We start from the raw sequence: 56702 nt of genomic DNA, 5'->3' as shown, positions 1-56702 counted from the left end.
AGGCCAAGATGCTCGCCGAGGTCGGCTACGGCAGTCTCGATGCCCTGGTACAGGCCGCGGTGCCGTCCGCGATCCGCGTCACCCGCGACCTCGACCTTCCCCCCGCCGCGTCCGAAGAGGACGCCATCGCCGAGCTTCGCGCGCTCGCCGCGCTCAACAAGCCGATGACGCAGATGATCGGTCTCGGCTTCCACGACACGGTCACCCCGGCGGTCATCCGCCGCAACGTGCTGGAGAACCCGGCCTGGTACACGGCGTACACGCCGTACCAGCCGGAGATCTCGCAGGGCCGTCTCGAAGCCCTCCTCAACTTCCAGACCATGGTCTCCGAGCTGGCCGGGCTCGCCACCGCGAACGCCTCGCTGCTCGACGAGTCCACCGCCGTCGCCGAGGCCGTCATGCTGATGCGCCGCGCGTCGAAGGCGAAGTCGAACAAGGTCGTCCTCGACGCCGAGTGCCTGCCGCAGACCATCGCCGTCGTCCGCACCCGCGCCGAGGCGATGGGCGTCGAGGTCGAGGTCCGTGACCTGCTCACCGGCCTGCCGGAGGAGTTCTTCGGCGTCGTCGTCCAGTACCCGGGCGCTTCCGGTGTGCTGCGCGGCGCGGGTTTCTACTCCGCCATCTCCGAGACCGCGAAGGCCGCCGGCGCGCTGTACACCGTCGCCGCCGACCTGCTCGCCCTCACGCTGATCACCGCGCCGGGTGAGTTCGGCGCCGACATCGCCGCCGGTTCGACCCAGCGGTTCGGTGTCCCGCTCGGGTACGGCGGCCCGCACGCCGGATTCATGGCCGTCCGCGCCGGGCTCGAGCGCTCGCTGCCGGGCCGCCTGGTCGGGGTGTCGGTCGACGCCGACGGCAACCCCGCGTACCGCCTCGCCCTGCAGACCCGCGAGCAGCACATCCGCCGCGAGAAGGCCACCTCCAACATCTGTACCGCGCAGGTCCTGCCCGCCGTGCTCGCCGCGATGTACGCGGTCTACCACGGTCCGGACGGCCTCAAGCGCATCGCGACCCGCGTCCACGAACTCGCCGCCGGGCTGGCTGGGGCGCTGCGCGCGGCGGGCGTCGAGGTTGTCCACGAGGGCTTCTTCGACACCGTCCTCGCCCGCATGCCCGGCCAGGCCGAAGCGGTCGTCGCGGTCGCCCGTGAGAACGGGATCAACCTCGGCCCGGTCGACGCCGACCACGTCCGCGTCGCCGTCGACGAGGTCACCACGCCCGCGATCATCGCCAAGGTGCTCAACGCTTTCGGCGTCGAGAACCAGGCGGAAAGCTCCGGGGCGTTGCCCACCGGTCTCGGCCGCGAGAGCGAGTACCTCACCCACGAGGTCTTCCACTCCCACCGCTCCGAGACCGCGATGCTGCGCTACCTGCGCGGACTGTCCGATCTGGACTACGCGCTCGACCGCGGCATGATCCCGCTCGGCTCCTGCACGATGAAGCTCAACGCCACCACCGAGATGGAGCCGATCAGCTGGCGCGAGTTCGCGGGCATCCACCCGTTCGCCCCGGCCGAGGACGCCGAGGGCTACCACGTGCTGGTCGAGCAGCTGTCGACCTGGCTGGCCGAGGTCACCGGCTACGACAAGGTGTCGCTGCAGCCGAACGCCGGCAGCCAGGGCGAGCTCGCCGGTCTGCTCGCGATCCGCGCGTACCACCACGCGAATGGCCAGCAGGAGCGTGAGGTCTGCCTGATCCCGTCGTCCGCGCACGGCACGAACGCCGCCTCCGCGGTCATGGCAGGCATGCGCGTCGTCGTGGTCAAGTGCACCGACGAGGGCAACGTCGACCTCGAAGACCTGCGGGCCAAGGTCGAGGCCAACCGCGACACGCTGTCCGCGATCATGGTCACGTACCCGTCCACGCACGGCGTGTACGAGCACGGCATCGACGAGCTGGCCAAGATCGTCCACGACGCGGGCGGCCAGGTCTACGTCGACGGCGCGAACCTCAACGCCCTGCTGGGTCTCGCCAAGCCGGGCGAGTTCGGCGGCGACGTCTCGCACCTGAACCTGCACAAGACCTTCTGCATCCCGCACGGCGGTGGCGGCCCCGGTGTCGGCCCGGTCGCGGTCCGCGCGCACCTCGCGCCGTACCTGCCGAACCACCCGCTGCTGGAGAAGGCCGGCCCCGAAACCGGTGTCGGCCCGATCAGCGCCGCCCCGTACGGCTCGGCGTCGATCCTGCCGATCTCGTGGGCGTACGTCCGCATGATGGGCGCGGGCGGGCTCACCGCCGCGACGCAGGTCGCCGTCCTCGCGGCGAACTACGTGGCCAAGCGCCTCAACCAGCACTACCCGGTGCTCTACACCGGCCAGGACGGCCTGGTCGCGCACGAGTGCATCCTCGACCTGCGCGGTCTCACCAAGGAGACCGGCGTCAGCGTCGACGACGTCGCGAAGCGCCTGATCGACTACGGCTTCCACGCCCCGACCATGTCGTTCCCGGTCGCGGGCACGCTGATGGTCGAGCCGACCGAATCCGAGGACCTTGGCGAGATCGACCGCTTCATCGAGGCCATGATCGCCATCCGCGCGGAGATCGACGCCGTCGCACAGGGCAAGTGGGCCGCGGACAACAGCCCGCTGCGCAACGCCCCCCACACCGCCGAGACCCTCGTCGGCGACTGGGACCTGCCCTACGACCGCGAACTGGCGGTGTACCCCGCCGGAGTGAATCGCAAGGCCAAGTACTGGCCCCCGGTGCGCCGCATCGACGGTGCGCGCGGGGACCGTAACCTCGTCTGCTCCTGCCCGCCGCTCAACGCCTACGAGAACTGAGGCACTTGATGTCGAAAGAGACGTCCCTGCACGGAGTCCACAAAGGACTGGGTGCGCTGTTCACCGATTTCGCGGGCTGGTCGATGCCGATCCGCTATTCCAGCGAACTGGCGGAGCACAAGGCGGTCCGCGAGGCCGCGGGCCTGTTCGACCTGTCCCACATGGCCGAAATCGAGGTGACCGGCCCGCAGGCCGCCGACACCCTCGACTTCGCGCTGGTCGGCAACCTGTCCGGCGTGAAGCCGGGCCGGGCGCGCTACACGATGATCTGCGACGAGAACGGCGGCGTGCTGGACGACCTGGTCGTCTACCGCCTCGCCGACGAGAAGTTCCTGGTCGTGGCCAACGCGGGCAACGCCGCCGTGGTCGCGGAAGCGCTGGCCGAGCGGGTCTCGGGTTTCGACGCGGTCGTCGAGAACAAGTCCGAGGACGTCGCGCTGATCGCCGTCCAGGGCCCGAAGGCCGTCGAGATCCTGGGTGCGGTCACCGACGCCGACCTGGGCGCGCTCAAGTACTACGCGAGCGTCCCGGCCGTCGTGAAGGGTCACGACGTCCTGCTCGCCCGCACCGGCTACACCGGCGAGGACGGCTTCGAGCTGTACGTCCCGGCCGGTGAGGCCCCCGCCGTCTGGCGCATCCTGACCGACGCGGGCGAGCCGCACGGCCTGCTCCCGGCCGGTCTCGCCTGCCGCGACACCCTGCGTCTCGAAGCCGGAATGCCGTTGTACGGCAACGAACTCAGCCTTCAGCTGAGCCCGTTCGAGGCCGGCCTCGGCCGCGTGGTCAAGTTCGAGAAGCCGAACGACTTCGTCGGCAAGGCCGCGCTCGAGGAACTGTCCAAGAAGGACGTTCCCCGGGTGCGCGTCGGGCTCAAGGGCTCCGGCCGCCGCGCGCCGCGCCACGGTTACACCGTCCTGGCGGGCGAGACCGAGATCGGCGAGGTCACCAGCGGTGCCCTTTCGCCGACGCTGGGTTACCCGATCGCCATGGCCTACGTGGACCGGGAGCACTCCGAGCCCGGCACCGAGCTTTCCGTCGACATCCGGGGCCGTATCGAGCCCGTCGAGGTCGTCGCCCTGCCCTTCTACTCCCGCGCCTGAAAGGCCCCCGAATCACCATGAGCATCCCCCAGGACCTGAAGTACACGAAGGAACACGAGTGGCTGAACGTCGCCGACGGCGTCGCCACCGTGGGCATCACCGCCTTCGCCGCCGAGTCGCTCGGTGACATCGTGTTCGTCCAGCTTCCCTCGGTCGGCGACACCGTCACCGCGGGCGAGGTGTTCGGCGAGGTCGAGTCGACCAAATCGGTCAGCGAGCTGTACGCACCCGTGGACGGCGAGGTCGTCGAGGTGAACGAGGCCACAACGGACACCCCCGAGCTCATCAACTCGGACCCGTACGCCGAAGGATGGCTCTTGAAGGTGCGTCTGTCCGGCGACGTGCCCGCCCTGCTCGACGCCCAGGCGTACGCCGTCCTGACCCAGGAGAACTGACATGTTCAACGCTGCCCTGTCCGATGTGGACCCCGAGGTCGCCACCGCCGTCGCGGCCGAACTCGACCGGCAGCAGTCGACCCTGGAGATGATCGCCTCGGAGAACTTCGCCCCGGTGGGCGTGCTCGAGGCCCAGGGTTCGGTGCTGACCAACAAGTACGCCGAGGGTTACCCCGGCCGCCGCTACTACGGCGGTTGCGAGCACGTCGACGTCATCGAGCAGCTGGCGATCGACCGCGCGAAGGCCCTGTTCGGCGCCGAGCACGCCAACGTCCAGCCGCACTCCGGCGCGCAGGCCAACGCCGCCGCCATGGTCGCGGTGCTCAACCCCGGCGACACCATCCTCGGTCTCGACCTCGCCCACGGCGGGCACCTGACCCACGGGATGAAGATCAACTTCTCCGGCAAGCTCTACAACGTCGTCGCGTACCACGTCGACAAAGAGACCGGGATCGTCGACATCGAGGAGATCGAGCGCCTCGCCAAGGAGCACAAGCCGAAGCTGATCATCGCCGGCTGGTCGGCGTACCCGCGTCAGCTCGACTTCGCCGAGTTCCGCCGCATCGCCGACGAGGTCGGCGCGAAGGTCATGGTCGACATGGCGCACTTCGCCGGCCTGGTCGCGGCCGGGCTGCACCCGAGCCCGGTGCCCTACGCCGACATCGTCACCACGACCACGCACAAGACCCTCGGCGGCCCGCGTGGCGGCATCATCCTGTCCCGCCAGGAACTCGCCAAGAAGATCAACTCGGCGGTCTTCCCCGGCCAGCAGGGCGGTCCTCTGGAGCACGTCATCGCCGCCAAGGCCGTCGCGCTCAAGATCGCCGCGAGCGAGGAGTTCCGCGAGCGCCAGCAGCGCGTGCTCGAAGGCGCGAAGATCCTGGCCGACCGCCTTTCGCGCACGGACTGCAGCGAAGCCGGCGTCCGCGTGCTGACCGGCGGTACCGACGTGCACCTGGTGCTCGTCGATCTGGTCAACTCCACTTTGGACGGTCAGCAGGCCGAGGACCGGCTGCACTCCGTCGGTATCACGGTCAACCGCAACGCCGTCCCGTTCGACCCGCGTCCGCCGATGGTCACCTCCGGCCTCCGGATCGGCACCCCGGCGCTCGCGACCCGCGGCTTCGGCGCCGAGGACTTCGCCGAGGTGGCCGACATCATCGCCGAGGCGCTGCGCCCGGACTTCGACGAGGACCTGCGCCAGTCGCTGTCCGCCCGTGTCGAACTGCTGGCCAAGAAGCACCCGCTGTACGCGGACCTCAACCGATGAGCGCGGTCCCCGAGGGGCGCAAACTTCTCCGGCTCGAGGTCCGCAACGCGCAGACCCCGATCGAGAAGAAGCCGTCGTGGATCAAGACGCGCGCGCGGATGGGTCCGGAGTTCACCGAGCTCAAGGGGCTGGTCAAGCGTGAAGGCCTCCACACCGTGTGTGAGGAGGCCGGTTGTCCCAACATTTACGAGTGCTGGGAAGACCGTGAGGCGACGTTCCTGATCGGTGGGGACCAGTGCACGCGGCGGTGCGATTTCTGCCAGATCGACACGGGTAAGCCGGCGGCGTTGGACCGTACCGAGCCGCGCAAGGTGGCCGAGAGCGTGCAGGCGATGGGCTTGCGCTACTCGACGGTCACGGGTGTGGCGCGTGACGATCTGGAGGACGGTGGCGCGTGGCTGTACGCGGAAACTGTGCGGCAGATCCACGCGTTGAACCCGGGTACCGGTGTCGAGCTGTTGATCCCGGATTTCAACGCGGATCCGGATCAGTTGGCCGAGGTGTTCGGTTCGCGGCCGGAGGTTTTGGCGCACAATGTGGAGACGGTGCCGCGGATCTTCAAGCGGATCCGTCCGGGTTTCCGTTACGCGCGGTCGCTGGAGGTCATCACGAAGGCTCGTGAGGCCGGTTTGGTGACGAAGTCGAACCTGATCCTGGGTATGGGCGAGACACCCGAAGAGGTGGCTCCGGCGATGCAGGATCTGGTCGACGCCGGGTGCGAGATCCTCACGATCACCCAGTACCTGCGGCCGTCGCCCCGGCATCATCCGGTGGACCGCTGGGTCAAGCCGGAAGAGTTCGTCGAGCATTCGAAGGCAGCCGAAGCGATGGGCTTCGCTGGTGTGATGGCCGGGCCGCTCGTACGCTCGTCGTATCGGGCCGGTCGCCTTTTCGCCCAGACGAAGGCCCACCGCGGCGAAGAGCTGTCGGAGAACTTGGCCCATCTCGCCGCCGAAGGGCCCGCGGCCCAAGAAGCCAGCTCACTGCTGGCCAGATAGGAAGGAGGGCAGATCAATGGCGATCAGCGTCTTCGACCTGTTTTCGATCGGCATAGGCCCCTCCAGCTCCCACACGGTGGGCCCGATGCGCGCGGCACTGACCTTTGTGGACGGTCTGGCCGCCGATGGTGACCTCGCTGCCACGGCACGCGTCCAGAGCGAGCTTTTCGGCTCGCTCGGCGCGACCGGGTTCGGGCACGGCAGCGACAAGGCCGTGCTGCTCGGGCTGTCCGGGGAGCGTCCGGAGGAGATCGACACCGACACCGTGCCCGGCAAGATCGCGGAGATCCGCGAATCCTGCCGGTTGAAGGTGCGTGGTGAGCACGAGATCGTGTTCACCGAGGACACCGACCTGACCATGCACCGGCGGAAGTCGTTGCCGGCGCATCCCAACGGGATGATCTTCCGCGCGTTCGACGCCGACGGGAAGGTGCTGCGCGAGCGCACCTATTACTCGGTCGGCGGCGGGTTCGTCCGCGACGAGTCCTACGAGACCGACACTGTCGTCGTCGAGGACTCGACGAAGCTGGAGTTCCCGTTCCGCACCGGCGCGGACCTGCTGAAGCACTGCGAGGACACCGGGCTGCCGATCAGCGAGATCATGCTGCGCAACGAGCTTTCGTGGCGCACGCGTGAGGAAATCCGCGAAGGGCTGCTGGAGATCTGGCAGGTCATGGTGGAATGCGTGCGCAACGGCTGCGAGCACGAGGGCGTCCTGCCGGGCGGCCTGAAGGTGCCTCGGCGCGCGAAGGCGTTGCACGAGAAGCTGCTCGCCGAAGACGGCGTCGGCGACCCGCTGTACGCGATGGACTGGGTGAGCCTGTACGCGCTGGCGGTCAACGAGGAGAACGCCGCGGGCGGCCGCGTCGTCACCGCGCCGACCAACGGCGCGGCGGGGATCATCCCGGCCGTTCTGCACTACTACCAGCGGTTCATCCGGGGTTCGTCGGACGACGGCATCGTGACGTTCATGCTCACCGCGGGCGCGATCGGCTCGATCCTGAAGCAGACGGGCTCGATCTCGGGCGCCGAAGTCGGCTGCCAGGGCGAGGTCGGTTCGGCCAGCGCGATGGCCGCCGCCGGGCTCACCGAGGTCCTCGGCGGTTCACCCGCGCAGGTGGAGAACGCAGCCGAGATCGGCGTCGAACATCACCTGGGGCTGACGTGTGACCCGGTCGGCGGGCTGGTGCAGATCCCGTGCATCGAACGCAACGCCGTCGGCGCGTCGAAGGCGATCCACGCGGCGCGGATGGCGATGCGCGGTGACGGTTCGCATGTCGTGACGCTGGACAAGGCGATCAAGACGATGCGCGAGACCGGCGCCGACATGAGCGTGAAGTACAAGGAGACCGCGCGCGGCGGCCTCGCCGTGAACGTCATCGAGTGCTGACCCCCCGCGTTTAGTCCTCTGGATGCGGTAGTTGCACACGCAAGTACCGCATCCAGAGGACGAATCGCGGGCCGCCTAAACTCGAAGCGTGGAGTCGAGCACGGTCGCGAACGCGGGTGACGCGCTGTTCCGCCCGGTGCGCGCGGGCAACGCCTTCGAGGAGACCGTCGAAAGGCTGCTTCAGGCGATCCGGCTGGGCGTGGTGGGCGCAGGGGAGCGGCTGCCCTCGGAGCGTGAACTCGCCGAGCGGCTCGGGGTCAGCCGGGTGACGTTGCGCGAGGCCATCCGCGCGCTGTCCGACGCGGGTTACGTCGAGTCGCGGCGCGGGCGGTACGGCGGCACGTTCGTCAACGACGTCCTGCCCGACCCGCCCGCCGCCGACGGCCGGAAGGTCGACAACGCCACGCTGGAGGACGCGCTCGGCCTCCGGCACGTCCTGGAGACCGGCGCCGCCGAGATGGCGGCGTCGCGTTCGCTCAGCCCGGCCGATCGGCAGCATCTGACCAGCACACTCGCCGAAGCCGCGGCGGCCGACGTCGGCGACTACCGGCGCAAGGATTCGCGGCTGCACCTGGCGATCGCCGAGGTCACCGCGTCCGGCTCGCTGACCACGGCGATGGCCGACGCGCGGATGCGGGTCAACCAGCTGCTCGACATGATCCCGCTGCTCGAACCGAACCTGGAGCATTCCAATGCCCAGCACGAGGCCATCGTCGACGCGATCCTCGCCGGGGACTCCGAGGCGGCCCGCCGGGCGATGACGGAACACGTCGAAGGGACGGCTTCACTGCTTCGCGCGTTCCTCGCTTGAGGGCGACGTCAGCAGGGCGTGCGCGAAATCGATGGCGTGCGGCGTATCCGGGAACACCCGGCCCTCCGCGCGGAGCCGATCCGCGACGCCGAGTTCGTCGAGCACCTTTTCGTGGCCGGGTTTGATCCCCGACACGAGGACCGTGATCCCGCGATGTTCGAGACGTTCGATGGCGTCCCGCAGGACGAGGGCGCCGGTGGCGTCGATGGCCGACACGCGGGACATCCGGAGGATGACCACCCGGACGTCGGCCACCTCGGACAGCTCCAGCAGGAACTGGTGGGCAGCGGCGAAGACCAGCGGCCCGTCGAGCCGGAACGCGACGATGTGCTCGTCCAGCAGCGCCCGTTCCTCGGCGGCGTGATCGGCGTGGTCGAGCGCGACTTCTTCGATGCGAGCCGCCTTCGCGATCGCCCGCAGGGCCAGCGCGCCCGCCACGACAAGGCCGAGGATGACCGCCGTGACCAGGTCCAGGATCAGGGTCGCGGCCGCGGTGAGCACGAGGACCAGCGCGTCACGCCGGGTGGAGCGCAGGAGCGCGCGGACCGAGCCCGCCTCGACCATGCGGACGGCGGTGGCCAGCAGCACCCCGGCGAGCGCCGCGATCGGGATCGTGGCCACGAGCGGCGCCGCCGCGAAGACGATCACCGCCAGCACCATCGCGTGGGTGAACGAGGCCAGCCGCGATTTCGCCCCGGCGCGGACGTTGACCGCGGTACGCGCGATCGCCGCGGTGGCGGGCACGCCGCCGAACAGCGGGGTGACGAGGTTCGCGAGGCCCTGCCCGAAGAGTTCACGGTCCGGGTCGTGGCGTTCGTTGACGCTCATCGCGTCGGCGACGGTGGCCGAAAGGAGGCTTTCCAGCGCGGCCAGGGCCGCGACCGCGACGGCGGAGGGCGCCAGCGCGCCCAAGGCCGACAGGTCCAGGAATGCCAGCGAGGGCGCGGGAAGACCGTTGGGCAGGGCGCCGATACGAGCGACCGGCAGCTGCGCGAAGTGGCTCACGAGCGTCGCGACGGCCACCGCGACCAGCGAGAACGGGATCGACGGCCGCCACCTCGCGCCTAGCAGCATCAGGGCGGCGACCCCGGCCGCGATCGCGATCGACGGCCAGGCCGGATGCCCGGCGAAATCGGCCACCGCCTTCGCCGCGACGACGGCCACCTTCTCGCCGTCCGGCGTGGCGACGCCGAGCGCGGCGGGCACCTGCTGCAACGCGATGACCCCGGCGATGCCCAGGGTGAAGCCTTCGACCACCGGCGTCGGCACATAACGCATGTACCGGCCGGCGCGGGCGACCGCGAGCAGGAGCAGCAGCACCCCGGCGAGCAGGCCCACCGTCAGCACCCCGCCGGGTCCGTGCGCGGCCATGATCGGCACCAGCACCACGGTCATCGCCCCGGTCGGCCCGGACACCTGGAGATTGGAGCCGCCGAAGATCGCGGCCAGCGCGCCGGCGACGATCGCGGTGACCAGCCCGGCTTCGGCCCCGAGGCCGGAGGAGATGCCGAAACCCAGTGCCAGCGGGAGCGCGACGATCGCCACGGTGAGGCCCGCCGTGAGATCGCCGCGGGGAGAGCGTTTGAGCGTGCGCAGGTCTTCGCGTCCGGGCAGGAGCGAGCGCAATTCCGAAAACCTCGATCCCGCCACGGCGTCAGTCCGCGTCGCGCAACTGGGCGAGCAAGGCGTTCTGATCGGCCAGCAGCTCGGTGAGGATGCGCCGGGCCGCGCGCAGGAGCTCGACGACGTCGCCACCGGCGAGCGCGTACACCACCGTCGAGCCCTCCCGGGTCGAGGTGACGATCCCCGACCGGCGCAGGACGGCCAGCTGCTGCGAGAGGTTGGAGGCCTCGACCTCGATCTCGGCGAGCAGCTCGCGGACGGCCTTCGGGCCTTCGGCGAGCAGCTCCAGCACACGGATCCGGACCGGGTGGCCCAGCATGCGGAAGAACTCCGCCTTGGCCTGGTACAGGGGGACGGGCATCTGACCACATTATCAAATGAAGAATTCTTCAAGTCGTGAACCGGGTACGATCCGGTGACTTTCCCACAACCTTTTCACTCGTTCGGGCGTCTAACCTGGCGTGGAAAACCCGGATGACGCAGACGCACCCGAGTCGGAGACCACGGCCACTCCCGAGCCGAAACGGAAGAAACGCAGGTGGCGACGGATCGCCGCCTGGACGCTCGGCCTGCTGATCGGCATCCCGGTCGTCGCGTTCGGGCTCGCGTACGTCCTGCTCGACGTCCGCAGTCCGCAAGAGGTCCTCGCCGACCTCGACAAGACCGTCGTCCTGCAGAACGCCGACGGTTCGGAACTGCTCAAGGTGGTCCCGCCCGGCGGCGACCGGCTGTTCGTGCCCTACGACGCCATCCCCGCGAAACTGCGCGACGCGATCGTCGCGACCGAAGACCCGACCTTCTGGGACAACGAGGGTTTCGATCTCACCGGGCTCGGCCGCGCGCTGGTGACCGGGGTCGGCGGCGGCTCGGGGATCACCCAGCAGTACATCAAGAAGTCCACCGGCAACGAGGACGCCACCCTCACCCGCAAATTCTCCGAGCTCGTGCTCGCCACGAAGATCACCCAGCAGCAGACGAAGAAGGAGATCTTCGAGAGCTACATCAACATCATCTCGTTCGGCCGTGGCACCTACGGTCCGGCGTCGGCGATGAACGCCTACTTCGGCCGGAAGCTCGACGACTCGATGACCTGGAGCGAGGCGGCGTTCCTCGCGGGCATGATCCAGTCGCCTTCGGTGCACGACCCGTACGCCTCCAGCCACGAGCACGCGATGAAGCGGTGGTCCTACGTGGTGAACAAACTGGTCGCGCGGGGCTACCTCGGCCAGGCCGAAGCGGTCGCCATGACCTATCCGGAGGACGCGATCCAGGCGCCGTCGGAGACCCGCGCCGGTCGCGTCACCTTCGAGCAGTACCACATCAAGCAGCAGGTCCTCGCCGAACTCGAGCAGGTCGGCTACCCGCTCGATCGGCTCCGCGGCGGCGCGATGAAGGTCGAGACGACCATCGATCCGCGCGCCCAGGCCGAAGCCGAGAAGGCGGTCAAGGAACGGCTGAAGGGACAGCCGGAGCACTTTCGCGCGTCGCTGGTCGCCGTCGAACCCGGGACCGGCGCGATCCGCGCCTACAACGGCGGTGGCTGGAGCGTGCACGACTACGCGGGCACCCCGTACGGCACCGGCTCGGCGTTCCAGCCGTTCATCCTCGCCGCCGGGCTGGAACGGGGAGTGAACGTGGACGAACCGCTGAAGGCGCCCGCGAAGGTCGACTTCCTCGGCGAGACCTTTCAGTTCCAGGATCAGTGCGGCGAAGCCGGCAAGTGCACGCTGCGCGAGGCGATGGGGCGGGGCGCACAGGGTCCGTTCGTCGACCTGGCGAAGAAGCTCGGCGCCGAAGCCGTCCGTGACGGCGCCCGCGCGGCCGGGATCCCCGAGTCCGTCGACGGCGCGGTGACCCTGCGCGAGAAGGACGGGTTCCTGATCGGCCCCGGGATCGCGGTCGGCCGGTATCCCTTGCGCGCCAGTGACATGGCCGGTGCCTACGCGACCTTCGCCGCCGACGGCATGCGCGCCACCCCGCATCTGGTGTCGAAGATCCGGGACGAGAACGGCGAAGTCGTATGGGAACGGCAGCCGGACAAGACGCCCGCGTTCCAGGGCGACGAGGCACTGAGCCGCCGGATCGCGGGCACGATGAGCCAGGTGCTGGCCACCGGCCTCAAGGATCGCCCGGCGGCGCTGAAGACCGGCGACTTCCGGTTCAACGAGACGGACGACAACGCCGGCGGCTGGGCGGTCGGGTACACGCCGCAGCTCGCGACCGCGGTCTGGGTCGGCTCCGACGAGCCGCGCCGGATGCGGGACGCCACCGGGGAGAAACTGACCGGCGGGACACTCCCGGCGGATATGTGGCAACGCTTCATGAACAGTGTCCACCGAGGACAGCCGGCACGATGGCCGGACGGCTCCGGGCCGCGGCCGGCCACCACGGCGCCGCGGTGATCCATCGGTGCAGCGGGGGGGGGGGGGGGGGGGGGGGGGGGGGGGGGGGGGGGTGGCGTCCCCCCCCCCCCCCCCCCCCCCCCCCCCCCCCCCCCCCCCACTGGACCGAGGCGGTTCCGTCAGGGCTTCACGAGCACGACGGTGAGACCGTCGTAGCCCTTGCTGCCGACCGTCTGGATCGCCGTCGCGTCGACACGGGGTTCGGCGGCGATCATCTCGTGCAGCCGCCTGATCCCTTGGATGTTCGGGTCTTCGCTGGCGGCGTCGGTCACCGCGCCACCGCGGACGACGTTGTCGACCACGATCACGCCGCCGGGCCGGACGAGCTTCAGTGACGCTTCGAAGTAGGCCGGGTTGTTGACCTTGTCGGCGTCGATGAACGCCAGATCGATCGGGCCCTCGACCGACGGCAGCAGGTCCAGCGCCTTGCCGACGCGGACGTCGACCAGCCCGCCGAGCCCGGCCGCTTCGATGTTGCCGCGCGCGACTTCGGCGTGTTTCGGGTCGAATTCGAGGGTGACGAGCCTGCCCTGTGGCGGCAGGGCGCGGGCGAGCCAGATCGTGCTGTACCCGCCGAGCGTGCCGATCTCCAGGATGGACCGCGCGCCGATCATCCTCGCCATCAGGTTGAGCAGTTTGCCCTGGTTCGGCGCGACGGCGATCGACGGCAATCCGGCCTCGTCCGACGCCTGCCGCGCGCCGTCGAGGACGGGATCGGACGGGACGAGCACCCCGGACAGGTAGTCGTCCACTTCGGACCACAGTTGCTGTGACATGGCACCTCCGCCGCCAACGTACTCCGAGCCGGTCAGGCGGCGCGGCGTCCGGCTTTCGGGATCACCAGCGGGGTCCCGGTCTCCGGGCACGGCATGACGCGGCAGGGCAGCTCGAAGATCTTCTCGACGTTGGCGGCGGTCACGACCTCTTCGGGCGCGCCGGTCGCGAGGACCTCTCCGTCGCGCATCGCGATCATGTGCGTCGCGTAGCGGGCGGCGTGGTTGAGGTCGTGCAGCACCGCGACCAGCGTCCGGCCCTGCTCCTGGTGCAGCTCCGCGCACAGGTCGAGGATGTCCATCTGGTGCGCGATGTCCAGATAGGTCGTCGGCTCGTCGAGCAGCAGGAGATCGGTCTCCTGCGCGAGCGCCATCGCCATCCACACGCGTTGCCGCTGACCACCCGAGAGTTCGTCGACCAGCCGCTCGGCGAGGTCGTCGACGCCGGTGGCGCGCATGGACTCCGCGACCACGGTGGCGTCCTCGCGGGACCATTGGCGCAGAAGGCGTTGATGCGGATACCGGCCGCGCGCGACGAGGTCCGCGACGGTGATGCCGTCGGGCGCGATCGAGCTTTGCGGCAGCAGGCCGAGCCGCCGGGCGACCTCCTTGGCGGGGAAGGAGCTGATCGCCTGGCCGTCGAGGAACACCGAACCCCGGCGCGGTTTGAGCATCCGGGCGAGCGCGCGCAGCAGGGTGGTCTTGCCGCAGGCGTTCGGTCCGACGATGACGGTGAACGACCGGTCGGGGATGACCACCCCGAGGTCTTCGGCCACGGTCCGGCCGTCGTAGGCGAGCGTCAGCGCGTCCGCGTGCAGACGGGACGTCGTGCTCTGCTCGGTGAGGGTTTCCACGGTCTCCACGCAGGTTAGGCTAACCTAGGAGTCCGCCGTTGTGGTGTTCCGGCTCTTCGATGGCATCATCCCCAGTGCAATCCCCTGAATGCACTCGGTGCGATCGAAGGACGGCATGGAGGACTACCGGATAGTCGCGGACGAGATCTCCGCCGACGTCGAGGCGGGCAGGCTTCGTCCTGGCGATCGGCTGCCCCCGCAACGGCGTTTCGCGCGGGAACGCGGGATCGCGAACTCGACGGCCGCGAGGGTCTACGGCGAGCTCGTCCGCAGAGGTGTCGTGGTCGGCGAGGTCGGCCGGGGCACCTTCGTGCGCGCCGGGAGGCCGCCGCTGGAGACCGCGCTCGCCGAACCGGGTGGTGCGACGGTCGACCTCGAGCTCAACTTCGCCGTCCTGCCTGAGCAAACGGCGCTGGTCGGGAAGGCGTTGGAACCGCTGCTGCGTGACGACGTCCTGACAGCGGCGCTGCGGCCGGGAAGTGTCTCCGGCTCGAAGCAGGCGCGTGACGCCGTCGCCGGACTGTTCACGAAGGACGGCTGGAAGCCGGAAATCCTCTTCGCCGGAAGCGGGCGTCAGGCCATCGCGGCCGCGATCGCCGCTTTCGTGCCGATGGGGGAACGGCTCGCCGTCGAGGCCATCACCTATCCCGTGGTCAAGGCGCTCGCCGGGCGGCTCGGCGTCCAGCTGGTGCCCATCGAGACCGACGACCTGGGGCTGATTCCCGAGGCGCTCGAAGCCGCGTCGGTCCGCGCGCTGTACGTCCAGCCGACGCTGCACAACCCGCTCGGGTCCACAATGGACGAAGCGCGCCGGGCCGAGCTGGCGGAAACCGTGCGCCGGATGGACATCCCGGTGATCGAGGACGGGATCTACACCTTCCTGCGGCCCGAGGTCCGTCCGTTCGCGACGTACGCGCCGGAACGCACGGTGTTCACCGACAGCATGTCCAAACGGCTCGCCCCGGGGCTGACCACCGGATTCCTCGCCGTTCCCGCGGAATGGACGGAACGGCTCGCCGCGGCCGTGCGCTCGGGCGGCTGGGTCGCGCCCCGGTTCGCCGTCGAAGCCGCCACCCGGTGGATCACCGGCGGCACCCTCGAAACCGTCGAACGGGCGAAACGGCTCGACGCGGCGGAACGCCAGCGGGTGACGGCGGAACGCCTGGCCGGATTCACCCTGCGCGCCGATCCGCAGGCGTATCACTGCTGGTGGGAGCTCCCCGAACACTGGCGCGCCGAGACCTTCGTCGCCGCGGCTGCGCGACGCGGGATCGCGGTCACCCCGGCGGCCGCGTTCGCCGTCGTCCCCGGGCACGCCCCGAACGCGGTGCGGCTCGCCGTCTCGTCGCCGCCGCTCGAGACACTCGGGGCCGCTTTGGACGTCCTCGCCGGTCTCGCTTCCGGTCGCCCCGAGGACGCCGGCGTCGACTGACCCACCGCATTCAGAGGACGAAACGCGTCAGGGGCGGGGCGCCCACTTGCCGATGAAGCTCCCGCAGGTGACGGTCTGCCCGGTGAGCCGCGACCGCAGCGCGTTCTCCAGCCCGAGGTAGTCGAAGATCGGCGCGTCCCCCGCGACCTCGGCGGGGACTGGACCGCCCTTGGCCAGCTCGGGCATGCTCACGGTCTGGAACAGCACCAGGTAGTCGCCGTCGCGGTTGAGGGCGTCGGCCGTCGAGAGCATGCGTTCCGGGGCGTCGGCGACGATCTCCAGCGGCAGCGGCCATTCCAGCGGGAACGGGTTGCGCAGGCCGAAGGCGGGATAGGCGAACGGGTTGTCGGGCAGGACGGCCGTGCGCCCGGCGGGGAATCGCGTGACGCAGTCCTGGATCTGGGAGATGTAGGTGAACGTGCCGGGGTTCGTGCGGATCCCGCGCATCGACGGCGTCACCGTGCCGAGGTCGCCGGTCAGCTTCTCGTGCGCCATGTCGAGGTACGCGGCTTCGTCGTGATGCGCGATCACGGCCCAGCCCGACGCCAGCACCGCGACCAGGCCCATCGCCGTCGCACCCGCCAGCCCGATCCGGCGAGGCGGCTCCGGCATCGGCGGCAGCGCGTCCGACAGCAGCAGGATCGCCGTCAGCGCCAGTGTTCCGGTGAACAACGTCGGGGTGTCGTTCCCCCACGACAGGCTGGTCATGAAGCCGGTCGCGAAGACCAGCGCGCCCATTTTCGGGAGTCTCCGTGTCGCCGCCCAGTTCACCAGGAGCGCGACACCGAGGATCCACCAGAGGACGTCCGCCCAGCGCGACGCGCCGGTGAAGTGCCCGTCGACGACGGTGCCGACCACCACCGCCACGCCGGCCAGGAGCAACAGCCGGGCGAGGACCGCCCCGGCGAGACCGGCGCGGTCGCGGAAGATCCCGAGCAGCGCCAGAAGCAGCCCGGCGATCATGAAGAAGGTCAAGCCCCGCACCGGTGGCCGTAGCAGGGACGCGGGATCTTCCAGCCACAGCCCGAGAAGCCGCTCGCCGTACGCGGGCACGCCGCCGGTGAGCTGCTCGGCCATCGCGCCGAGCCCGCCGTCGAGCGTGACGATTCCGAAGTAGAAGACCAGAAAAGCGCCCAGTGCCGGCAGATCCCAGGCCAGCCGACCCCACCAGCGGCCGGTGCGGAACGCTCCCTCGCGCAGCGACGGGTGCAGCAGCAGCCAGCACAGCGCGATCAACGGCACCGGCGCGAAACTCTGTTTGACGAACACCGCGGTGCCCAGCAGCACCAGGCCGAGCCGTCGCGGCCACGCCTTGCCGTTGCGCAGCCCCGAATCCAGCGCCCAGGCGCCGCACGCGGTCAGGAAGATCCCGTCGATCGTGTGCCAGGCCATCAGCGGGAACGCGTTGAGGTTCAGCAGCGACGCGGCCGCCGTCAGCCCGGTGAGCCCCGGCCCCCAGTCGCGGACGCGGCGGCGGGTGACCAGTACGGCGAACGCGATGGTCGCCAGGATGATCTCCAGCATGCTGAGCACGCTGGAGACGAAGAACAGCGGCCCCGGCAGCACGAAGTCGGCGATGTGCAGGTACGCCGAACCCAGCGGCCGCGCGGAGATGATGTCGGAATGCGGGACCTCTCCGTGCAGCACCCGCCATGCCTGGGCCAGGATGAAACCCTGATCCGACGGGTGGAAACCGAAGCGCCCCACCCGGAGTTCGGTGGCGAAGGCGAGCGCGAGCACCCACGCCGTGTGCAGGGAAAGCCGCAGCACTGTCCTGGACGGACGTACCACCTCCGCGTCCGGTCCGGTGGACAGCGGGGGACTGGCGACGTCCACACTGCCCCTTCCCGGTCGTCCCTACCTCGGCCCGTGCCCGCCGACCCCCCCGGCGTATCGGAAACCGATGGTAGCGGCCGGGGGCGTCCCCCGATCGAGCCCGGCGGCGGGGACGTCAGGGACGACGGCGCCAGACCAGCCGCGTGACCGCGCCCGCCACCGAGGCGAGCGGAGCCTTCCGGGGCAGGCCACGGGATTCCGGCGCGGACTCGGGCATCGCGCGGTAGACGAGGTGGGCGAAGAACCGTGCCGTCCTGGGTGCGACGAGCGTCACCAGTTCGGCGGCCGTGCCCTCGGGCAGGTTCAGGATCTCCGGCCGTTTCTCCAGTGCCTTCACCACGAGAGCGGCGGCACGTTCGGGGGAGCTCGACGGCATGCCGCGATAGGAACCGGTCGGGGTGATCATGTCGGTGCGCACCAGCGGCATCCGGACCGAGGTGAAGGTGACGCCGTCGGAAAGCGTTTCCCGGCCGGCGGTCAGCCCGAACTCCTCCAGCGCGGCCTTCGAGGCCAGGTAAGCGGAAAAGCGCGGGGTGTCGGTCTGCAGTCCTTGGGTGGTCACGTTGACGACGTGGCCGAAACCGCGCGCGGTCATCGACGGCAGCAGGCCCAGCGTCAGCCGCACGGGCCCGAAATAGTTGATCGCCATCGTGCGCTCGAAGTCGTGGAACCGTTCGGTGGACAGCGAAAGCGACCGCCGGATCGAGCGGCCCGCGTTGTTGACCAGCATGTCGACGGCGCCGTGCGCGGCGAGCACGTCCTTGACCAGTGCGTCGACGGCGCCGCCGTCGGTGAGGTCGCACGGATACGCCGACGCCTTGCCGCCCGCCGCGACGATCTGCTCGCGGACCTCTTCGAGTTCGTCGGCGCGCCTGGCCACGAGGATCACTTCACCACCCTTCGCGGCGATGGCCAGCGCGGACGCGCGTCCGATCCCCGAGGACGCCCCGGTGATGAGGACCTTGCGACCGTCGAGTGGTTCCGGTCCGGGACGGCGGCGGCCGCGATCGGGATCCAGATGCGCGAGCCAGTACCGGTAGAGCGGGCCGGCGTACTCCTTCAAGGGGGGCAGGGTGATCCCGCTGCCTTCGAGCGCGGCCGTGGTCGCGCTCGTGTCGAAGTCGACCTCCATGCTCAGATGCGGCAGGACTTCGAGCGGGATGCCGAGTTCCGCGAGCACCGCCGCGCGGGCCGAGCGCCCGCCGGGGACCCGGTCGAAGCCGGCGGCCGCGGATTTCGCCAGCCGGGTCCCGGCGCGTTTCAGCGCTCCGGACGGCCGGGCGGGAAGGACGGCGGAGATCTTCGGCCCGCCCGCGGCCCGCGCGAAGGCGTTGTAGACCTCGTGCAGCGGCTGCGGCCGGGGTGACGCGAGGTGGTACGTGCTGCCGCTGGGCGCGTCGACGTGCATGAGGTGTTCCATCGCTTCGACGACGTAGTCGACCGGAACGAGGTTCGTGGCGCCGAGATCCGGGGCGGCGAGAGGGAGACGGCGGGGCAGCGCGGCGAGCCGCGAGATCGCGGGGAGGAAGTAGTACGGGCCGTCGATCTTGTCCATCTCACCGGTGCGCGAATCGCCGGCCACGGCGGACGGCCGGTACACGCGGAACGGCGTTTTCCCGTGCCGTCGCACGAGTTTCTCCGCCTCGAACTTCGTCGCGTGGTACGGCGACGCGAAACTCTGGCCGAGGTCGAAGTCGGCCTCGGTGAACCGCCCGGCGTACTGCCCGGCGACCGCGATCGACGAGACGTGGTGGAAGAGCCCGGCCTTCGCGGCGGCGGCGAACTCCAGGACGTTGCGGGTGCCGTCGACGTTGGACGCGCGGTTCGCCGCTTCGTCCGCGGTGAGGTCGTAGATCGCGCCGAGGTGCACGACGTGATCGAGGGGTCCCAGGCGGGCGGGATCTATGCCCAGCGAGGGTTCGGTCAGATCGCCGGTGACGGGAACGAGCTTCTCGTGGCTCGGGAGCTTCCCGCGTGAGGTCTCCCTCACGAGAACGTGGACGGCTACGGTCTCGGGTCGCCGTAGTAGGCGCGCGACCAGGCGTTTTCCCAGAAAACCCGTCGCGCCCGTCACGAAGTAGGTGGTCATGGCCGGCTCCTTCCGAACGGCGCCGACTCTACCTACTCAGAAGTAGGAACGGTAGTTGTCATTCACTGTGATCCGGATGCTCGGCCACCGCGACCACGGCGTCGCGGAGCGCGGCGCGCAGGCGCCCCACGTCCAGCGGCCCGAGTACGGCGGCCTCTCCGGGCGGGGCCACGAGCACGATCTTGTCGCTGCTCACGAACACCGTCACGTCCCTGCGCCTGCCCGCGAGATCCCGGCAGCCGACCGACCATTCGTCCCGGGGTGCCAACGTCCTCATCCTCCCGTATCCCATGATCTCCCTTTCTCGTCCGAGGCTGGGACGAGGCGGTTTCGGGGCCGTGACGCGGGTTACCCGACATTCCTACTGATGGGTTAACCGAACTCGCGAACCGTGATCGACTTCCGCGCTCGCTAGGCCGGAAGGGGAGGAACGGGAGTAGCGTCCGAGGGAGGGACTGCTTGGGAGGTCATGGATGTCCGAACCCAGGAAGATCGTCATCGTCGGAGCCGGTCTCGCGGGAGCGACGGCCGCCGGGACGCTGCGAGAACGCGGCTACCCGGGCGAGATCCTGCTGCTCGGTACCGACACGCATCGCCCGTACGAATTACCGCCCTTGTCCAAGGGCCTTCTGATGGGCAAGACCGATGAACCCGACTGGGTGCACGACGAGGGTTTCTACGCGGAGAAGGACATCGCGTTCAAGAGCGGCGCGACCGCGACCAAGGTCGAGCTCGGCGCGCGGCTCGTGCACGACGACGCGGGTGGTGAACACCGTTTCGACCGGCTCGTGCTCGCGACCGGCTCCCGGCCGCGCTCGTTGCCCGTGCCCGGCGGGGATCTGCCGGGACTTCGGACCCTGCGCACCCTCGACGACGCGCTGGCGCTGCGTTCGGCGTTCAAGGACGCCCGGCGGGTGGTGATCGTCGGCGCGGGCTGGATCGGGACCGAGGCCGCGGCGGCCGCCAGGGAACACGGCGCCGAGGTGACCGTGGTCGACCAGGTCGGCTCACCGCTGCTCGCGGTACTGGGCGATCAGGTGTCCGGCGTCTTCAAGGACCTGCACACGCAGCACGGCGTGAACTGGCGTCTGGGTGAAGGCGTCGCCGGCTTCACCGGCGGCCCCGATGGGGTGACCGGTGTCCGCCTCCAGAGTGGTGACGAGCTTCCCGCGGATGTCGTGCTGGTGGCCGTCGGTGCCGCGCCGCGGGTCGACCTCGCGCACGCCGCCGGGCTGGAACTGTCCGACGACGGCGGGGTCTGCGCCGACGCCGGCCTGCGGACGGCCGCGCCCGACGTCTACGCGATCGGCGACATCGCCGCGCATTTCCACCCCCGCTACGGAAAACGCGTCCGCGTCGAGCACTGGTCGAACGCGAAATGGCAGGGCGAGCACGTCGCCGGGAACCTGCTCGGGGAGAACGAACCGTACCTGCGGAGCCCGTATTTCTTCTCGGACCAGTACGACCTCGGGTGCGAGTACCGCGGCCTCGCCGATCCCGAAAGCGACGAACTCGTGGTGCGGGGCGACCTCGCGGCGCGGGACTTCACCGCGTTCTGGCTGCGCGACGGGCAGGTGACCGCCGCGATGAACGTCAACCAGTGGGATGACGGAGACGCCTTGAAGGCCCTTGTCGAGGGACGCGCGGCGGTGACAGCGGAGCAGTTGAGGACGGCTGACCTCACATCCCTCGTGTGAGTGCGCGGGATGCTAGGAAGGACCGTTCCTTGCAAAATTTGCAAGGAACGGTCCTTTCCTAGCGTTTGAAAGCGGCTTAAACCGCCTGGGCGACCAAGGTCCGCGAAGGCCGCGTCATGGTCCCGAAGGCCAGCAGCGCGAGCACGCCGAAGGCCGCCATCGCGATCCCCATCGGGACCGCGGTGCCCGGGCCGCCCAGCCCGACCAGCGGCGTCGCCAGCCCGCCGACGACGAACTGCAGCACGCCCAGCAGCGCCGACGCCGAACCGGCGGATCGCGCCTGTTCGGCGAGCGCCAGCGAACTCGCGTTCGGCGCGACCATGCCGATGCTCGACACCAGGATGAACAGCGGGATCAGCAGCCCGATCAGGCCGAGGTCCAGCACCGTCGCGGCCAGCACGCCGAACCCGGCCACCGCCGCGATGACGAGGCCTACGGTCAGCAGCGTCCGCTCCGGGAAACGTCCGACGATGCGCCCGTTCAGCTGGCCGACGGCCACGATGCCGATGCCGTTGAGCCCGAACACCAGGCTGTACGCCTGCGGGCTGAGCCCGTAGACGCCCTGCAGCGCGAAGGACGAGCCGGAGATGTAGGCGAACAGGCTGCCGAACATCAGCCCGGAGGCCAGCGCGTAGCCGAGGAAGCCGCGGTCGCCCAGCAGGCTCGCGTACTTCCGCAGCACCGAGCCGAACCGCGCGGGCGTGCGGCGTTCCTCGGGCAGGGGCTCGGGGAGGAGGAAGAAGACGACGGCGAGCAGGATCGCACCGAACACGGTGAGGCAGACGAACACGCCGCGCCACGACGTCCAGTTGAGGATCTGGCCGCCGATGATCGGCGCCAGGATCGGGGCGAGCCCGTTGACCAGCATGAGCAGCGAGAAGAACTTCGTCATCGCGGTGCCGGAGTAGAAATCGCGCACGGTCGCCCTGGCGATCACGATGCCCGCCGCGGCGCCGAAGGCCTGGACCGCGCGGGCGGCGATGAGCAGTTCGGCGGTCGGGGCGACGGCGCACAGGATCGAGCCGACCATGTAGAGGGCGAGCCCGGCCACGAGCGGTTTGCGGCGGCCGATCGCGTCGGACAGCGGTCCGAGGATCAGCTGGCCGAGGGCGAGCCCGATGATGAACGCGCTCAGCGTGAGCTGGACGGTCGCGTCCGCCGCGCGCAGTTCGCCCGCCATCTGCGGCAGCGCGGGCAGGTACATGTCGATGGACAGGGGCCCGAAGGCGGACAGGCCGCCGAGGATCAGGACGAACCGGGCGCGTCCGGTCGTAAGGGGCCGCGCGACGGTTTCTTCCACTCGCTCGGGCGCGATGGTCATGCTCTTCCCTTCCCCAGTGATCGTTCCGCGAGGAACAACTTGCTTAGAGTAGGTAACTATTCCCGCTGTGAGTCTCGCCACCGGGACTTCGCAAGACTGATCCGACGAATTTTCGACACAAATCCAGACGGACCCTAGATCTTGGCGAAGGTCGTCGGGTATACATCGGATGTCTGTTCGTTGCTGTGGGAGCCGTTGAGTGTTGACGGTTCGGCTTGAAGGGGAGATCCGTGCAGCTGTTGCGACTCGGGGAGCCGGGAAGTGAGCGTCCGTTCGTACGTGCCGGGGACGGCACGCTGCGCGACCTTTCGGGGCTGACCGCCGACATCGATGGCGGCTTCTTCGCGGGCGACGGCGTCGCCAAGGTCGCGGCCGCGCTGGCCGCCGGTGAGCTGCCCGAAGCCGGCCCCGGATTCGCGGGCGCCAGGGTCGGCGCGCCGATCGCGCGGCCCGGCAAGGTCGTCTGCATCGGCCTCAACTACCGGCAGCACGCCGAGGAGTCCGGCGCCGAGGTCCCGGCCGAGCCGGTCGTCTTCATGAAGGCCTCCGACGTCGTCGTCGGCCCGGAAGACGACGTGCTCGTGCCGCGCGGCTCGACGAAGACCGACTGGGAGGTCGAGCTCGGCGTCGTCATCGGCAAGACCGCGCGCTACCTCGAAAGCGCCGAAGAGGCCTTGGAGTACGTCGCCGGCTACACCGTCTCGAACGACGTGTCCGAGCGCGAGTTCCAGCTCGAACGCGGCGGCACCTGGGACAAGGGCAAGTCGTGCGAGAACTTCAACCCGCTCGGCCCGTGGCTGGTCACCGCCGACGAGGTGGCCGACCCGCAGGATCTCGGCCTGCGGTTGTGGGTCAACGGCGAGAAGAAGCAGGACTCGTCGACCAAGGACATGATCTTTTCGGTCGCGGAGATCGTGCACTACGTGAGCCAGTACATGGTGCTGCGCCCCGGAGATCTCATCAACACCGGCACCCCGCAGGGTGTCGCGCTCGGCCAGCCGGACCCCAAGCCGTACCTGCGCGAAGGTGACGTCATCGAGCTCGAGATCGACGGCCTCGGCCGCCAGCGCCAGAACGTCAGGCAGGCGTGATGGCGAAGATCGTGGGCATGGAGGTGCTCGACGTCCGTTTCCCCACTTCGCGGGAGCTGGACGGTTCGGACGCCATGAACCCGGACCCGGACTACTCGGCCGCGTACGTCGTGCTGCACACCGACGGCGGCCCGGACGGTTACGGGCTCGCCTTCACCATCGGACGTGGCAACGACGTCCAGGCCGCGGCGATCCGCGCGCTGGAGTCACACGTCGTCGGCAGGGATGTGCCCACCGACGCCGCCGCGCTCGGGGACCTGTCGAGGGCGCTGGTCGGCGACTCGCAACTGCGGTGGCTCGGCCCGGAAAAGGGTGTCGCGCATATGGCGATCGGCGCGGTGGTCAACGCCGCCTGGGATCTCGCCGCGCGGATCGCCGGGCTCCCCGTGTGGCGTTTCGCCGCCGAGATGTCGCCCGAAGATCTGGTGTCCCTCGTCGACTTCCGCTACCTGTCCGACGCGCTGACCGAGCAGGAGGCGCTCGACATCCTCCGCGCCGCCGAGCCGGGCCGCGCCGAGCGGATCGCCCGGATCGAGCGCGACGGATACCGCGCGTACAGCACTTCGCCGGGCTGGCTCGGCTACTCGGACGCGAAACTCGTCCGGCTCGCCGAGCAGGCGGTCGCGGACGGCTTCGAGATGATCAAGCTGAAGGTCGGCGGGAATCTGGAGGACGACGTCCGCCGGATGAAGCTCGCCCGCGAGACCGTCGGCCCGGACATCCGGGTCGCCGTCGACGCGAACCAGCGCTGGGACGTCTCGACCGCCATCACCTGGATGACCGCGCTGGCGCCGTACGACCCGTACTGGATCGAGGAGCCCACCTCGCCGGACGACGTGCTCGGGCACGCCGCGATCGCCAAGGCGCTCGCCCCGATCCGCGTCGCCACCGGCGAACACGTCCAGAACCGCGTGGTGTTCAAGCAGCTGCTGCAGGCCGGGGCGATCTCGGTACTGCAGCTGGACGCCGCCAGGGTCGGCGGGTTCAACGAGAACCTGGCGATCCTGTTGCTGGCGGCCAAATTCGGTGTCCCGGTGTGCCCGCACGCCGGCGGCGTCGGGCTGTGCGAACTCGTCCGGCACCTGTCGATGTTCGATTTCGTGGCGGTGTCCGGGACCGACACCGACCGGTCCATCGAATGGGTCGACCACCTCCACGAGCACTTCACCGATCCGGCCGCGGTCGTCGACGGCCGCTACGTCGCCCCGTCCGCGCCGGGCTTCTCGGCCCGGATGCACGACGCGACCCTGCGCCGGTTCACCTTTCCCGACGGTCCAGAGTGGACGGAGACAAACCAGTGAGTGAGTTCGAAGGCCTCGTCGCCGCCGTCACCGGCGGTGCCTCGGGAATCGGCAGGGCCACCGCGGACCTGCTCGCCGCACGCGGGGCGGAGGTCGCGGTGCTCGACCTGAATCCCGGCGACCTTCCCGAAGGCCTCACCGGATTCCGCTGCGACGTCGGCTCCGACAAGGAGGTCCGGTCGGCGGTCGACGCGGTCGCCGAACGCTTCGGCAGGCTCGACATCCTGGTCAACAACGCGGGCATCGGCGCGCAGGGCGACGTCACCGCCAACGGCGACGACGAATGGCACCGGGTGCTCGACATCAACGTCGTCGGCATGGTACGGCTCGCGCGGGCGGCCTTGCCGCACCTCAAGAACTCGCCGTCGGCCGCGATCGTCAACACCTGTTCGATCGCCGCGTGGGCGGGCCTGCCCAACCGCGCGCTGTACTCGGCCAGCAAGGGCGCGGTGCTCTCGCTGACCCTGGCGATGGCGACCGACCATCTCGCCGACCGGATCCGCGTCAACTGCGTCTGCCCCGGCACCGCGGACACCCCGTGGGTCGGCAGGCTGCTCGACGCCGCGGGTGATCCGGAGGCCGAACGCGCCGCGCTGGCCGCCCGTCAGCCGATGGGCAGGCTGGTCACCGCGGACGAGGTCGCGAACGCGGTCGTGTACCTCGCCAGCCCGCTTTCGGCTTCGACCACCGGCACGGCGCTCGCCGTCGACGGAGGGATGTACGGGCTGCGTCCGCGCGGCCCGGTCAACCACCAGTAGTTTTCGCTGTCATCAAGGAGGATGCGGTGCGTACGAGGGTGATCAAGGTGGCCGCCGCGGCCACCGCGCTCGGGCTGGCCCTTTCGGCTTGTGGGTCCACTAAGGACAACGCAGCCAACGCCCCTCAGGGTGCGGGCGGGGGCGGCAAGGTCGGCGCGACGATCCCGCTGCTGACCTCGCCGTTCTGGCAGGCCTACAACAACTACGTACCGCTGAAGGCGAAGGAGCAGGGCGTCGAAGCGCTGCCCACGGTCAACGCGGACAGCGATCCGGCGAAGCAGATCACCGATATCAACACCCTGCTCAACCAGGGCATCAAGGGTCTGGTCGTGACGCCGCTCGACTCCGCCGCCGTCGTGGCCGGCCTCAAGGCGGCGGAGAACAAGGGTGTCCCGGTGGTCGCCGTCGACGTCGCGCCGGAGGGCGGCAAGGTCGCGATGGTGGTGCGCGCCGACAACAAGGCGTACGGCACCAAGGCCTGTGAGGCGATCGGCGCGAAGGTCACGTCGGGCAAGGTCGTGCAGGTCATGGGCGACCTGGCCTCGGTGAACGGCCGCGACCGCTCCGAAGCCTTCCGGCAGTGCATGAAGACGAAGTTCCCCGGCGTCCAGGTGCTCGAGGTCGCCGCGGAATGGAAGGCGGACAAGGCTTCGTCCGGTTTGGACAGCCTGCTGACCGCGAACCCGGACATCAAGGCCGTGTACATGCAGGCGGGCGGTGTGTACCTGGCGCCGACGCAGCAGGCGCTCAAACGCAAGAACCTCTACTTCCCGGTCGGCGACCCGAAGCATGTCGTGCTGGTCAGCAACGACGGCATTCCCCAGGAGCTGGCCGCGATCCGCGCGGGCGAACTCGACGCGACCGTCTCCCAGCCCGCCGACGACTACGCCAAGTACGGCATGTACTGGATCAAGAAGGCGATGGCGGGGGAGACCTTCAAGGCCGGGCCGACCGACCACGGCAGCACCGTCGTCGAGGTCCGGCCGGGAATCCTGGAAGACCAGCTCCCCGCGCCCGTCGTCACCAAGGACAACGTGGACGACAAGGCCCTCTGGGGGAACAACCTGTGAGCGCGCTGCCCGCCGGATCCGCCGCCGTGCCGGTGGTCAGCGCACAGGGCGTCGGCAAACGCTACGGCCCCACCGTGGCGTTGTCCGACGTCAGCCTCACCGTGCACCCCGGCGAGTCGCACGCGCTCGTCGGCCGCAACGGTGCGGGGAAGTCGACGCTCGTCTCCATCCTCACCGGACTGTCCAAAACGGACACCGGACACGTCGAGTTCGGTGGGCGGCCCGCGCCGCCGTTGTCCAAACAGGACGACTGGAAACGCGCGGTCGCCTGCGTCTACCAGCACGCGATGGTCGTCCCGCAGCTGACCGTCGCGGAGAACCTGTTCCTGAACCGCCAGTCCGGTAAGGGTTTCGCGATCGGCTGGCAGCGGTTGCGCCGTCAGGCAAGGGAACTGCTCGACTCCTGGGACGTGGGGGTCGACGTCGACACCCCGGCGGGCGAGCTTTCGGTCGAGGACCGGCAGTTCGTCGAGATCGCGCGGGCGTTGTCCTACGGTGCCCGGTTCATCGTGCTCGACGAACCGACGGCGCAGCTGGACAGCCAGGCGATCGACCGGCTCTTCGCGCGCATGCGGCAGATGCAGGCCAACGGGGTGACGTTCCTGTTCATCTCGCATCACCTCCACGAGGTGTACGAGGTCTGCCAGGCGGTCACCGTGCTGCGCGACGCCAAACACATCCTGACCGCGCCCGTCGCGGAGGTCGGCCGCGCCGAACTGATCGACGCGATGACCGGCGAGCAGGGCGGGCTGTCCGTCCGCGACGCCTCCACGCGCGAGGCGTTGGACGCGGACGCCGACGAGGTGCTGACCGTCGAAGGGCTTTCCGGTGACGGCTTCTCCGGCGTGACGTTCCGGATCCACCGCGGCGAGGTGATCGGGCTCGCGGGCAGCAACGCCAGCGGCAAGCACCAGGTCGCCGAAACCGTGTACGGACTGCGTTCGCCCTCCGCGGGCACGGTACGGGTGGACGGGAAGCCGCTGAAAGCCGGCGACATCCCGGCCGCGATCCGCGCCGGGATCGGGTGTGTGCCGAGGGATCGTCATCACGAAGGACTGGTGCTGGAGCATTCCATCGCGGACAACGCCACACTGTCCATTTTGGATCGCATGGGCAAGGGTGGTCTCGCGGCGCCGGGCGTCCGGTATTCGAAAGCGTCCAAGGCGCTGGCGGACTACGACATCGTCGCGGCCGACGCGGATCAGCCGGTGTCCGACCTTTCCGGCGGCAATCAGCAGAAGGTCGTCCTGGCCCGCGCGCTGGCCGGTGATCCGCGCCTGGTGGTGCTGATCAACCCGACCGCGGGCGTGGACGTCAAATCGAAGGAGGCGCTGCTCGCGGTCGTCGACCGGGTGCGGGCCGAGGGCAAGGCGGTGCTGATCGTCAGCGACGAGCTGGACGATCTTCGTCTGAGCGACCGGGTGCTGGTGCTGCGCGCCGGCGCCGTGGTCGCCGAACACCGGGCGGGCTGGTCCGACGGCGACCTGGTGGCCGACATCGAAGGAGTCGAACGGTGACCGAGCTGATGACCGATCCGAAGACTTCGACGCTCGCGGCCCCGCCGCGCCGCCGGAAATTCCGCTGGCTGCGCGAACTCGCGCTCATACCGGCGCTCATCGTGGTGCTGGTCATCGGAGGACTGATCAGTGACACGTTCCTGACCTTCGGCAGCATCGTCGGGATCCTGTCCGCCTCGGCCGCGCTGTCGATGGTGGTGCTGGGCGAATCGCTCGTGCTGCTGACCGGGAAGTTCGACCTGTCACTGGAATCCACCATGGGCATGGCGCCCGCTTTGGGCGCGATGCTGGTCATCCCGGTGGCTTCTTCGGGTTTCGGCACGGAGATCCCCGGTTTCGCGGGCATCCTCGCCGTGCTGGTGGCCGGTGCCGCGGTCGGCTTCGTGAACGGTTTCCTGATCGTCAAACTGAAGCTGAACGCCTTCATCGTCACGCTGGCGATGCTGACCGTGCTGCGCGGCACGCAGATCGGGTCCACCCAGGGGAAGACGCTGTTCGACCAGCTGGACGTGTTCACCGCGCTGGCCACGACGACGTTCATCGGGCTGCCGATGTCGGTGTGGCTGGCCGCGGCGCTGTTCGCCGTGTTCGGGCTGGGGCTGCGGTATCACCGGATCGGCCGGTCGCTGTACGCCATCGGCGGCAATCGGGAAGCCGCGCGGGCGGCCGGTATCCGCGTCGACCGGATCTCGTGGGGTGTCTTCGTCGTGGCCGGTGTGCTGGCCGCGCTCGGCGGGCTCGCGTACACCGGATACGTCGGCGCGCTCGGCGCGGATCAGGGCGACGGACTGATCCTTCAGGTGTTCGCCGCCGCGGTGATCGGCGGTGTCTCACTGGACGGCGGGAAGGGCACGCTGGTCGGGGCGCTCACCGGCGTGCTGCTCCTGCAGACGGTCACCAACCTGCTGCAGGTGGCGCAGGTGCCGCCGGAATGGCTGAAGGCGATCTACGGCGTGATCATCCTGGTCGCGTTGATCATCTCCCGCTACGCGAGCGGTAAAGCACAGACGTAGTCCGAAAGTCCGTGAAGGCCTCCTTCCCTACCTTGAGAGTAGGGAAGGAGGCCTTCACGGAGCGTCCAGGAGGAGAGTGCGGTGTCAGGAAGCTTCCGCGGCCGTGGTGGGGTCGTCTGCGGTGCCGAGGGCGTTGCGGAGCCATTGCTCCACCCCCGCCACGTGCACGGTGGCCCACGAACGCGCGAGCTCGGGCTCACGGGCGGCGATGGCCTCGTAGATCGCCGTGTGCTGCTCGCGGGTCTTCGCGACCGCGCCCTCCTGGGTGAGCCCGCGCCAGATACGGGCGCGCGCGGTGGGGCCGGACAGGCTGTCCAGCAGCGAGCACAGCACCGGATTGCCGGAGCCGTCGGCGATCTTGCGGTGGAACTGCAGGTCGTTCGCGACCAGTGCCTCCACCGTCGGCGAGTCGGCCAGTTCGTCGAGCAGGCGGCCTAGTTCCGCGATGTCCTCGTCGCTCATGTGCATCGCGGCCAGCGCCGTCGCCGCCGGTTCGAGGATCCGGCGGACGGCGAGGAAGTCGAGCACGGTGTCGTCGCGGTGGAAGTCCACCACGAACGTCATCGCGTCGAGGAGGAGATTCGGTTCGAGGCTGGTGACGTACGTTCCGTCGCCCTGCCGGACGTCGAGCACGCGGATCAGGCACAACGCCTTCACCGCTTCGCGCAGCGAACTGCGGGACAGACCGAGCCGCTGGGCCAGTTCGGCCTCCTTCGGCAGCCTGTCGCCCGGAGCAAGCTCGCCGGAGATGATCATGTCCTTGATCTTGTCGATCGCGACATCGGTGACCGGCATGTTCCACCGCCCTCCCCGAAGACCTCGGATGTTTGAGTGTTAGTTGACAGAGTGCCATGTTTCGAGTGAAGGAGTCGCGGTGACCCACGGTGTCGCACTACAAAGAGTGGCACTCCACACCCGGTTGAAGCCGGGCAAGGAGGCCGAATACGAGTCGGTCCACGCCGTGATCCCGCCTGACCTGGACGAAGCCCTGCGCGGTGCGGGCGTGCGTTCGTGGCGGATCTGGCGGGACGGTCTCGACTTGTTCCACGTCGTGGAGGTCGAGGACTACGCGAAGATGCGCGCGATCCTGCGTGATCATCCGGCCAACATTCCCTGGCAGGCGCGGATGTCGGAACTGCTCGACGTCGAAGACGACTACTCGGGCAAGGATTCGGGGATCGGCCTCGTTTGGGAGCTTCCGTGAAGATCCCGCTGTCCCCGCTGGGGCTCGGCTGCGCGCAGCTGGGCAACCTGTACCACGCCATCACCGACGAGACGGCCGAAGCGACCGTCCGGCAGGCGTGGGACGAAGGCATCCGGTATTTCGACACCGCCCCGCATTACGGTCTCGGGCTGTCGGAACGACGGCTGGGCGCGGCGCTTTCGGCGTATCCCCGCGCGGACTTCGTCGTGTCGACCAAGGTCGGCCGCGTGCTGGAGCCTTATCCCGAAGGCGCTTCGCGGACCGACTCACAGGGATTCGTCGTTCCCGCGGCGTACAAACGCCGATGGGACTTCAGCCGCGACGGGATCCTCCGGTCGCTTGAGGACAGTCTGGAGCGGCTCGGGCTCGACCGGGTCGACGTCGTCTACGTGCACGATCCGGACGAGCACTTCGAGGACACCGTGAACGGCGCTTTCCCCGCGCTGCTGGAATTACGGGAGCAGGGTGTCGTCGACGCCATCGGGGCCGGGATGAACCAGGCACCGATGCTCACGGAGTTCGTCCGCCGCTTCGATCTCGACGCGATCCTTCTGGCGGGCCGGTACACCTTGCTCAACCAGCCCGCCCTCGACGATCTTCTGCCGCTGTGCGCGGAACGTGGGGTGGACGTGGTGGCGGGCGGCGCGTTCAACGCCGGGATCCTCGCCACCGCGGCGCCGGGCACGATGTACGACTACGCCGAGGCTCCTGCCGAGCTGGTCGAGCGCGCCCAGCGGATCGCCGACGTCTGCGCGCGGCACGGTGTCGAACTCCCGCAAGCCGCTTTGGCGCTGCCCGCCGCGCATCCGTCGGTGGTGTCGGTCGTCGTCGGCGCGCACGATCCCGGCCAGGTGCGGCTCAACGCCGAACGCTTCCGGCGTCCGGTGCCGCGCGAGTTGTGGACGGACCTGATCCGTGCGGGACTGTTGCGTGAGGACACCGTGCTGCGGGAGGAAGGACAGCCGTGATCGACGCGCACCACCACCTTTGGGACCCTTCGCGGCGGGACTACCCGTGGATGGCCGGTACGGCGCTGGAACCGATCCGTCGTCCGTACACAGTGGACGATCTCCGCACGGTGACGAAGGCGGCGGGGGTGAAGGGGACCGTGCTGGTGCAGACGGTCTCGTCGGAGGAGGAGACGCGCGAGTTCCTTTCGGCGGCCCTTGCCGAGCCGCTGATCGCCGGCGTCGTCGGCTGGACCGATCTCACCGCGCCTGACGTCACCGAGCGCCTGGCCTCGTTTTCCGGGCCCCTGGTGGGAATCCGGCATCAGGTGGAGGACGAGCCGGACCCGTCGTGGCTGACGCGGCCCGAGGTCCTGCGTGGTCTCGCCGCGCTCGGCGAGGCCGGGCTGGCGTACGACCTGCTGGTGAAGCCGCCGCAGCTTCCCGCCGCCCTCACCGCCGCGAAAGCGTTGCCGGACCAGGTTTTCGTCCTCGACCACGCCGCGAAGCCGCCGATCGCCTCGGGGGAATGGCAGCCGTGGGCGGACGGTGTCGCGGCCTTGGGAGAGCTGGACAACGTGTACTGCAAGCTTTCGGGGCTCGTGACCGAGGCGGACTGGGCGCGGTGGAAGGTCGGTCAGCTGGCGCGCTGGTCCGAGCACGTGCTGGAGTCGTTCGGGGCTTCGCGGCTGATGTTCGGCTCCGACTGGCCGGTCTGCGAACTCGCGGCCGCGTACGAAGTCGTCGTGGACACGGCGTTTTCACTCACGGGTTCGCTGAGCGACGCCGAGCGGCTGGAGTTCTTCGACGGGACCGCGAGGCGGGCTTACCGCCTCGCGTGAGACACGACGAAACCCCGGCGGGAAACCGGGGAAGGAGGAAAGTGGGCGGCGCGGGGTCCTGGCGCCTGAGAACCGCCGATCAACGACCTGCGGCAGGGGGAGGAAAGATCAGAACTCGTCCTGCTTGACCATCGACCGCAGACGGGCCAGTGCGCGGTGCTGCGTCACGCGCACGTTGCCGGCGGAGATCCCGAGCGCCTCGGCGGTTTCGGCGGCGGACAGGCCGACGGCGATGCGGAGGGCGAGGATCTCCTGCTGCACCCGGGGCAGGGTGGAGAGCAGGCGACTGAGCCGAGCACCGAGGTCCAGGTGCAGGGCGTGCGTTTCGGGTTCGTTGTCGCCGATGGGCCGTTCCGGCAGTTCCGGCACCGGCTCCGACCGGTCGCGGGAGACCGCGCGGTAGGCGTCGGCGACCTTGTTGGCGGCGATGGCGTGCACGAGGTAGAGGAACGAACCGCCGCGATCCTGGTAACCCGGCAGCGCCTTCAGCACCGCCATGCACACTTCCTGCGCGACGTCGTCCGCCGACAGGTAGGACAGGTCGCGGCCGCCCATTCTGGCGCGGCAGTAGCGGACCACGACGGGCCCGATCATCCGCAGCAGGGCCTGGATCGCGGCGGGATTCCCGTCGCCCGCGTCCTTGACGAGGGGATCGAGGTCCTCCTTCGTCAGCCGTCCGCCCGGTCGAGGCAGGTTCTCCGGAGTCGTGTATCCGGGGACCGCATCGGGGGTGACGGTTCTGGACGCGCTTGAAGTTACTTGCATGGTCGTCCTCCCCGGCCGACCCTGTGACCGTCGCTGTCGAGGGGTCAACACTCCGTAACGATTGAGGGCGGCAGATGCTCCGTAAGATCAGGTTCATCTGCCGCCGTTGCGACGCAGCGTAATCGTAGGCGTCGATCGGACGGCAGTAAAGATTTCAACTAGAGATAGCCCATTCGCCGGAGTCGGCTTAATACAACCGAGACTCTGCGTCGCGAAAAGGGGCTTCGGCGTCGCAGGATGTGCGCGGCACTTAGCGCACCGCGATCAGCGCGGCCGCGGTCGCTACGACGAGTGCCGATGCTGTGACAGCAAGGATCGGGTTAAGAGGTTTCGGGGTTTCCGGACGGCGCAGTGCTCGTTCACGGATCGCGCCGATGGCGGCCAGCGTGATCACCATGGCCCCCGCGAACGCGACCGGGACGACCGCCGTTCCCCACCCTCGCCGGGCCGCGGTGTGCAAGAGCAGGAGTGTGCAGGCAGTAGCCGCGAGCGCGGTCCGGCGCCACGCCAGCCCGGTCCGTTCCGCTTGCGCTCCGTGATCAGCAGGGCTCACGAGAAGACCACCAGTGCCGCCGCGGCCAGGGTGATCACGAGGATCCCGGCGGTCAGCAGGAGCAGCATCCCGCTCTTCGGCAGCGGCCGCCCCGCGCGCATCGCGGTCTGCACCCGCCGCCAGCGCGGATACGCGCTCGCCGCGAGGACGGCGGCCAGCACGACGCACAGTCCCGCCAGGACGGTGCTCAGCGCGTTCGGATCGGGGACCAGCTGATGGACGGCGACGCCGCCGGCCAGGAGGCCCAGCGCCGTCCGGAGCCAGGCGAGGAAGGTCCGTTCGTTGGCGAGCGTGAATCGGTAATCGGGTTCCGAACCGCCGTCGTGCGGGCCCTTGATCTCTGCCACGCGATGAGACTAGGCGTTCCGGCGCGCGAAGACCCACCAGCGAAGGACCGCGAAGCGCGCGATGCCGCCCACGACGCTGGCCGCGAGCAGCGCGCCGGTCTGTTCCAGCGCCGTCGGCTCGGTGATCACCGCGTCGAGCGACGCGAGCACGATCGAGCCGTACACGGCGTAGAAGGCGAAGGTCACCAGATCCTGGAAATGGCGCTTGCCCGCGTTGCTCTTCCGGGTGGCGAAGGTGACCCGGCGGTGGAACTCGGTGTTGCCGACGGTCGTGACCGCGAGCGCGACCAGATTGGCGATCTGGGGGCCGAGGACCGGTTGCAGGACAAGGAACAGCACCGCCTGCAGGCCAGTGGCGGCGACACCGGCGACGACGTACCAAGCGGCGTGGTTGCCGAGTTCGTGGTGCCGCTCCGGCGCGCGCCGGATGATCCGGTGCCCAGGCGCCCACCTGGTGGTGGTCATACCGACGACGCTACTCCTTGTTTCACAAACTTGTGAAGCTATTGAACTACCTGAGAAACTGTGATCCCCGCGACAGCGCCGCCGTTTGGCCTGCGGAGACGCCGGGTAAGCCACCGGGACGGGGTCGAGTACAGCACGCCCCGGCCAACGCCCGACCAGGAGGGAGCGGCCGATGAGCGACCGCGAGACCGCGGAACCGGAAACGTTGGATCCCAGCGAGGCGCTCGACGAGGACGAACTCCGCGTCGACCCGCTCGAAGAAGGTGTCGAACCGCCCGAGCACTGGAGCGGCGCCGATCGCTTCGGGACCACGCCCTCGGAGATCCACGAAGGGGAGTCGCACGCCATGCGACTGGCGGAGGAGGAGCCCGACGTCGGTGAGAAGTGATCTTCACTCAGACGGCGGGCCATGCCGACACCCCCTAGCGTGGTCGGTCAAGTGCAAGACCGCGACGAAGGAAGGGCAGAGATGCTGACAGTCACCGAAGCCGCCGCCGAGGCGATCACCGCACTGACCGGGCAGGAGAACGGCCAGGACGGAGGCGGGCTGCGGTTCGCCATGCATTCCCAGCAGGGGGACAGTCCTCAGCTCGCGGTTTCCGTCGCCCCGGAGCCGGAAAGCGGCGACAAGGTACTCGGCGCCGACGGCGGCCCGAAGGTGTTCTTGGAGCCGGAAGCGGCTGAGTTGCTCGACGACAAGGTCCTCGACGTCCAGCAGGACGAAACCGGCGAAGTCGCCTTCGCCGTACTCCCGCAGGCTCAGCCCCAGCCCGGCAGCTGAGCCCGGCGGGTTCAGGCTTCAAGTCCCGTCGCGTGCCGGTCCCGGTGGTGGGGGGGGGGGGGGGGGGGGGGGGGGGGGGGGGGGGGCGGCGCGCCCCACCCCCCCCCCCCCCCCCCCCCCCCACGACCCACGTCGGCAGGGCGCCGCTAAGTCCGGGCCCAGGCGCGGACCAGCTCCCCGGCCCGCTCGCGCAGGAGTTCCGCCGCGTGCGCACGCGCGTGGTCGAGTGAGGGCGCGTGGTCGATCAGGGCGGCGCTGCCCACGACCCCGAGACCGCTGAGCTGGCTCTGGTCCAGCTGGATCCGCCCGGCCAGCACCATCAGCGGTACCGCGTGTTCCCGCGCGCGGGCCGCGATGCCCGCCGGGGCCTTGCCGTCGAGGCTCTGCTCGTCCAGTGAGCCTTCGCCGGTGATGACGAGGTCGGCGTGTTCGATGGCGCCGGCGACGCCGGTGAGCCCGGCGATGAGCTGGAAACCGGATTCGACCCCCGCGCCGAGCCCCGCGATCGCGCCTGCGGCGACGCCGCCGCCCGCGCCCGCTCCGGGAAGATCGGAGACGTCGGGGGCCCCGGCGTTCCTCAGCGCATGCGCCCAGCGGGACAGGGACTCGTCCAGTTGCTCGACTTCGCGCGGGCCCGCGCCTTTCTGCGGGCCGAAGATCGCGGCCGCGCCACGAGGGCCGAGCAACGGGTTCGTGACGTCGGTGGCGACGGCGACCTCGACGGAGCCGAGCCGTTCGCGGACCGGGCCGAGTTCGGCCAGCGCGACCCGGCCCAGCGTGCCGCCACCGAGCCCGACCGGCGCGCCGAACGCGTCGAAGACCCCGGCGCCCAGCGCCGCCAGCATCCCGGCGCCGCCGTCGGTGCTCGCCGTGCCGCCGACGGTCAGCACCAGCCGTCGCGCGCCGTTGTCGAGCGCGTGCGTGAGCAGTTCCCCGACGCCCCAGGTGTGCGCGGCGAGCGCCACCTCCGGGCTCGGCTCGACGAACTCGATCCCGCAAGCGCGGGCCGATTCGATGTAGGCCGTTCCGTCGAGTGTCACGTAGCGGGCGTCGACGGTGTCGTCGAGCGGCCCGCGGACCGGGAGTTCCACGAGATGCCCGCCCGCCGCGACGAGGACGTCGAGCGTCCCTTCGCCGCCGTCGGCGACAGGGCACGAGGAGACCTCGGCTTCGGGCAGTGCGTCGCGGACGCCGTGGGCGATCGCCTCCGCGGCCTCGACCGCGGTCAAGCTTCCCTTGAACTTGTCGGGCGCGATGACCACACGAGTCATGGACGAACCTCCGTCAGCGGGTTTCCGCCGGTGAGCACCGACGCGACGTTCTCGGCCGCGAGCACGGCCATGGCGGTACGGGTCTCGACCGTCGCCGATCCGAGGTGCGGCGTCAAGACGACGTTCTCACGATCCAGCAGACGCTGTTCGACCTCGGGTTCGGCTTCGAACACGTCGAGGCCGGCACCGGCGATCTCCCCGGCTTCGAGCGCGTCGGCCAGCGCGGCCTCGTGGACGACGGGACCGCGTGTGGTGTTGATCAGGTACGCGCCCGGTTTCATCGCCTTCAGCGCGTCCGCGTCGATGAGGTGCCGGGTATCGGGCGTCAGGGGGCAGTGCAGTGACACGACGTCGGAGCTTCGCAGCAGCTCGTCGACGGGCAGGTACTTCGCGCCCAGGGCCGTCTCGACGTCTTCGGCGGCCCGCGATCGTCCTGAGTAGACGATCCGCATGCCGAATCCGAGCGCCCGTCGCGCGACCGCCTGCCCGATCTTGCCGAGCCCGACGATCCCGAGTGTCTTGTCCTGCAGCGAAGAGCCGAGCAGGAAACCCAGATGGAACGACCAGGGGGTGCGCGAGCGGATCAGCCGTTCGCCTTCGCCGAGCCGTCGCGTGACCGCCAGGATCAGCCCGAACGCCAGATCCGCGGTGGCGTCGGTGAGCACCCCGGGGGTGTTGGTGACGGTGATCCCGCGTGCGGCCAGCGCCGGGACGTCGATGTTGTCGTACCCGACGGCTACATTCGCGACGACCTTCAGCCCCGGGCCCGCCGCGTCGGCGACCGCCCCGTCGATCCGGTCGTGCAGCATGCCGACGATCGCGGACGAGCCACGCACGAACTCGCGCAGTTCGTCCGGCGTCAGCGGCCGGTCGGCGCGCGACAGTTTCACCTCCCCGGCCTCGGCGAGCACTTTCAGCGCTTCGTCGGGAATCCACCGGGTCACCGCGATCGTCGAGGTCACGCGTCCAGCCTAGTGTGCGGAGGTTGGTATCCCAAACGCGAGAATCCCCGCGATGAGGGAGGCGCTTCCCCTGCGCGGGTGAGTCGTCGCAGGCCTTCGCGCTTCGCCGCTACCGCACGTGGTTGCACGGTCGCGCCGCCTGAGCTATGTTCATATGAAGAACATGTGTGCGCGATACGAACAAGCCGGGAGTGGGGATGGCGGAGCTGCTGTCGTTGAAGGAGGCCGTGGCGCGGCTGGTGCACGACGGGGACACCGTCGCGCTCGAGGGCTTCACGCACCTCATCCCGGTCGCCGCGGGCCACGAGATCATCCGTCAGCGCCGCACCGGCCTGACGTTGGTCCGCATGACCCCGGACATCGTCTACGACCAGCTGATCGGCGCGGGCTGCGCGAGCAAGCTGATCTTCTCCTGGGGCGGCAATCCCGGCGTCGGCTCGCTCCATCGGTTCCGTGACGCGGTCCAGCACTCCTGGCCGGTGCCGCTGGAGATAGAGGAGCACAGTCACGCCGGCATGGCGAACCGGTACGTCGCCGGTGCTTCGGGCCTGCCGTTCGCCGTCCTGCGCGGCTACACCGGCACCGATCTTCCCGCGCAGACGGACACGATCAAGCCCATCACCTGCCCGTTCACCGGTGAGAAGCTGGCCGCGGTCCCCGCGCTGAACCCGGACGTGACGATCGTGCACGCCCAGTGCGCCGACCGGTCCGGCAACGTCCAGATCCGGGGTATCACCGGCGTCCAGAAGGAGGCGGTGCTCGCGGCGAAGCGGTCGCTGGTCACCGTCGAGGAGATCGTCGACGAGCTGGAGCCCCGGCCGGGCGCGATCGTGTTGCCGTCGTGGGCCGTCACCGCGGTGGCCGAGGTGCCCGGCGGCGCGAGGCCGTCGTACGCGGCGGGGTACTACGAACGGGACAACGACGCCTACCAGGCATGGGACGCGATCGGCCGGGACAGGGAGAGTTTCACCCGCTGGCTCGACGAGCTGACGGGAGTGAAGGCATGACCGAGTACACCTCCGACGAGATGATGAGCGTCGCCGCGGCTCGCGCGCTCGGCGACGGGATGTCCTGTTTCGTGGGCATCGGCCTGCCCAGCACGGCCGCCAACCTCGCCCGCCGCGGGCACGCGCCGAATCTGACGCTGATCTACGAATCCGGCTGCCTCGGCGCCAAACCGGCCAGGCTCCCGTTGTCCATCGGCGACGGCGAACTCGCCGACACCGCGGACGCCGTGGTCAGCGTTCCCGAGGTCTTCAACTACTGGCTCCAGCCGGGCCGGATCGACGTCGGTTTCCTCGGTGCCGCCCAGCTGGACAAGTTCGGCAACATCAACACCACCGTCATCGGCCCGGACTACGCCAACCCCAAGGTGCGCCTCCCCGGTGCCGGTGGCGCGCCGGAGATCGCCGCCTCCTGCCGCGAGGTGTTCGTGGTGCTCCGGCAGAGCACCCGCACGTTCGTCGAGAAGGTCGACTTCGTGACGTCGTTCGGCCACGGCACCGGCAAGGGGGATCGCGAGCGCCTCGGCCTCCCCGGCGCCGGGCCGACGCTGGTGGTCACCGACCTCGGCCTGATGCGGCCCGACCCCGAGACCGCCGAGCTCACGCTCACCGAACTGCACCCCGGCGTCGAGGTCGATCAGGTCGTCGAAGCGACCGGGTGGAAACTGAAGGTGTCCGGCGACCTGGGTACCACCCCGGCGCCGACAGAGGCAGAACTCCGCATCCTCCGAGACCTCACAAGGGCGAGCGCATGACCGACGTCTTCCTGTTCGACGCCATCCGTACCCCGTTCGGCAAGTACGGCGGCGCCCTGTCCGGGGTCCGCCCGGACGATCTGGCCGCCACCGTGCTGCGGGCGCTGGCCGAGCGCAACGATCTCGACCCCGCCACCGTCGACGAGGTCCTGCTCGGCGACGCCAACGGCGCGGGCGAGGACAACCGCAACGTCGCGCGGATGGCGGCGCTCCTGGCGGGCTGGCCGACGACCGTGCCCGGCGCCACGGTCAACCGGCTGTGCGGCTCCGGTCTCGACGCCGTCATGCAGGCCAGCCGGTCGGTTCAGGTCGGTGACGCCTCGCTCGCCGTCGCGGGCGGGGTCGAATCGATGAGCCGCTCGCCGCTGGTCATGCAGAAACCGGAGAAGGCGTTCCCGGCGGGCAACCAGACGCTGCACTCCACCGCGCTGGGCTGGCGCATGGTCAACCCGAAGATGCCCGAGCAGTGGACGGTGTCGCTCGGGGAGTCCACCGAGCAGCTCGCCGAGCGCTACGGCATCGGCCGTGACGAGCAGGACGCGTTCGCCGTCCGCAGCCACGTCAACGCCGCCCGCGCCTGGGACGAGGGGTTCTACGACGACCACGTCGTCCCGGTCGAGGGCGTCGAGCTCACGCGCGACGAAGGCATCCGGCCGGACTCCAGCCCGGAGAAGCTCGCGAAGCTCAAGCCCGTCTTCCGTCCACAAGGGACGGTCACGGCCGCGAACGCGTCGCCGCTGAACGACGGCGCCTCCGCGTTGCTGCTCGGCGACGAGGCCGCGGGGAAGCGGCTCGGCAAGGCGCCGCTGGCCCGGATCGCCGGCCGGGGAGCGGCGGGTGTCGATCCCGACGTCTTCGGCATCGGCCCGGTGCGCGCGGCCGAGATCGCTCTGGAACGGGCCGGGATCGGCTGGGAAGATCTGGCGGCCGTGGAACTGAACGAAGCCTTCGCCGCGCAGTCGCTGGCCTGCCTGCGGGACTGGTCGAAGCTCGACCCGGAGATCGTCAACGTGAACGGCGGCGCGATCGCGATCGGGCATCCGCTGGGCGCCTCCGGCGGCCGGATCCTCGGCACGCTGGCCCACCACCTGCGCCGCAGCGGTGGCCGGTGGGGGCTGGCCGCCATCTGCATCGGCGTCGGCCAGGGGCTGGCCGTCGTCCTCGAAGCCCAGTGACTCGCTGACCCGCGCTGGAGGGAACACCATGTCCGCACCCGCAGAACTGAGGCTCCCGCGCTACCGGCGGGATCCGGAGGGCACGCATCCGCCGCTCGACCACGCCGGTTACCGGTCGACGGCGCTGCGGCACCCCAAGGAGCCGCTGATCGTGCTCCCGCATCTGCTGACCGAGGTCACCGGGCCCGCGCTGGGGCCTGGCCGGATCGGCGAGTTCGACAACGACCTCACCCGGGGGCACGCGGGGGAGCCGCAGGGCCAGCGGATCATCGTCACCGGACGGCTGCTCGACGGCGACGGGCGGCCGATCCGCGATTCGCTCGTGGAGATCTGGCAGGCGAACGCGGGCGGCCGGTACCGGCACACCGGGGACCGCTGGCCGTCGCCGCTGGACCCGAACTTCGACGGCGCGGGCCGGACGCTCACCGACTCCGAAGGCCGCTACACCTTCACCACCATCAAACCGGGCGCGTACCCGTGGAAGAACCATGACAACGCCTGGCGTCCGGCGCATATCCACTTCTCCGTCTTCGGCAGCGCGTTCACCCAGCGGCTGGTCACCCAGATGTACTTCCCGGAAGACCCGCTGTTCTCGCAGGACCCGATCTTCAACTCCATCCCGGACGAGAAGGCGCGGCAGCGGATGATCGCGCGGTTCGACCTCGACCGCACGGAAGCCGAGTGGGCGCTGGCCTTCCAGTTCGACATCGTCGTGCGCGGCCGGGAGGCTTCGGTCTTCGAAGACGAGGAGGACGAGCACTGATGCCGGAGACGACGCCTTCCCAGACCGTCGGCCCGTACCTGTCCATCGGCCTGCCCTGGCCGGACGGGCCGGACGTCGTCCCCGCGGGCGAACCGTCCGCGATCCGCATCCACGGCCGCGTCCTCGACGGCGCGGGCGAACCGGTGCCGGACGCGATGATCGAGACCTGGCAGGCCGACGCCGACGGCCGGTTCGATCACCCCGACGACCCGCGCGGAGCGGTCGCGAGCGGGTTCCGGGGCTTCGGACGCTGTCCCACCGACCAGGGCGGCGGCTACGAGATCCGGACGATCATGCCCGGTCCGCTTCCCGGCCCGGCGGGCAGCACGCAGGCGCCGCATATCGACGTCTCGGTGTTCGCGCGCGGACTCCTGCACCGGGTGGTCACCCGGATCTACTTCGAGGACAACGACAACTCCGGGGATCCGGTGCTCGCGTCGGTCCCGGAGGCGCGCCAGGGCACTTTGGTCGCCACGAAGACCGGCGATGGCTACCGGTTCGACATCCGGTTGCAGGGCGAGGGGGAGACGGTGTTCTTCGATGTCTGAGCGGGTGAAGGTGCACAGTTCGGTCAAAGTGCACAGTGTCGCGGAGGGGCCGGCGGACGGCCCGGTCGTGGTGTTCAGCGGATCGCTCGGCAGCGATCACCGCATGTGGGAACCGCAGGTGAAACCCTTGGTGGACAAGGGTTTCCGGGTGATCCGGTATGACACTCGAGGGCACGGCGCGTCTCCGGTCCCGGCCGGGCCGTACACGCTCGCGGATCTCGGCGGAGACCTGCTCGCGCTGCTCGACGAGCACGGTGCCGAACGCGCGCACGTCGTCGGGCTCTCGCTCGGCGGGATGACCGGGATGTGGCTCGGCGTGCACGCGCCGGACCGGATCGCGAGCCTCGTCCTGTGCTGCACGTCCGCGAAGCTCGGGCCGCCGAGCATGTGGGCGGACAGGGCGAAGACGGTCCGGGAGAACGGCACCGCGGCGGTCGCCGAGGCCGGGGTCGGCCGATGGCTGACCGCCGGTTACGCCGCCGCGTATCCCGAACAGGCCGAGTACCTGCGCGAGATGATCGCGAGCGTCCCCGCCGAGGGCTACGCGGCGTCCTGCCAGGCCATCGAACGGATGGACCTCGTCGACGACCTGCCCAAGATCACGGCGCGGACCCTGGTCATCGCCGGGGCCGAGGATCCGGCCACCCCGGTCGGGCACGCCGAGGTGATCGCCGGCGGCATCCCGGACGCGCGGCTCGAGGTCGTCGAAGGCGCCGCGCATCTGGGGAGTTTCGAACAGCCGGAGCGGTTCACCGCCTTGATCCTCGAACATCTGGAGGCCGCCCGATGAGCGAAGACCCCTACGAGACCGGCATGAAGGTGCGCCGCGAGGTGCTCGGGGACGAGCACGTCGATCGAGCCGTCGCGCGCACCACCGAGTTCAGCCGCCCGTTCCAGGACTACATCACCCGGGGCGCCTGGGGATCGGTCTGGTCGCGTGACGGGCTCGACCGCAAGACCCGCAGCTGCGTCACCCTGGCCGCGCTCACCGCGCTGCACGCTCACGACGAGCTCGCGATGCACGTCCGCGCCGCCGTCCACAATGGACTGACCGCGCAGGAGATCTCCGAGGTCCTGCTCCACACCGCCGTCTACACGGGCGCCCCGGCCGCCAACACCGCGTTCGCCGTCGCCCAGCGGGTACTGGCCGAACTCGGTGAGCCTGCGGCCCAGAAGGAGGGTGACAGTTAGGGTTCTCCCATGGACGAAGGCGAGGTGACCGAGCGCGGAGCGCATCATGTCCAGTCTCTGGAGCGCGGGCTGGCCGTGATCAAGGCGTTCAACGCGGATGCGGCGGAACTCACGCTGAGCGACGTCGCCCGTGCGACCGGGCTGACCAGGGCGGCCGCCCGCCGGTTCCTGCTCACCCTCGTCGACCTGGGGTACGTGCGCACGGACGGGAAGTACTTCTCGCTCACCGCGCGGGTCCTCGAGCTCGGCTACTCGTATCTGTCGAGCCTGTCGCTGCCGGAGGTCGCCCAGCCGCATCTCGAACGGCTCTCCGCCGAGGTGCACGAGTCGAGTTCGATCTCCGTGCTCGAAGGCCCGGACATCGTCTACGTCGCGCGCGTGGCCGTTTCGCGGATCATGACCGTCAGCATCAACGTCGGCACCCGCTTCCCGGCCCACGCGACGTCGATGGGACATGTCCTGCTGGCGGGCCTGGAGGACGACGACCTCCACGGCTACTTCGACGCGGCCAAACTCGAGAAGCTGACCGCGCGCACGCTGACCAGGCAAAAAGATCTGCTCGCCGAACTGGAAAAGGTCTATCGGCAGGGCTACGCGATGGTCGACCAGGAGCTCGAAGAGGGCCTCCGCTCGATCGCCGCGCCGATCCGGGACCGGCAGGGGAAGGTCGTGGCCGCGGTCAACCTCTCCACCCACGCGAGCCGCACGACGCCGGAGTCGGTCGAGCAGGAACTGCTGCCGTCGCTGCTCTCGGCGGCGCGGGCCATCGAGGCCGATCTGGCTTCGGCACCGCCGACCAGGGCGAGGCATGGCTGAGGTCGCGGGGCTGCTCCTCGCGGCCGGGGCCGGGCGCCGGTTCGGCGGGCCGAAGGCGTTGGCCGTCCTCGATGGCGAGCCGTTCGTCGTCCGGGCGCTGCGGGTGCTCGTCGACGCGGGCTGCGTACCGGTCCGGGTGGTGCTGGGCGCCTCGGCCGCGCAAGCCCGCGCGCTCCTGCCCGAGCCCGAGGCCGCCGTCGTCGCCGAGGACTGGGAGTCCGGCATGGGCGCGTCACTGCGCGCGGGTTTGCGCGCGCTCGCCGGAACCGATGCCGAAGCCGCCGTCGTGCATCTCGTGGACCTGCCCGGGGTCGGTGCCGAAGTGGTCCGGCGGGTGGCCGACGGGGCAGGCGAGAACACGATCACGCGCGCCGCTTACGAAGGCGTTCCCGGCCATCCCGTGGTCCTCGGCCGTCGCTGGTGGCCGGAGATCATCGCGGGCGCGTCCGGGGACAAGGGCGCCCGTGACTGGCTCAGGGGGCGCCACGACCTGAGGCTCGTCGAATGCGGTGACCTCGGCACCGGGCGGGACGTGGACCGCCGCGAGGATCTTCCGGGCTGATCTCCGGCCCGCCGAGGCTTACGATCGGCGAGTGACCGTCGAATCGCCCGAGAAACTGGCCGAAGCCCTCGAAACGGTCGGCTACCTCGCCGACGACGGGATCGCCACGGCCGGGTTCCTCGCCGTGGCGCTCGGCCGCCCGTTGTTCTGCGAGGGCGAACCGGGTACCGGCAAGACCTCGCTCGCACTAGGGCTGGCCGAAGCACTGGGCATGCCGCTCATCCGCCTCCAGTGTCATGAGGGGATCGACGCGGCGCAGGCGCTGTACGAATGGGACTTCCCCCGTCAGCTGCTGCACTTGCGGGCGCTGGAAGCCGCCGGTGACGGCGGCCTCGACGTCGAGGCCGCCGAACAGTCCCTCTACACCGAACGTTTCCTGCTTTCCCGGCCGCTGCTGAAGGCGTTGCAGACCGCGCCGTGTGTCCTGCTGGTCGACGAGATCGACCGGGCCGACGACGAGTTCGAAGCCTTCCTGCTGCAACTCCTCGACGAGAACGCGGTGACGATCCCCGAGTTCGGCGAGGTGCGCGCCGAACATCCGCCGCTCGTGGTGCTCACCTCCAACCGGACGCGGGAGGTGCACGACGCGCTGAAGCGCCGCTGTCTCTATCACTGGCTCGAACATCCGGACCTCGGCCGCGAGGTCGAGATCCTGCGCCGCAGGATCCCGGGCCTTGGCGAGGCGCTCGCGACACAGGTCGCGACGGCGGTGCACCGGCTCCGCGCGATGGAGTTGCTGAAACCGCCCGGGGTGGCGGAATCCCTCGATTGGGCTCAGGCGCTCCTCGCGCTCGGGATGTCCGAATTGGACGCCGCGGCGGCCGCCCGGACGCTCGGTTCGGTGCTCAAGTACAGCGAAGACCTCGACCGGGTCCGGGCCAAGCTGGACAAACTGCTCGCCTGAGGAGTCAGCGGCGACGCGTCGAGGACGTCGGAGGGCAGCACCGTGTCCGCGGCGGCGAGCTGCGACTCGAGGTGCTCCATGGCAAGATGGGCAAGCGGAACGTTGCTCCGCTAACGATACGGAGCACTGTTCCGTTTGGCAAGCTCGTGGAGGAGTGGCGTGATGAGCGAAGAGGGCACCAAAGGCAAACGCGCGGACGCCCGGCGCAACGAGAAGACCCTGCTGGACGCCGCCGCCGCCGTCTTCGTCACTTCGGGCGTCGAGGCGCCGGTCCGCGACATCGCGGCCAAGGCGGGCGTCGGGATGGGCACGATCTACCGCCACTTCCCGACCAGGGCCGACCTCATCATCGCCGTCTACCGGCATCAGGTCGACGCGTGCGCCGAAGCCGGGCCGGAACTGCTGGCGTCGAGCGATTCCCCGTACGAGGCGTTGCGGCGCTGGATCGACCTCTTCGTCGATTTCCTGGTCACCAAACACGGTCTGGCGGCGGTACTGCAGTCGGACAACGCCGGGTTCGAGACGCTGCACACCTATTTCCTCGACACCCTCCTGCCGGTGTGCGCCCGGCTGCTCGACGCGGCGGCGGAAGCGGGCGAGATCCGCTCAGATCTGCAGGCGCTCGAAGTCATGCGCGGCGTCGGAAACCTCTGCATCGGCGCCGAAAGCGATCCGCGCTACAACGCGCGCAAAATGGTCGAGGTCCTCATCGCGGGACTCAGGACCTAGGTCCTCTTCGGGGCCGAATGCATGGCGACGGCCCCACCGGGCGCGCTACAACTCGACTATGGAACGTACACAGTGTTGTGTGGTGGGGGGCGGTCCGGCGGGAATGGTGCTCGGACTCCTGTTGGCGCGGGCCGGGGTCGAGGTCACCGTTCTCGAAAAGCACAAGGACTTCTTCCGCGATTTCCGCGGCGACACGGTGCATCCGCCGACACTGATGCTGCTCGACGACCTCGGTCTCGGTGAACGCTTCGCGGAATTGCCTTCGCGACGGCTGGAGAAGATGCGGATGCTGATCGGCGACGCGACCATCGTCGCCGCCGATTTCAGCCGGATTCCCGGGCCGCACAAGTACATCGCGATGGTCCCGCAATGGGATTTCCTGAACCTGCTCGCCGAAGCCGCGGCGGCGGAGCCCACGTTCACCCTCGAGATGGGTGCCGAGGTGCTTGGGCTGCGCGACGGCGGCGGCGTGCGCTACCGCGATTCCGACGGTGAGGAGCGGGAGCTCGCGGCGCCGCTCGTGGTCGGCTGCGACGGCCGGGACTCGCTGATCCGCGCGGAGGCGGGACTCGTGCCGAAGGAGTACGAGGTGCCGATGGACGTCTGGTGGGTCCGGGTACCGAAACTCGAGGACACCGGCAAGGAGGCGCAGGTGTTCGGCCGGTTCGAAGGCGGCCTCGCCGGCGTGACCATGGACCGCGGCGACTACTTCCAGACCTCGTACCTGATCCGGAAGGGGCAGGACGCCGCGCAGCGGGCCGAAGGGATCGAGAAGTTCCGGGAGCGGATCGGCGGCCTGTTCGGCTGGAGCGACGAGCAGCTGGACGAGATCCGCGACTGGGACGACGTCAAACTGCTGAACGTCCGGATGTCCAAGCTGCCGCACTGGTATTCCGGCCGGGTGCTCTGCATCGGCGACGCCGCGCACGCGATGTCACCGGTCGGCGGGATGGGCGTCAACATCGCGGTGCAGGACGCGGTGGCGGCCGCGCGGATCCTCGCCGCCCCGCTGCTGCGCGGCACGCTGACCGCGCGGGACCTCGCCCGCGTGCAGCGACGGCGGGCCGTGGCCGTCACGCTCGCCCAGAAACAGCAGCTGGCGGAGCACAAGATGCTCATCGAGCCCGCTCTCGACGGGACTTTGAACGAGCGGACCGTGCCGGTGCCGCTCCGGATCTCGGACCGGTTTCCGCAGCTCACCGCCCTCGCGGCCTTCATGGGCGGCGTCGGCCCCCTGCGCGAGAAGACCCCGGTCTTCGCCCGCCGAGGCTCATAATGGAGGGGTGAGCGATCCACTGGCGGGCTTCGTCGGCTTCGCGGAGGCATTGCGCGAAGCCGGTTTGCCGTGCGACGCGCACCGAGTGCGGGCGTATCTCGAGGCTGTCGGCGAGGTCGATCTGGCCGATCCGGAACAGCTCTACTGGGCCGGACGGCTGACGCTGTGCGCCGACCCTGATGATCTTCCGCGTTACGACGCCGCGTTCGACGACTGGTTCACCGGAAAGGAAGCCGGGCCACGGCGCCGAGCCCGCGAGGCGGCCCCGAAGCGCGCCAGGATCGCCACGCTCGCGCAAGCCGGCCAGGGCGAATCCGGCGCGGAACCCGAGGAGCTCCGCGTCGCGGCGAGCGAGGAAGAGATCCTGCGGCACCGCGATCTCGCCGAGCTGAGCGTCGCCGAACGCGCTCACCTGCGAGAACTGCTCGCGAAACTGCGCCCGGCACTCCCGCCGCGGTCGTCACCGCGCCGTCGCGCCGCCCGGCGGGGCACTCTCGACCCCTCGCGCACGCTCCGGGCGATGCTGGCCGGCGGCGGCGAACCCGTGCGCCTGGCGTATCGGCGGCGGGCGAGCAAACCACGCTGTCTCGTCCTCCTGATCGACGTTTCCGGTTCGATGGGGCCGTACGCCGACGCGTTGTTGCGGTTCGCGCATGTCGTCGCCCGGCGCGCTCCCGGCCGCGTCGAGGTGTTCACGCTGGGCACCCGGCTCACCAGGGTCTCCCGCCAGCTCCGGCTGCGCGATCCCGAGCACGCGATGCTCGCCGCGGCCGCCGCGGTCCCCGATTTCGCGGGCGGGACCCGGCTCGGCGAGACCCTGCGGGCGTTCCTCGACCGGTGGGGGCAACGCGGCGTGGCCAGGCGATCCGTGGTCACCGTATTCTCCGACGGCTGGGAACGGGGCGACACCGCCCTGCTCGGCGAGCAGCTAGCCAGGCTGCGGCGGCTCGCGCACGTCGTATTCTGGGTGAATCCGCACGCGGGGCGGGCAGGTTACGCTCCCGTGCAGTCCGGCATCGTGGCCGCGCTCCCGTACCTCGATCGGCTGCTCGCCGGACACAGCTTGGCCACATTGGAACGACTGCTGGTGGAGATCGCCGATGCGTGACGTACTGGACGAACTGCACCGCCGCTGGACGGCAGGCGAGACGGTGGGAGTCGGCACGGTGGTGGCGACGTTCTCGTCGGCGCCGCGGAGCCCCGGCGCCGCGATGCTCGTCGCCCCGGACGGCACGGTCACCGGCAGCGTCTCCGGCGGCTGCGTCGAAGGCGCCGTCTATGAACTCGCGCAGCAGGTGGTCGCCGAACGAGCGCCCGTGCTGCAGCGCTACGGCGTCTCCGACGACGACGCGTTCGCCGTCGGGCTGACCTGCGGCGGGATCATCGACATCTACGTCCAGCACATCGACCGCGACTCGATGCCGGAACTCGGCGACGTCGTCGAATCGGTCCACAATGGACAGCCGGTCGCCGTGGTCACCGTGATCGAGCACGAACGGGATGGTCTGGTCGGCGAGCACCTGATCGTCTGGCCGGATCGCGTCGCCGGTTCGCTCGGTTCGTCGCGAATGGACGACGCCGTCGTCGACGACGCGCGCGGCATGCTCGCCGGCGGCCGCACCGGCACCCTGCACTACGGGCCGGACGGGCAGCGCCGCGGCGAGGGCATGACGGTGTTCGTCAACTCCTTCGAGCCGCCCGCGCGCTTGCTGGTCTTCGGCGCGATCGACTTCGCGGCCGCGATGGCGAAGATGGGCGCGTACCTCGGCTACCAGGTGACGGTCTGCGACGCGCGGCCCGTGTTCGCGACGAAGAGCCGGTTCCCCGACGCGGACGAGGTCGTCGTCGACTGGCCGCATCGCTATCTCAAGGCCGAAGCCGACGCGGGCCGGATCGACGGCCGGACCGCGATCGCCGTGCTCACCCACGACCCGAAGTTCGACGTGCCGTTGCTGGAGGTCGCGTTGCGCCTCGACGTCGGCTACGTCGGCGCGATGGGTTCGCGCAAGACCCACGACGACAGGTTCGCGCGGCTGCGCGAAGCTGGCGTCACCGAGGCGGAACTCGAACGGCTGTCGTCGCCGATCGGGCTCGATCTCGGCGCGCGGACCCCGGAGGAGACCGCGGTGTCGATCGCGGCGGAGATCATCGCGCTGCGGTGGAGCGGTTCGGGATCGCGGCTCGCCGAACTCAGCGGCCGGATCCACGGCTGACGCCGGGCATCGGCACGGCCTGGCTCGACTTGACCACTTCGAAAGCGGGCAGCGTTTCGAACCGTTTGACGTGCTCGTCGAACAGTTTCCTGGCCAGGTACCGGCTCGCCTTGAGATCGGGGGTGAGCAGGACGACGACGTAGTCCCACTGCCCGACGATGCTGTAGCAGTGCTGGACGCGGGGCTCGGCCAGCATGCGCTCGCGGAAGGCCGTGTGGCTCTTCTCGTCGTCGTCGGTCAGCGCGACCAGGATGACCGACGTCATCCCCGCGCCGAGCGCTTCCGGGTCGAGCACGGCGACCTCGGCGCGGATCACGCCTTCGGCACGCAGCCGGGTCAGCCGTCGCTGGACCGCGCTGGGGGAGAGGCCGACGGCGTCGCCCAAGTCGTGCAGAGGGCGGGCGGCGTCGGCCTGGACGAGGTCGAGCAGCCGATGGTCGATCTCGTCGAGAGGCACGCAAGATTTTTGCACGCTGGCGGGAAAATTTACAATCGCCATGATCGGCTCCCGGCCTAGCTTGAGTGTCATGGACCTGAAGCTGGACAACGTCGCCGAAGCGGCGAAGGTGATCGACCCCGTCTTCCTGAACTCCCCGCAGTACAGCGACGAACAGCTGAACGCACGGCTCGGCAGGCACGTGCTGGTGAAGATCGAGACGCTGAACCCGTTGCGCAGCTTCAAAGGTCGCGGCGCGGACTACTTCGCCGCCGGACTGGAGCCGGGCACCACGATGGTGTGCGGCACCAGCGGCAACTTCGGGCAGGCCGTCGCGTTCGCCGCCCGGAAGCACGGTTTGCGGGCCGAGGTGTTCGTCCCCGCCGACATCTCCCCGGTCAAACTGCGGCGGATGAAGACACTGGGTGCGCGGGTGCGCCGAGTCGAGGGCGAGGTGAAGGTCGCCGCGGCCGCCTTCGCCGCCGAAGCGCCCGATCGGGTCTTCGTCGTCGACGGCCGTGAGCCCGCGATCTCCGAAGGCGCGGGCACGATCGGCCTGGAACTGGCGCGGGAGGACGGGATCGACACGGTCGTGCTCCCGGTCGGCGACGGCGCGCTGATCGCCGGGGTCGCGCTGTGGCTCAAGGCGCACTGGCCGGACGTCCGGATCGTCGGCGTCGGGACCACGTCGGCGCCCGCCATGGCGAAGAGCTGGCTGGCGGGCGAACCGATCACGGTCGACCGGGCCGACTCGTTCGCCGGAGGTATCTCGATCCGCACGCCGGAACACGAATCCATCCGGCGGCTGCGGTCGCTTGTGGACGACTTCGTCCTGGTCGCGAACGACGATCTGCGCGCGGCCATGCGGCTGGGCGCGGAAACCCTCGGCGTCCTGCCGGAACCCGCGGGGGCCGCCGGTCTGGCCGCGCTGACCGTCCACGACATCCCCGGCGACCGGATCGCCACCGTGATCACCGGGGCCAACGCCGTCTGGCCTCCGGAGTACCGAATGGACACTCGCGCGTCCTCCGCATCTGCGTCGGTATCCATTATCTGACAACGCATTTGCGGATCCGTTCGCGAGTCACCCCCTGGTGGGGGTTGCCCTGGCAGGAGCTAAGTAGCACGCTCGACTGTGAGTCCGATCACGGTCGCTCCGGGGTCGGTCCGTGACAACCGAATGACCGGCCGCTCCCGAACGACCCCGGACCAGCGCGGGGTTTCTCTTGCTTTTGGAGGCCTGATGCGCATCACCGTCACCGTCGACGGCACCAGCTACACAGACGACGTCGAACCCCGGACCCTCCTCGTGCATCATCTGCGCGAACGGCTCGGCAAGGTAGGCACCGTGGTCGGTTGCGACACCAGCAACTGCGGTGCCTGCACCGTCCACCTCGACGGGCACAGCGTGAAATCCTGTTCGGTGCTCGCGGTCCAGGCCGACGGCTGCGAGGTCACCACGATCGAGGGACTCGCCCGCGACGGCGAACTGCATCCGGTGCAGAAGGCCTTCCACGAGAATCACGCGCTCCAGTGCGGCTTCTGCACTCCCGGCATGATCATGCAGTCGATCGACCTGCTCGCCGACAATCCCGATCCGGACGAGAAGGCCGTCCGTGAAGGACTCGAAGGCAACCTGTGCCGGTGCACGGGCTACCAGAACATCGTCCGCGCGGTCCGCGACGCCGCCCACGAGATGCGGCCCGGCGCCGGTCCCGAGGCCGAGCGGCTCGCTTCGGACACCGCTTCCCGTGTCGGCGCGGGTGGTGAGTGATGACCTCCACGATCGAGCCGGAGGTCGGTAAGTCCCGTCGCCGCAAGGAGGACGAGCGCCTCATCACCGGCAGGACCCGCTGGACCGACAACCTGACCCTGCCCGGCATGCTGCACCTCGCGGTGCTCCGCAGCCCGTTCGCGCACGCCAAGATCGTCTCGATCGACGTCACCGAGGCGAAATCCGCGCCGGGGGTGGTCGCGGTCTTCACCGGGAAGGACCTCGACCCCGAAAGCGCCATCGGCATGCCGTGCGCGTGGCCGATCACGCCGGACATGAAGTCGCCGAGGCGGCCCATCCTCGCCTCGGACACGGTGAACTTCGCCGGTGAAGGGGTCGCGGTGGTCGTCGCCCGCACGTCGGCCGAAGCGCACGACGCGCTCGAAATGATCGACGTCGACTACGACGAGCTGCCGGTCGTCCTCGGCCTGGAGAACGCGCTCGCCGAGGGCGCGCCGCTCGTGCACGAAGATCTCGGCACCAACCAGAACGCGGTCTGGGTCTTCGATTCCGCCGACGCCGGAACGGGTTCCAGCGTCGAAGACGCGATCTCCAATTCCGAAGTCGTCCTCAAACGACGGTTCCGTCAGCAGCGGCTGGTGCCGGCGTTCATGGAACCGCGGGCGTGTGTCGTGGACCCGACGGGCAACCAGCTGGTCATGTGGTCGGCCACCCAGGTCCCGCACATCCTCAAGACGATGACCGCGGCCACGCTCGGCCTGCCCGAGCACAAGGTGCGGGTGATCGCGCCGGACGTCGGCGGCGGGTTCGGCGGCAAGATCGCCGTGCTGCCCGAAGAGATGATGGCGACGCTCATCGCCCAGCGGCTCGGCAAACCGGTCAAGTGGAACGAGTCCCGTTCGGAGACGATGGTCGCCGCGCACCACGGGCGCGACCAGATCCAGGACCTCACCATCACCGCGAACCGCGACGGAACGGTGACCGGCCTCAAGGTCGAACTGCTCGCCGACATGGGCGCGTACCTCGGCCTCGTCGGCCCCGGCGTGCCGATCCTCGGCGCGTTCATGTTCAACGCGATCTACAAGTTCCCGGCGTACCACTTCTCCTGCACCAACGTGTTCACCAACACCACGCTCACCGACGCCTATCGCGGCGCCGGGCGGCCGGAGGCCACGTTCGGGATCGAGCGGATGATGGACGAACTCGCCGTCGAGCTGGGCATGGACCCGATGGAGCTCCGCGAGAAGAACTGGATCAAACACGAGGAGTTCCCGTTCACCACGGTGGCCGGGCTGACCTACGACTCGGGCAACTACGAGGCCGCCACCGCCAAGGCGAAGGAGCTCTTCGACTACGACGGCCTCCGCCGCGAACAGAAGGAACGGCGGGAATCGGGCGACCCGGTGCAGCTCGGCATCGGCATCTCGACGTTCACCGAGATGTGCGGTCTCGCGCCGTCGCGGGTGCTCGGCTCGCTGGACTACGCGGCGGGCGGCTGGGAACACGCGGACATCCGGGTGCTGCCCACCGGCAAGATCGAGGTCATCACCGGCGCCTCCGCGCACGGCCAGGGCCACGAGACGGCGTGGAGCCAGATCGTCGCCGACAAGCTCGGCGTCCCGTTCGAGGACATCGAGGTCATCCACGGCGACACGCAGTCCTCGCACAAGGGCATGGACACCTACGGCTCCCGGTCCCTGGTGGTCGGCGGGATCGCGGTGGTCAAGGCGGCGGACAAGGTCCTCGCCAAGGCCAAGCCGATCGCGGCGCATCTGATGGAGTGTTCCGAGGACGACCTCGAATTCTCGGCGGGCAAGTTCTCGGTCAAGGGCACGGATTCCTCGACGTCCATCCAGGACATCGCGTGGGCCGTGTTCTCGGCGCACAACCTGCCGGACGGGGTCGAACCCTCGCTGGACTCGTCGGACACGTTCGATCCGGAGAACTTCTCGTTCCCGCACGGCACGCATCTGTGCGCGGCCGAGGTCGACACCGAGACCGGGCGCGTGCGGTTGCGCTCCTACGTCTGCGTCGACGACGTCGGTGTCGCGGTCAATCCGCTGATCGTCGAAGGCCAGGTGCACGGCGGGCTCGCGCAGGGCATCGCGCAGGCGTTGTTCGAAGAGGCCGTCCACGACGAAGGCGGCACGCTGACCACCGGGACGTTCGCCGACTACCTGCTCCCGTCGGCGGCGGATCTGCCCAGCTTCACCACCGACCGCACCGAGACACCGTCGACGACGAACCCGTTGGGCGCCAAGGGAGTCGGGGAGGCGGGCACGATCGCCTCGACCCCGGCGGTGGTCAACGCCGTGGTCGACGCCGTCCGGCACTTCGGGGTGAACGACATCGAAATGCCATTGACCCCGATGAGGGTCTGGCACGCCATCCAGCACGGGTCGGCCGCCGCGGGCGGGCTCGGCTCCGAAGCCGGTGGCGGTCTCGGTTCGATCGACGCCACCGGAGGTGCCCAGTGATCCCGGCCCCGTTCGACTACGTCGCTCCGTCCACAGTGGACGAAGCGGTGACCGCGCTCGCCGAAGCCGGAGAGGACGCCAAGGTGCTGGCGGGCGGGCAAAGCCTGCTGCCGGTACTGCGGATGCGGCTAGCCACGCCGACCACGCTGGTCGACCTCGGGAAGGTCGCCGAGCTGCGAGGTGTCCGCGAGGACGGCGACGCGCTGGTGATCGGCTCGATGACCACGCACTACGACGTCCAGCGGGACGCGATGGTCGCCGAGCACGCCGCGTTGCTCAAGGCCGCCACCGACACGGTGGCCGATCCGCAGATCCGGCATCGCGGCACGTTCGGCGGCGCCATCGCGCACGCCGATCCCGCCGGCGACCTGCTGGCCCCCGTCCTCGCGCTCGGCTGCGAGCTCGTCGTCGCCGGGCCGGGCGGGCGGCGGACGGTCGCCGCGGCGGACTTCTTCCAGGACATGTTCACCACCGCGCTCGCCGCGGACGAACTCCTGGTCGAGGTCCGGGTGCCGAAGCACACCGGCTGGCACGCGCATTACGAGAAGTTCAACCGGGTCGCGCAGGCGTGGTCGATGGTCGCGGTCGCGGCCTGTGTCCGCACCGAGGCGGGCACCATCGAGGAGGCGCGCGTCGCGCTCACCAACATGGGCTCGACCCCGGTCCGGGCGGCCGGGGTCGAGGAGGCCCTGGTCGGCTGCGCGGCCACCGCCGAGGCGATCCGCGGCGCGGCCGAACGCGCGGCCGAGGGCACGAACCCCACGGCCGACGGCAACTCCGACGTCGAATACCGGCAGCATCTCGCGCGGGTGCTGACCGGCCGGGCGGTCCTCGCCGCGGCCGGAGCCTGACAAGAAGGGAGGTCGGCCCGTGCGGCTCGACCACGAATTCACCGTTCCCGCCCCGGTCGGCGAGGTCTGGAAGGCCGTCATCGACCCGGAACGGGTGGCGCCGTGCATGCCGGGCGCCACCCTCACCGAAGTCGACGGGGACGCCTTCAAAGGCACGGTGAAGGTCAAGCTCGGGCCGATCTCCCTGCTCTACAAGGGAACCGGCCAGTTCGTCGAGAAGGACGCCGACGCGAAGAAGGTGGTCATCAAGGCCGCCGGAAAGGACGCTCGCGGGGCGGGCACGGCGTCGGCGACAGTGACGGTGACGCTGACCGAGAAGGACGGCGTGACGCACGGCGCCGTCGCCACGGAGCTGGCGGTCACGGGTAAGCCCGCGCAGTTCGGGCGCGGGATGATCTCCGAGGTCGGCGGCAAGATCCTCGACTCGTTCGCGGAATGCCTGTCCGGCAAGGTGGGCACCACGCCCGAGCCCGAGAAACCCCAGGAACGCCCACCGTTGCAAGCGGTCAAGCCGGTGAACGACGGCGAAGCCATCGACCTGATGGAATACGCGGGCGAATCCGTGGCCAAACGGGCCGCGCCGGTGCTGGTGGCCGTCGCCGGAGTGCTCCTGATCGTCGCCATCGTGCGGGCTGTGACGCACCGAACGAAATAGCCGGGTTCCACCGCCGTTGAACCCGGTATGAAGGCGGATCACGAAGTCGACGTGGCGGTGATCGGGGCGGGCCAGGCCGGTCTGTCGGCGGCGTATCACCTGCGCCGCGCGGGATTCGCCAACGAGGCGGGTTTCGTCGTGCTCGACCACGGCAAACGGCCCGGCGGCGCATGGCAGTACCGCTGGCCCTCGCTGATCGTGGGGAAGGTCCACGGAATCCACGACCTCCCCGGGATGGCCTTCGGCACCCCGGATCCGAAACTGCCCGCGGCCGACGTCGTTTCCGACTACTTCGGCCGCTTCGAACGCACCTACGACCTTCCGGTCCATCGGCCCGTCGACGTCCTGTCGGTGAGTGCCGAGGACGATCGGCTGGTCGTGGCGAGCGCGGCGGAGACCTGGGCCGCCCGCGCGGTGATCAGCGCGACCGGTACCTGGGACCGGCCGTTCTGGCCGCACTACCCGGGGCAGGAGACGTTCCGCGGCCGCCAGCTGCACACCGCCGACTACACCGGTGTCGAGGACTTTCGCGGGAAGCGCGTCGTCGTGGTCGGCGGTGGTTCGTCGGCCGTCCAGCTGCTGCTGGAGATCGCGCCCTTCGCGCGTTCGACGCGCTGGGTGACGCGGCGTCCGCCGGTCTGGCGCGACGAGCCGTTCAGCGAGGACTGGGGCCGTGAGGCCGTCGCGAAGGTCGATCGGCGTGTCCGTGAGGGACTGCCACCGAAGAGCGTCGTGAGCGTGACCGACCTGGCGGTGACGCCCGAGGTACGCGCCGGCCTCGACGCGGGGATCCTCGACCGTCACCCGATGTTCCAGCGGATCACGCCGGACGGCGTCGAGTGGGCGGACGGCACCTTCGAGCCCGCCGACGTCATCCTGTGGGCCACCGGGTTCCGTGCCGCGATCGACCATCTCGCGCCGCTGCGCCTGCGCGCCGCCGGGGGCGGGATCCGG

Annotated in this window: 57 protein-coding genes (2 of these 57 cut by a window edge); 41 read left to right on the top strand and 16 right to left on the bottom strand. The window is 69.8% G+C overall.

The window, feature by feature from the left end; translation table 11 throughout:
* From gcvP to ACIRGA_RS01600, 7 genes are all read left to right on the top strand, one after another.
* Positions 1-2780, top strand: partial view of an aminomethyl-transferring glycine dehydrogenase gene (gene gcvP, locus ACIRGA_RS01630; protein ID WP_400935567.1) — the 3' portion only. 52 nt of this gene lie to the left of the window's left edge; 2780 of the gene's 2832 nt are visible here — the last part of the coding sequence; its start codon lies beyond the left edge, outside the window; the stop codon is at positions 2778-2780.
* A gap of 8 nt (positions 2781-2788) precedes the next feature.
* Positions 2789-3880: a glycine cleavage system aminomethyltransferase GcvT gene (gcvT, locus tag ACIRGA_RS01625; protein ID WP_400935565.1), complete on the top strand. Its 1092-nt coding sequence runs from the start codon at positions 2789-2791 to the stop codon at positions 3878-3880.
* A gap of 17 nt (positions 3881-3897) precedes the next feature.
* Entirely contained in the window at positions 3898-4275 is a 378-nt protein-coding gene (gcvH, locus tag ACIRGA_RS01620) for a glycine cleavage system protein GcvH (RefSeq protein ID WP_016336369.1), read from the top strand.
* Between the two features lies 1 nt (position 4276).
* A complete protein-coding gene (gene glyA, locus ACIRGA_RS01615) occupies positions 4277-5545 on the top strand; it encodes a serine hydroxymethyltransferase (protein WP_360083272.1) in 1269 nt (422 codons plus the stop codon).
* Positions 5542-6543: a lipoyl synthase gene (gene lipA / locus ACIRGA_RS01610; protein ID WP_400935563.1), complete on the top strand. Its 1002-nt coding sequence runs from the start codon at positions 5542-5544 to the stop codon at positions 6541-6543. Before glyA ends, lipA begins: the two co-directional genes overlap by 4 nt.
* Positions 6544-6559: 16 nt before the next feature.
* A complete protein-coding gene (locus tag ACIRGA_RS01605) occupies positions 6560-7933 on the top strand; it encodes an L-serine ammonia-lyase (protein WP_400935561.1) in 1374 nt (457 codons plus the stop codon).
* An 88-nt stretch (positions 7934-8021) separates the two neighbouring features.
* Positions 8022-8744 (top strand): FadR/GntR family transcriptional regulator, encoded by a 723-nt coding sequence (locus tag ACIRGA_RS01600; RefSeq protein ID WP_016336365.1) that lies wholly within the window; start codon positions 8022-8024, stop codon positions 8742-8744.
* On the opposite strand, the gene ACIRGA_RS01595 is transcribed toward ACIRGA_RS01600, so the two are convergent.
* Complete coding sequence (locus ACIRGA_RS01595; protein WP_400935559.1) at positions 8718-10370, bottom strand: SulP family inorganic anion transporter; 1653 nt, start codon at positions 10368-10370, stop codon at positions 8718-8720. The two genes, ACIRGA_RS01600 and ACIRGA_RS01595, sit on opposite strands and share 27 nt — an antisense overlap.
* A 28-nt stretch (positions 10371-10398) precedes the next feature.
* The gene (locus ACIRGA_RS01590) at positions 10399-10728 is read right to left on the bottom strand and encodes an ArsR/SmtB family transcription factor (protein WP_400935557.1); all 330 of its coding nucleotides are present in this window, start codon (positions 10726-10728) and stop codon (positions 10399-10401) included.
* Positions 10729-10828: 100 nt separating this feature from the next.
* Between ACIRGA_RS01590 and ACIRGA_RS01585 the strand changes: the two genes are divergently transcribed.
* Positions 10829-12769, top strand: coding sequence for a transglycosylase domain-containing protein (locus tag ACIRGA_RS01585; RefSeq protein ID WP_400935555.1), 1941 nt, complete (start codon positions 10829-10831; stop codon positions 12767-12769).
* 119 nt (positions 12770-12888) lie between these two features.
* Here ACIRGA_RS01585 and ACIRGA_RS01580 read toward each other — a convergent pair whose 3' ends face one another.
* Together ACIRGA_RS01580 and ACIRGA_RS01575 are read right to left on the bottom strand one after the other, a co-directional pair.
* Positions 12889-13545, bottom strand: coding sequence for an O-methyltransferase (locus ACIRGA_RS01580; RefSeq protein ID WP_400935553.1), 657 nt, complete (start codon positions 13543-13545; stop codon positions 12889-12891).
* A 32-nt stretch (positions 13546-13577) separates the two neighbouring features.
* On the bottom strand, positions 13578-14405 hold the full coding sequence (locus tag ACIRGA_RS01575; protein WP_400935551.1) for an ABC transporter ATP-binding protein: 828 nt from the start codon (positions 14403-14405) through the stop codon (positions 13578-13580).
* 106 nt (positions 14406-14511) lie between these two features.
* Here ACIRGA_RS01575 and ACIRGA_RS01570 point away from each other — a divergent pair, with 106 nt between their 5' ends.
* On the top strand, positions 14512-15828 hold the full coding sequence (locus tag ACIRGA_RS01570; protein ID WP_400935675.1) for a PLP-dependent aminotransferase family protein: 1317 nt from the start codon (positions 14512-14514) through the stop codon (positions 15826-15828).
* Between the two features lie 27 nt (positions 15829-15855).
* On the opposite strand, the gene ACIRGA_RS01565 is transcribed toward ACIRGA_RS01570, so the two are convergent.
* From ACIRGA_RS01565 to ACIRGA_RS01555, 3 genes are all read right to left on the bottom strand, one after another.
* Complete coding sequence (locus tag ACIRGA_RS01565; protein ID WP_400935549.1) at positions 15856-17664, bottom strand: hypothetical protein; 1809 nt, start codon at positions 17662-17664, stop codon at positions 15856-15858.
* 115 nt (positions 17665-17779) lie between these two features.
* Positions 17780-19753 (bottom strand): SDR family oxidoreductase, encoded by a 1974-nt coding sequence (locus tag ACIRGA_RS01560; protein ID WP_400935547.1) that lies wholly within the window; start codon positions 19751-19753, stop codon positions 17780-17782.
* Between the two features lie 58 nt (positions 19754-19811).
* Entirely contained in the window at positions 19812-20030 is a 219-nt protein-coding gene (locus tag ACIRGA_RS01555) for a hypothetical protein (RefSeq protein WP_039922712.1), read from the bottom strand.
* A gap of 196 nt (positions 20031-20226) precedes the next feature.
* Here ACIRGA_RS01555 and ACIRGA_RS01550 point away from each other — a divergent pair, with 196 nt between their 5' ends.
* Positions 20227-21450 carry an NAD(P)/FAD-dependent oxidoreductase gene (locus ACIRGA_RS01550; RefSeq protein WP_400935545.1) on the top strand — a complete coding sequence of 408 codons (1224 nt, stop codon included), beginning with the start codon at positions 20227-20229 and terminating at the stop codon, positions 21448-21450.
* Between the two features lie 76 nt (positions 21451-21526).
* Here ACIRGA_RS01550 and ACIRGA_RS01545 read toward each other — a convergent pair whose 3' ends face one another.
* Complete coding sequence (locus ACIRGA_RS01545) at positions 21527-22771, bottom strand: Bcr/CflA family multidrug efflux MFS transporter (RefSeq protein ID WP_400935543.1); 1245 nt, start codon at positions 22769-22771, stop codon at positions 21527-21529.
* A 230-nt stretch (positions 22772-23001) separates the two neighbouring features.
* Here ACIRGA_RS01545 and ACIRGA_RS01540 point away from each other — a divergent pair, with 230 nt between their 5' ends.
* The 6 genes from ACIRGA_RS01540 to ACIRGA_RS01515 are packed head-to-tail and all read left to right on the top strand — an operon-like array spanning position 23002 to position 29521.
* Entirely contained in the window at positions 23002-23862 is an 861-nt protein-coding gene (locus ACIRGA_RS01540) for a fumarylacetoacetate hydrolase family protein (RefSeq protein WP_400935541.1), read from the top strand.
* Entirely contained in the window at positions 23862-25163 is a 1302-nt protein-coding gene (locus tag ACIRGA_RS01535) for an enolase C-terminal domain-like protein (RefSeq protein ID WP_400935539.1), read from the top strand. Before ACIRGA_RS01540 ends, ACIRGA_RS01535 begins: the two co-directional genes overlap by 1 nt.
* Positions 25160-25921, top strand: coding sequence for an SDR family NAD(P)-dependent oxidoreductase (locus ACIRGA_RS01530; RefSeq protein WP_400935538.1), 762 nt, complete (start codon positions 25160-25162; stop codon positions 25919-25921). Before ACIRGA_RS01535 ends, ACIRGA_RS01530 begins: the two co-directional genes overlap by 4 nt.
* A 26-nt stretch (positions 25922-25947) precedes the next feature.
* Positions 25948-26991 carry a sugar ABC transporter substrate-binding protein gene (locus ACIRGA_RS01525; protein ID WP_400935537.1) on the top strand — a complete coding sequence of 348 codons (1044 nt, stop codon included), beginning with the start codon at positions 25948-25950 and terminating at the stop codon, positions 26989-26991.
* The gene (locus ACIRGA_RS01520) at positions 26988-28508 is read left to right on the top strand and encodes a sugar ABC transporter ATP-binding protein (protein WP_400935536.1); all 1521 of its coding nucleotides are present in this window, start codon (positions 26988-26990) and stop codon (positions 28506-28508) included. Before ACIRGA_RS01525 ends, ACIRGA_RS01520 begins: the two co-directional genes overlap by 4 nt.
* On the top strand, positions 28505-29521 hold the full coding sequence (locus ACIRGA_RS01515) for an ABC transporter permease (RefSeq protein ID WP_400935535.1): 1017 nt from the start codon (positions 28505-28507) through the stop codon (positions 29519-29521). Before ACIRGA_RS01520 ends, ACIRGA_RS01515 begins: the two co-directional genes overlap by 4 nt.
* An 84-nt stretch (positions 29522-29605) precedes the next feature.
* Here ACIRGA_RS01515 and ACIRGA_RS01510 read toward each other — a convergent pair whose 3' ends face one another.
* Positions 29606-30316 carry a FadR/GntR family transcriptional regulator gene (locus ACIRGA_RS01510; RefSeq protein WP_400935533.1) on the bottom strand — a complete coding sequence of 237 codons (711 nt, stop codon included), beginning with the start codon at positions 30314-30316 and terminating at the stop codon, positions 29606-29608.
* 106 nt (positions 30317-30422) lie between these two features.
* Between ACIRGA_RS01510 and ACIRGA_RS01505 the strand changes: the two genes are divergently transcribed.
* Genes ACIRGA_RS01505 through ACIRGA_RS01495 form a run of 3 tightly spaced genes read left to right on the top strand, consistent with a single transcriptional unit; the run spans position 30423 to position 32514 of the window.
* Positions 30423-30725 (top strand): L-rhamnose mutarotase, encoded by a 303-nt coding sequence (locus ACIRGA_RS01505; protein ID WP_400935531.1) that lies wholly within the window; start codon positions 30423-30425, stop codon positions 30723-30725.
* Positions 30722-31693 carry an aldo/keto reductase gene (locus tag ACIRGA_RS01500; RefSeq protein WP_400935529.1) on the top strand — a complete coding sequence of 324 codons (972 nt, stop codon included), beginning with the start codon at positions 30722-30724 and terminating at the stop codon, positions 31691-31693. The genes ACIRGA_RS01505 and ACIRGA_RS01500 overlap by 4 nt, the downstream gene beginning before the upstream one ends.
* Positions 31690-32514, top strand: coding sequence for an amidohydrolase family protein (locus ACIRGA_RS01495; protein ID WP_400935528.1), 825 nt, complete (start codon positions 31690-31692; stop codon positions 32512-32514). Before ACIRGA_RS01500 ends, ACIRGA_RS01495 begins: the two co-directional genes overlap by 4 nt.
* Positions 32515-32622: 108 nt before the next feature.
* Here ACIRGA_RS01495 and shbA read toward each other — a convergent pair whose 3' ends face one another.
* The 4 genes from shbA to ACIRGA_RS01475 form a co-directional block, all read right to left on the bottom strand.
* Positions 32623-33279, bottom strand: coding sequence for an RNA polymerase sigma factor ShbA (gene shbA, locus ACIRGA_RS01490; protein WP_360083240.1), 657 nt, complete (start codon positions 33277-33279; stop codon positions 32623-32625).
* A 250-nt stretch (positions 33280-33529) separates the two neighbouring features.
* Positions 33530-33832 carry a DUF202 domain-containing protein gene (locus ACIRGA_RS01485; protein WP_400935526.1) on the bottom strand — a complete coding sequence of 101 codons (303 nt, stop codon included), beginning with the start codon at positions 33830-33832 and terminating at the stop codon, positions 33530-33532.
* The gene (locus tag ACIRGA_RS01480) at positions 33829-34179 is read right to left on the bottom strand and encodes a YidH family protein (protein ID WP_400935524.1); all 351 of its coding nucleotides are present in this window, start codon (positions 34177-34179) and stop codon (positions 33829-33831) included. The genes ACIRGA_RS01485 and ACIRGA_RS01480 overlap by 4 nt, the downstream gene beginning before the upstream one ends.
* A gap of 9 nt (positions 34180-34188) precedes the next feature.
* Positions 34189-34644: a GtrA family protein gene (locus ACIRGA_RS01475; RefSeq protein ID WP_400935522.1), complete on the bottom strand. Its 456-nt coding sequence runs from the start codon at positions 34642-34644 to the stop codon at positions 34189-34191.
* Positions 34645-34816: 172 nt separating this feature from the next.
* Between ACIRGA_RS01475 and ACIRGA_RS01470 the strand changes: the two genes are divergently transcribed.
* On the top strand, positions 34817-35032 hold the full coding sequence (locus tag ACIRGA_RS01470; RefSeq protein ID WP_400935520.1) for a hypothetical protein: 216 nt from the start codon (positions 34817-34819) through the stop codon (positions 35030-35032).
* Positions 35033-35113: 81 nt separating this feature from the next.
* Complete coding sequence (locus ACIRGA_RS01465; RefSeq protein ID WP_016336340.1) at positions 35114-35425, top strand: hypothetical protein; 312 nt, start codon at positions 35114-35116, stop codon at positions 35423-35425.
* Positions 35426-35571: 146 nt separating this feature from the next.
* On the opposite strand, the gene ACIRGA_RS01460 is transcribed toward ACIRGA_RS01465, so the two are convergent.
* Together ACIRGA_RS01460 and ACIRGA_RS01455 are read right to left on the bottom strand one after the other, a co-directional pair.
* Positions 35572-36696, bottom strand: coding sequence for a glycerate kinase (locus ACIRGA_RS01460; RefSeq protein WP_400935518.1), 1125 nt, complete (start codon positions 36694-36696; stop codon positions 35572-35574).
* Entirely contained in the window at positions 36693-37658 is a 966-nt protein-coding gene (locus ACIRGA_RS01455; protein ID WP_400935517.1) for a 2-hydroxyacid dehydrogenase, read from the bottom strand. Before ACIRGA_RS01455 ends, ACIRGA_RS01460 begins: the two co-directional genes overlap by 4 nt.
* A gap of 197 nt (positions 37659-37855) precedes the next feature.
* Between ACIRGA_RS01455 and ACIRGA_RS01450 the strand changes: the two genes are divergently transcribed.
* The 14 genes from ACIRGA_RS01450 to ACIRGA_RS01385 all read left to right on the top strand — a co-directional run bounded on the left by ACIRGA_RS01450 (position 37856) and on the right by ACIRGA_RS01385 (position 49594).
* The gene (locus ACIRGA_RS01450; protein ID WP_400935515.1) at positions 37856-38665 is read left to right on the top strand and encodes a CoA transferase subunit A; all 810 of its coding nucleotides are present in this window, start codon (positions 37856-37858) and stop codon (positions 38663-38665) included.
* A complete protein-coding gene (locus ACIRGA_RS01445; RefSeq protein ID WP_400935513.1) occupies positions 38662-39417 on the top strand; it encodes a CoA-transferase subunit beta in 756 nt (251 codons plus the stop codon). Before ACIRGA_RS01450 ends, ACIRGA_RS01445 begins: the two co-directional genes overlap by 4 nt.
* Positions 39414-40592 (top strand): thiolase family protein, encoded by a 1179-nt coding sequence (locus ACIRGA_RS01440; protein ID WP_400935511.1) that lies wholly within the window; start codon positions 39414-39416, stop codon positions 40590-40592. The genes ACIRGA_RS01445 and ACIRGA_RS01440 overlap by 4 nt, the downstream gene beginning before the upstream one ends.
* Before the next feature lie 28 nt (positions 40593-40620).
* A complete protein-coding gene (pcaH, locus tag ACIRGA_RS01435) occupies positions 40621-41355 on the top strand; it encodes a protocatechuate 3,4-dioxygenase subunit beta (protein ID WP_400935510.1) in 735 nt (244 codons plus the stop codon).
* Positions 41355-41903, top strand: a complete 549-nt coding sequence (gene pcaG, locus ACIRGA_RS01430; protein WP_400935508.1) for a protocatechuate 3,4-dioxygenase subunit alpha — start codon at positions 41355-41357, stop codon at positions 41901-41903. The genes pcaH and pcaG overlap by 1 nt, the downstream gene beginning before the upstream one ends.
* Positions 41896-42693 carry a 3-oxoadipate enol-lactonase gene (gene pcaD / locus ACIRGA_RS01425; RefSeq protein ID WP_400935506.1) on the top strand — a complete coding sequence of 266 codons (798 nt, stop codon included), beginning with the start codon at positions 41896-41898 and terminating at the stop codon, positions 42691-42693. Before pcaG ends, pcaD begins: the two co-directional genes overlap by 8 nt.
* A complete protein-coding gene (gene pcaC / locus ACIRGA_RS01420; RefSeq protein ID WP_400935504.1) occupies positions 42690-43094 on the top strand; it encodes a 4-carboxymuconolactone decarboxylase in 405 nt (134 codons plus the stop codon). Before pcaD ends, pcaC begins: the two co-directional genes overlap by 4 nt.
* A gap of 9 nt (positions 43095-43103) precedes the next feature.
* Positions 43104-43910 carry an IclR family transcriptional regulator C-terminal domain-containing protein gene (locus ACIRGA_RS01415; protein WP_400935502.1) on the top strand — a complete coding sequence of 269 codons (807 nt, stop codon included), beginning with the start codon at positions 43104-43106 and terminating at the stop codon, positions 43908-43910.
* On the top strand, positions 43903-44472 hold the full coding sequence (locus ACIRGA_RS01410) for an NTP transferase domain-containing protein (protein ID WP_400935500.1): 570 nt from the start codon (positions 43903-43905) through the stop codon (positions 44470-44472). Before ACIRGA_RS01415 ends, ACIRGA_RS01410 begins: the two co-directional genes overlap by 8 nt.
* Before the next feature lie 31 nt (positions 44473-44503).
* Positions 44504-45376: an AAA family ATPase gene (locus ACIRGA_RS01405; protein WP_400935499.1), complete on the top strand. Its 873-nt coding sequence runs from the start codon at positions 44504-44506 to the stop codon at positions 45374-45376.
* A 162-nt stretch (positions 45377-45538) separates the two neighbouring features.
* Positions 45539-46105, top strand: coding sequence for a TetR/AcrR family transcriptional regulator (locus tag ACIRGA_RS01400; protein WP_400935497.1), 567 nt, complete (start codon positions 45539-45541; stop codon positions 46103-46105).
* Between the two features lie 58 nt (positions 46106-46163).
* Positions 46164-47381, top strand: a complete 1218-nt coding sequence (locus tag ACIRGA_RS01395) for an FAD-dependent oxidoreductase (RefSeq protein WP_400935495.1) — start codon at positions 46164-46166, stop codon at positions 47379-47381.
* Between the two features lie 7 nt (positions 47382-47388).
* Positions 47389-48489, top strand: a complete 1101-nt coding sequence (locus tag ACIRGA_RS01390; protein ID WP_400935493.1) for a VWA domain-containing protein — start codon at positions 47389-47391, stop codon at positions 48487-48489.
* On the top strand, positions 48482-49594 hold the full coding sequence (locus ACIRGA_RS01385) for an XdhC family protein (RefSeq protein ID WP_400935491.1): 1113 nt from the start codon (positions 48482-48484) through the stop codon (positions 49592-49594). The genes ACIRGA_RS01390 and ACIRGA_RS01385 overlap by 8 nt, the downstream gene beginning before the upstream one ends.
* Here the strand turns inward: ACIRGA_RS01385 and ACIRGA_RS01380 are convergent.
* Positions 49572-50051 carry an Lrp/AsnC family transcriptional regulator gene (locus tag ACIRGA_RS01380; RefSeq protein WP_400935489.1) on the bottom strand — a complete coding sequence of 160 codons (480 nt, stop codon included), beginning with the start codon at positions 50049-50051 and terminating at the stop codon, positions 49572-49574. The two genes, ACIRGA_RS01385 and ACIRGA_RS01380, sit on opposite strands and share 23 nt — an antisense overlap.
* Positions 50052-50121: 70 nt before the next feature.
* Here ACIRGA_RS01380 and ACIRGA_RS01375 point away from each other — a divergent pair, with 70 nt between their 5' ends.
* The 6 genes from ACIRGA_RS01375 to ACIRGA_RS01350 all read left to right on the top strand — a co-directional run.
* Positions 50122-51087, top strand: coding sequence for a threonine/serine dehydratase (locus ACIRGA_RS01375; protein ID WP_400935488.1), 966 nt, complete (start codon positions 50122-50124; stop codon positions 51085-51087).
* Between the two features lie 186 nt (positions 51088-51273).
* Complete coding sequence (locus ACIRGA_RS01370; protein WP_016336316.1) at positions 51274-51804, top strand: (2Fe-2S)-binding protein; 531 nt, start codon at positions 51274-51276, stop codon at positions 51802-51804.
* Positions 51804-54242 carry a xanthine dehydrogenase family protein molybdopterin-binding subunit gene (locus tag ACIRGA_RS01365; RefSeq protein ID WP_400935486.1) on the top strand — a complete coding sequence of 813 codons (2439 nt, stop codon included), beginning with the start codon at positions 51804-51806 and terminating at the stop codon, positions 54240-54242. Before ACIRGA_RS01370 ends, ACIRGA_RS01365 begins: the two co-directional genes overlap by 1 nt.
* Positions 54239-55093 (top strand): FAD binding domain-containing protein, encoded by an 855-nt coding sequence (locus ACIRGA_RS01360; RefSeq protein WP_400935484.1) that lies wholly within the window; start codon positions 54239-54241, stop codon positions 55091-55093. Before ACIRGA_RS01365 ends, ACIRGA_RS01360 begins: the two co-directional genes overlap by 4 nt.
* 19 nt (positions 55094-55112) lie before the next feature.
* The gene (locus ACIRGA_RS01355) at positions 55113-55748 is read left to right on the top strand and encodes an SRPBCC family protein (RefSeq protein ID WP_400935483.1); all 636 of its coding nucleotides are present in this window, start codon (positions 55113-55115) and stop codon (positions 55746-55748) included.
* 27 nt (positions 55749-55775) lie between these two features.
* Positions 55776-56702 carry the 5' portion of an NAD(P)-binding domain-containing protein gene (locus tag ACIRGA_RS01350; protein WP_400935481.1) on the top strand. 132 nt of this gene lie beyond the right edge of the window, so 927 of the gene's 1059 nt are visible here — the first part of the coding sequence; its start codon is at positions 55776-55778; the stop codon falls past the right edge of the window.

Source organism: Amycolatopsis sp. NPDC102389, assembly GCF_044765885.1.
In the GTDB taxonomy this organism is placed as follows: Bacteria; Actinomycetota; Actinomycetes; order Mycobacteriales; family Pseudonocardiaceae; genus Amycolatopsis.
The sequence above is the reverse complement of the archived record's forward strand: the minus strand, read 5'-3'. Positions and strand labels throughout refer to the sequence as shown.

Coding starts and splice junctions, on each gene's coding strand:
- gcvT (WP_400935565.1), top strand. CDS start 2,789: ATGTCGAAAGAGACGTCCCTGCACGGAGTCCACAAAGGACTGGGTGCG.
- gcvH (WP_016336369.1), top strand. CDS start 3,898: ATGAGCATCCCCCAGGACCTGAAGTACACGAAGGAACACGAGTGGCTG.
- glyA (WP_360083272.1), top strand. CDS start 4,277: ATGTTCAACGCTGCCCTGTCCGATGTGGACCCCGAGGTCGCCACCGCC.
- lipA (WP_400935563.1), top strand. CDS start 5,542: ATGAGCGCGGTCCCCGAGGGGCGCAAACTTCTCCGGCTCGAGGTCCGC.
- ACIRGA_RS01605 (WP_400935561.1), top strand. CDS start 6,560: ATGGCGATCAGCGTCTTCGACCTGTTTTCGATCGGCATAGGCCCCTCC.
- ACIRGA_RS01590 (WP_400935557.1), bottom strand. CDS start 10,728: ATGCCCGTCCCCCTGTACCAGGCCAAGGCGGAGTTCTTCCGCATGCTG.
- ACIRGA_RS01580 (WP_400935553.1), bottom strand. CDS start 13,545: ATGTCACAGCAACTGTGGTCCGAAGTGGACGACTACCTGTCCGGGGTG.
- ACIRGA_RS01570 (WP_400935675.1), top strand. CDS start 14,512: ATGGAGGACTACCGGATAGTCGCGGACGAGATCTCCGCCGACGTCGAG.
- ACIRGA_RS01560 (WP_400935547.1), bottom strand. CDS start 19,753: ATGACCACCTACTTCGTGACGGGCGCGACGGGTTTTCTGGGAAAACGC.
- ACIRGA_RS01555 (WP_039922712.1), bottom strand. CDS start 20,030: ATGAGGACGTTGGCACCCCGGGACGAATGGTCGGTCGGCTGCCGGGAT.
- ACIRGA_RS01550 (WP_400935545.1), top strand. CDS start 20,227: ATGTCCGAACCCAGGAAGATCGTCATCGTCGGAGCCGGTCTCGCGGGA.
- ACIRGA_RS01545 (WP_400935543.1), bottom strand. CDS start 22,771: ATGACCATCGCGCCCGAGCGAGTGGAAGAAACCGTCGCGCGGCCCCTT.
- ACIRGA_RS01535 (WP_400935539.1), top strand. CDS start 23,862: ATGGCGAAGATCGTGGGCATGGAGGTGCTCGACGTCCGTTTCCCCACT.
- ACIRGA_RS01510 (WP_400935533.1), bottom strand. CDS start 30,316: ATGCCGGTCACCGATGTCGCGATCGACAAGATCAAGGACATGATCATC.
- shbA (WP_360083240.1), bottom strand. CDS start 33,279: ATGCAAGTAACTTCAAGCGCGTCCAGAACCGTCACCCCCGATGCGGTC.
- ACIRGA_RS01475 (WP_400935522.1), bottom strand. CDS start 34,644: ATGACCACCACCAGGTGGGCGCCTGGGCACCGGATCATCCGGCGCGCG.
- ACIRGA_RS01470 (WP_400935520.1), top strand. CDS start 34,817: ATGAGCGACCGCGAGACCGCGGAACCGGAAACGTTGGATCCCAGCGAG.
- ACIRGA_RS01465 (WP_016336340.1), top strand. CDS start 35,114: ATGCTGACAGTCACCGAAGCCGCCGCCGAGGCGATCACCGCACTGACC.
- ACIRGA_RS01460 (WP_400935518.1), bottom strand. CDS start 36,696: ATGACTCGTGTGGTCATCGCGCCCGACAAGTTCAAGGGAAGCTTGACC.
- ACIRGA_RS01450 (WP_400935515.1), top strand. CDS start 37,856: ATGGCGGAGCTGCTGTCGTTGAAGGAGGCCGTGGCGCGGCTGGTGCAC.
- ACIRGA_RS01445 (WP_400935513.1), top strand. CDS start 38,662: ATGACCGAGTACACCTCCGACGAGATGATGAGCGTCGCCGCGGCTCGC.
- ACIRGA_RS01440 (WP_400935511.1), top strand. CDS start 39,414: ATGACCGACGTCTTCCTGTTCGACGCCATCCGTACCCCGTTCGGCAAG.
- pcaH (WP_400935510.1), top strand. CDS start 40,621: ATGTCCGCACCCGCAGAACTGAGGCTCCCGCGCTACCGGCGGGATCCG.
- pcaG (WP_400935508.1), top strand. CDS start 41,355: ATGCCGGAGACGACGCCTTCCCAGACCGTCGGCCCGTACCTGTCCATC.
- pcaD (WP_400935506.1), top strand. CDS start 41,896: ATGTCTGAGCGGGTGAAGGTGCACAGTTCGGTCAAAGTGCACAGTGTC.
- pcaC (WP_400935504.1), top strand. CDS start 42,690: ATGAGCGAAGACCCCTACGAGACCGGCATGAAGGTGCGCCGCGAGGTG.
- ACIRGA_RS01415 (WP_400935502.1), top strand. CDS start 43,104: ATGGACGAAGGCGAGGTGACCGAGCGCGGAGCGCATCATGTCCAGTCT.
- ACIRGA_RS01410 (WP_400935500.1), top strand. CDS start 43,903: ATGGCTGAGGTCGCGGGGCTGCTCCTCGCGGCCGGGGCCGGGCGCCGG.
- ACIRGA_RS01400 (WP_400935497.1), top strand. CDS start 45,539: ATGAGCGAAGAGGGCACCAAAGGCAAACGCGCGGACGCCCGGCGCAAC.
- ACIRGA_RS01395 (WP_400935495.1), top strand. CDS start 46,164: ATGGAACGTACACAGTGTTGTGTGGTGGGGGGCGGTCCGGCGGGAATG.
- ACIRGA_RS01385 (WP_400935491.1), top strand. CDS start 48,482: ATGCGTGACGTACTGGACGAACTGCACCGCCGCTGGACGGCAGGCGAG.
- ACIRGA_RS01375 (WP_400935488.1), top strand. CDS start 50,122: ATGGACCTGAAGCTGGACAACGTCGCCGAAGCGGCGAAGGTGATCGAC.
- ACIRGA_RS01370 (WP_016336316.1), top strand. CDS start 51,274: ATGCGCATCACCGTCACCGTCGACGGCACCAGCTACACAGACGACGTC.
- ACIRGA_RS01365 (WP_400935486.1), top strand. CDS start 51,804: ATGACCTCCACGATCGAGCCGGAGGTCGGTAAGTCCCGTCGCCGCAAG.